Here is a 53990-nt window from a genome sequence, read left to right as displayed (position 1 = left end):
CAGGGTGGACGGTTTGCCGTACCTTCTGTTTGCGCCAGTGATCGCGCAGCAGGTTGCGCGCCATCTGGAACAGAAACGCCCGTGGCTGCTCGACCTTGGCACGGTCGCGGTAGCCCAGCCATTGGGTAAACACATCCTGGGCCATGTCCGCCGCGTCGCTGGCGTTGTCCGTGCGTTTACGCAGGAAATACAGAATGTCTGCATAAAACCCGCGACAGGCATCGGCCGCCGACGGGTCGGGCTGGGGACGAGACATGGATACCCTTCTTGACGAAGTACGACGTGGAAAAGTCGCGAATGATATCGAGAACTATTGTCATTTGTCTCCAGCTAAATAGATCTCCCGTGTTTGGCTGGAAAAAATTGGGGCATGGCCTTTAATCCTACAAGTTTGGGAGCGATATCCCACTCAAAGGAGAAAGTCATGGCTGGATGGTATGAGTTGAGTAAAAGCAGTAACGGGCAGTTTCGTTTCGTGCTTAAGGCGGCGAACGCAGAAACCATATTGACCAGCGAGCTTTACACCACCCGCGGTGCTACTGAAGCCGGCATTGCTTCAGTGCAGGCAAACAGCCCACATGATGAACGTTATGAGAAAAAAGTGGCCACCAACGGCCAACCGTTCTTCAACCTCAAGGCGGCCAATCATCAAGTGATCGGCAGCAGTGAGCAGTACACCTCTACAGCCGCACGAGACAATGGCATTGCCAGCGTCAAGACCAATGGTCCCAGTGTCACTATCAAGGACAAGACCTGACGGTTGTGCAAGAAGACCTGCACCCGGCTCGCGAGAGCCGGGCGTTTTTATACCGATGACAGCAACGCTTTGAGCTGTCCGATCCCTGCCTCACCCAACGGGAACACCGGCAAGCGCGGATTACCCACCTCCAGCCCGGTCAAGCGCAACCCGGCCTTGATCGTCGCCGGCAGCCCGCCTTTGAGGATGAATTGCAGCAAGGGCAACTGTCGGTAGAACAGCTCCCGCGCCTTGTTCAAATCATCGGCCAGTACGGCCTGATACAAGCTCAGGTTCAGTTGCGGGATCAGGTTCGGCGCCGCGGTGCACCAGCCTTTGGCGCCAGCCGCGAAGGCTTCCAGCGCCAGCGGGTTGCAACCGTTGTAGAACGGCACGTCACTCTGCAGTTTCAACTGGTGCATGCGCTGGATGTCGCCAGTGCTCTCCTTGACCATGGTCACGTTCTCGACCTGCTTGAGGATACGCAGGATCAGCTCCACCGACATGTCGGTGCCGCTGGTGGCCGGGTTGTTGTAGAGCATGATCGGCACGCCGATGCTGTCGCCGATGGCGGCGTAGTGAGCGAGGATTTCCGCGTCACTGAGTTTCCAGTACGAGGCCGGCAGCACCATGACCACATCGGCGCCGTGCTCTTCGGCGTAGCGGGCGCGGCGCACGGCCTTGGCGGTGGTCAGGTCGGACACGCTGACAATGGTCGGCACGCGCTTGGCGACTTTCTTGATGCTGTAGGCGCTGACTTCATCCCACTCGGCATCGCTCAGGTAAGCGCCTTCGCCCGTGCTGCCCAAGGGCGCAATGGCGTGGACGCCGCTGTTGATCAAGCGGTCGATGGAGCGCCCGAGGGCGTCGAGGTCAACGCGCTGGCCGTCGGCGCTGAAGGGCGTGATGGTGTAGCCGATGATGCCGTGAATGGTTGGGTTGGACATGGGGGAAACTCCGGTCGAAAAGGGGGGCAATCAGTTCAGGCAATCGGCGTGCTTGCGTAGGTTTTGCCGGGCGTAATAGTTGAACGCGGCGCCGTGGCGTTTGGGTTTGGAGATCCAGTCGTGGGCCTCGCGCCCCAGCTCCGGCAGGATCGGTTTGACGGTACCAGCAGACATCGCCAGCAACTGCAACTTGGCAGCCCGTTCGATCAACTGCGCAATCACGCAGGCTTCTTCGATGCTGGCCCCGGTGGACAACTGGCCGTGGTGCGAGAGCAGAATGGCGCGCTTGTCGCCCAGGGCCGCGGTGATGATTTCCCCTTCTTCATTGCCCACCGGCACGCCGGGCCAGGCCTCCAGGAACGCGCAATCTTCGTACAGCGGGCAAAGGTCCATGTGCGACACCTGCAACGGCACTTCCAGCATCGACAGCGCGGCAATGTGCGTGGGGTGTGTGTGGATGATGCAGTTTACATCCGGGCGGCCGCGGTACACCCAGGTGTGAAAACGGTTGGCGGGGTTGGGAATGCCATGGCCTTCCAGTACTTCGAGGTCTTCGTTGACCAGCAACAGATTGCTGGCCGTGATTTCGTCAAAACCCAGGCCCAGTTGCTGGGTGTAGTAGGTGCCGGGCGTCGGCCCACGTGCGGTGATCTGCCCGGCCAAGCCGGAGTCGTGGCCGTACTCGAACAGGATTCGGCAGGTCAGCGCCAGCTTTTGCCGGTCGGTCCACGTATTATCTGCCAGGCTGTTTTGCATCTGGCTCAGTGCTTGCTTGACCAGTTGGTCTTTTGGGAGTGCTAATGTCTTGGCCATATCGGTGTCCTTTGGGTGGTTCAATGGACGTCGGATTTGCTGGTCGCCCGCTGCTCGCAAGGTCGTTGGGTGAATGCAAATGACACTAAAGATGCTATATGACACTTTGTGTCATTGGCAAGCCTGTCTCATCGCTTTCTGCAGGGATTAACCGCAGCACATGTCTATCCGCTTGAAAATATTAAGAAAAAAACTTGGCGTGACCCTGGAGGCCTTGGCCGAAAAATCCGGGATGACCAAGAGTTACCTGTCGAAAGTCGAACGCGGGCTTAATACGCCATCCATCGCTGCGGCGTTGAAACTCGCCAAGGCGTTGAACGTGAAGGTCGAAGAACTGTTCAGCGAAGACAACGTCAGCCTCGACAGCTACAGCCTGGTGCGTAGCCATGAGCGGCCCGACACCTCGCCGGGTTATGCGGTGCTGGCCCATCAAGTCAGCGAGCGCAGCTTGTTGCCGTTCATCATCTACCCGCCGGCGGAGTTCACCGACAAGACCTTCAAGGAGCACCTGGGGGAGGAGTTTTTATTCGTGCATGAAGGCCAGGTTGAGGTGGATTTCATGAGTGAGCGCGTGCTGTTGGCGCGCGGTGATGCGCTGCATTTCAACGCGCAGAAACCCCACCGGATTCGCTCGGTGGGAGAGGTGCAGGCGCAGTTGCTGGTGGTGGTGCACAGCGCTGAGGAGTGAGACTGAGCCCGACTTGAAATGCATTCAATGTGGGAGCTGGCTTGCCTGCGATAGCGGTTTATCGGTGCCCAATCTGTCGCTGACCCACCGCCATCGCAGGCAAGCCAGCTCCCACATTTTGCTCAGCGTTCTACAGGGACGGACAATGCCGGATTGCCCAGTGGGTGCGTACGCGCGGTAAAGAACCTCAGTTCCACATTAGAGCCCTCGAACAGCTCCATATACCGCCGCTTCTGCTGACGAACAAACCCATCACTGCGCCCCGACACCGAGATCGCCAGGGTGCTGATGCTGGCCTGGCCGATAGCATCCACCAAGTGTTTATCCTGCGGCCCCAAGTCATGCCCGAAGATGCACAGCGCGCCTTCATGGCTCAACAGCTGTTCATAACAGAACGACAGATAATCCGAACTGCGGATACTTTTGAGTTTCTCCTCCACCTTGCCTTCACTGACAAACAGCGGCACATCGTCGAGGGTCTTGATCGTGTTGTTGATGGCAAAACTGCTGAGCAGGGTGCTGTCGGTGGACGGCAATTTGCGCGCCGTGCCGTCGAGGTTGCGCACCAGGTGCAGGCCTCCGTGCAGGTACAGGATGCGGGTGATGTCGGTGCGCGTATTGCGCAGGTCGAAGCTTGAGTCGGCGCTGCGAAACAGGTCGTCGATACCCGGTGCGTGCAGGGTCGCCCAGTAGTTGAGCAAATCGTAGTTACTGGTGAATACGGTGGCGTAGGTGGCCAGCTCCGCGTTGATCGTCGCCAGCGTCGACGGTTGCACCAGGCGCCAGGGAATGTGCACGGCATGGATGGTGTTGATCAGTGCTTCCTTGATCGCGTAGTAACGGTTACGCGGCGCCGCCGAGCTGACCGCCAGGGCCTTGTTGACCCGGCTGGTGGTTTTCAAGGCGCCCAGGGCTTGCTCGAAACTGCGGGTTTGCAAGGCGTCGAACACGCTGAGTTCGGAGGCGCTCAGGGGTTTTTCTTCGACGGTACGGGCGTTTTCGAACAGCGAGTCGTAGGCAAAGTCTTCCCAGATCGTGCGGCTGGCGCCGTTGCCGATCAGAATCCCGCTGAAGTCGACGGCAGCGCGCAGGGCACTCCAGTCTTCAAGGTGGGCGTCAATATCCTGGAAATCCTTCATTGCGGCGGGTCTACTCGAAATCGGCTGGGGGGTGACTTTATCACGAGCCGGCATTGATCCTGATCAAGATGCGCCACGCGGTACAGGTTGATTCTGTCGGCATAAAGCCTTTGAGGATTGATCATGAGCAGCACGTTCTTCATCCCCGCCGTCAACATCATGGGCATCGATTGCCTCGACGAAGCGATGACCGCCATCCGCAACTACGGCTTCGGCAAAGCGTTGATCGTCACCGACGTCGGCCTGGCCAAAGCCGGTGTGGCCGGCATGATCGCCGAGAAGCTGGCGATGCAGGATATCGACTCGGTGATCTACGACGGCGCCAAGCCCAACCCCAGCGTGGAAAACGTCGAAAAAGGCCTGGCGTTACTGCAACAGAGCGCCTGCGATTTCGTCGTGTCCCTGGGCGGCGGTTCGCCCCATGACTGCGCCAAGGGCATTGCCCTGTGCGCCACCAACGGTGGGCGTATCGGCGACTATGAAGGCGTGGACCGATCGAGCAAGCCGCAACTGCCGCTGGTAGCCATCAATACCACCGCTGGCACGGCCAGCGAGATGACGCGTTTTTGTATCATCACCGACGAAAGCCGCCACGTAAAAATGGCCATCGTCGACCGCAATGTCACGCCGTTGCTGTCGGTCAACGACCCGGCCCTGATGGTCGGCATGCCCCAGGGCCTCACCGCCGCCACGGGCATGGATGCGCTGACCCACGCCATCGAAGCCTACGTGTCCACCGCTGCGACACCGATCACCGACGCCTGCGCGATCAAGGCCATCGAATTGATCAGCGCCAACCTGCGCCTGGCGGTGCGCGACGGCACTGACAAGGCCGCACGGGAAAACATGGCCTACGCGCAATTCCTCGCCGGTATGGCCTTCAACAACGCGTCCCTGGGTTTCGTGCATGCCATGGCCCACCAACTGGGCGGCTTGTACGACTTGCCCCACGGCGTGTGCAACGCCGTGCTATTGCCCCATGTACAAAGCTTCAATGCCAGTGTCTGCGCCAAACGCCTGAGCGACGTGGGCCGGGCCCTTGGTGCAGATATCAAGGGCATCACCGCCGAGGAGGGCGCCCAGGCTGCCATCGCGGCGATTCGTCGGTTGTCACAGGACGTGGAAATCCCTGCGGGCTTGCGTGAGCTTGGCGCTAAGTTGCAGGACATTCCGTTGCTGGCCAGCAATGCGTTGAAAGATGCCTGCGGGCTGACCAACCCGCGGCGGGCGGACCAGCGTCAGATTGAGGAGATCTTTCGTAGCGCTTTTTGATAGGGGCAGCCTTTGGCAGCACGCGGTAAGCTACACGCTCAATGCATTCAAGCATCAAGCGTGCGGCGTGCCGCTGAGGTCCCTTCATGAGAGTTCTGTTATTCGGCGCCACCGGCATGGTGGGCCAGGGTGTGCTGCGCGAGTGCCTGCTGGCGGTCGATGTGCAGGAAGTGGTGGCCGTCGGCCGCACGCCCTTGACCCAGGAGCATGGCAAGCTGCATCAGGTGTTGCACAACGACATGCTGGATTTCCACCCCCTGGAAAACCTGCTGCAGGGTTTTGATGCATGTTTCTTCTGCCTGGGTGTTTCGTCGGCGGGCATGAAGGAGGCGCGCTATACCCACCTCACCTATGACCTGACCCTCGTGGCGGCCAGCACCCTGGCGCGGCTCAATCCGCAGATGACCTTTATCTATGTGTCCGGCGCCGGCACGGACAGTTCTGAAGCCGGCAAGTCGATGTGGGCGCGGGTCAAGGGCAAGACCGAAAATGCCTTGCTGCGCTTGCCGTTCAAGGCGGTGTATCTGTTCCGCCCCGGGATCATCCAGCCGTTGCACGGTGTGCGTTCGAAGACGCCGTTGTACCGATCCTTCTACAGCGTGCTTGGGCCGGTGCTTTCGTTTGTGCGGCGACTGAAACCGGATTGGGTGGTGAGCACCGAGACCGTCGGCCGTGCGATGTTGCAGGCGGCCAGCCAAGGCGCGCCGCAGCCCGTGGTGGAGCAGGCCCAGATCAATCGCCTGGCGGCTGAGCGCCGCTGAGCTGAATCAGCGCAACGCCGCTGATCAGCAGTAACGCGCCCAACGCCCGGGAGGTTGTCAACTGACGTTCCACCAGGCCGAACAGGCCGAAATGGTCCAGCAGCAACGACGCGAGAATCTGCCCGGCCATGGCCAGCGCAATGAAGCCCGATGCGCCGAGCTTGGGCAGCAGCATCAACGCCAATGAAATAAAACACACGCCAAAGGCACCACCGGCCCACATCCACAACGGTGCCTTGCTGATAAAGGCCAGGCTCGGCAGGGGTAAACGCATCGCCACAATCACCGGCAGCAGCACGATGATGCTCACCAGTAACGACGCCAGGGTGGCCCACAACGGATGGCCGAGCCCGCGCCCGAGGTTGGCGTTGATCGCACTCTGAAACGGCACCACCGCGCCGGCGAACACCGCCAGCGCTAACAAACCTACCCAATGCAACACAGTCATCTCGACGCTCCCAAAGGTTTTGCTGGACTCTAGGGTATTCGTCGCGCAAATTTAAATTCCAAATTCTTATGCTGGACATGCAGTTGATGAATGATCTGCGCCGCGTCGACCTTAACCTGCTGGTGATCCTCGACGCTTTGCTCAGCGAGCAACACGTCACCCGCGCCGCCGAGCGCCTGCACCTGAGCCAGCCGGCGGTCAGCCATGCGTTGGCACGGCTGCGCGATATGCTGGGCGACCCGCTGCTTATGCGTCAGGGCGGCACACTGGTGCCAACCGCCCGCGCCCTGGAATTGGCGGCGCCATTGACCGAAGCTCTGGCCCAGGTGCAGGCATTACTGGCGCCGAATCGTTTTGACCCCACTTCTGCCAAGCGCCGCTTTCGTGTGGCGATGTCGGACTACAGCGCGGCGATATTCCTGCCCGGTTTGGTTCGCGTCCTACGCCATGAAGCGCCCGGTATCGACTTGCAGATCATCCAGGCCAGCCGCGAAGGCATGGTTGAGGGTGTGCTCAATGGCGATCTCGATCTGGCTGCGGGCGTATTCCCCGACATGCCCGCCGAACTGCGGACTACGCCGCTGTTCGAAGAGCATTACACCTGCCTGGTCGACCCCACCAGCCTTGCGCCCAACGGAGTGCTGGACCTGCCGACATATCTGTCACGCCCCCATGTGCTGCTGGAGATGCGCGGCAGCGGCACGCCAGAAATCGAACGGGCGCTGACGGCCATTCGTGAACGCCGCCACGTGGCGATCAGCCTGCCGCACTGGAGCGTGGCGCCGCAGTTGATCCAGGGCACGGACCTGATTCTGACGGTGTCGTCCCGGGGTTTGATGAATATTGACGCTCGGCAATTGCTGGCCGTGCCACCGCCGTTTCATATTCCGTCGTTTGCCTTTGAGCTGGCCTGGCATACGCGGCGGGGGGGGGATGTGGGGTTGCAGTGGTTGATTGGCAGGGTGGTGGGTGTATTGTCCGCAGACCCACGATAACGCGAGAACACCTAGATGCTCAGCGGTTTCAACCACCTGACCCTGGCCGTCACCGATGTGCCGCGCAGCGTCAGTTTCTATCACGACCTGCTGCGCCTGCAGCTCGACGCAACCTGGGATAACGGTGCCTACCTCTCACTGCCTGGGCTTTGGCTGTGCCTGTCGCTGGACCCGTTGCGCTCGGCTGCTCCGGCGATGGATTACACCCACTATGCGTTCACTGTCGATGCTGCTGATTTCACTGCCTTGGTCGAACGCCTGCGCGCCGCCGGCGTACAGGAGTGGCGAGACAACCGCAGTGAAGGCGCATCGTTTTATTTTCTCGATCCCGACGGCCATAAGCTGGAGGCTCATGTCGGCGATCTGGCCTCGCGGCTGCAAGCCTGTCGCGCCCGGCCCTATGCTGGAATGAAGTTTTACCCACCGCGCTGAAACATGCAGAATCGTTCACCTTCAAGCGTCTGTCGGAGCGTCTACCATGACCCCATCCTTGCTGTTCGCCGTACTGGCTTCGGGTTTTATCTACGGCATTACCCCTGGCCCCGGTGTCCTGGCCGTATTCGGCATCGGTGCGGCCCGTGGCCGGCGTGCCGGGGCAGGATTCTTGTGCGGTCATTTGCTCGGCGATGTGGTGTGGTGCAGCACGGCGCTGATTGCCATCGTCGGTGCGCGAGAAGTCGGCAGCAGTGTCTTTGATGTGCTCGGCGTACTCAGCGGGGTGTATTTATTCTGGCTCGGCTGGCGTGCGATCCGCACTCAACGCCGCAATAGCGACGCCCCTCAGGGCGCGGCGCGCCATCCGTTCTGGCACGGTGTTCTGTTTGGCTTGACCAACCCCAAGGCCTACCCGGTTGCCGTGGCGACGTTCACCGCGTTGCTGTCCAGCCGGGCCGAGTTGTTGACTTGGTCGATGCTGCCGACCTTGATTCTGTTGAGCTTTATCGGTGGCTTGCTGGCCTACGCGATCCTGATTGGCGTGGTGGGTGCCCAACGGGTGCGCACGCTGTATCAACGCCATGAAATCCTGATCACCAAGCTCTGCGGCGTGATGTTTATCGGCTTCGCCCTCAATGCCCTGGCGCACGCATTGCCGGGCCTGTTCGGCAGCAAAGCGGCCTGAGGCGACGACGACCGTTCGTCGCCCAGGTAAGTTTTTTCTAAACCTTTACCGTCCTGAAAATTCGAATTCAGGGCGGGTTGTATGCTCCCGCGCCTATTTTTGCCCTGGAGGAACCCATCATGAGCCGCATGGCTATCCGGTTACGCACCGCCAGTTTCGCGATGCTGCTGGGCCTCGGCGCCAGCAATGCTTTCGCCCAGTCGCCTGCAGAATTCATCGAGCAGGCTTCGGCCAAAGGCATGGCCGATATCGAAACCAGTCGCATGGCCCACGCCAAGACCTCGTCCCAGGAAATCAAGGACTACACCATTGAGGTCATCAACGAGCGCACTCTGGCCAACCAGCACTTGGCGGCGATCGCCAAGAAGCTTGATTTGCCAGTGGCCCCACGGGAGAAGATCGTTGATAAGGCCGAAACCCTGATGCCTGAGCTCAAGGACGGCGATTCCTTTGACGCGGCCTATACCGCGCAGCAGGTCAAGGAAAACGAAGACGCCATCGCCCTGTTCCAGAAAGAAGGCGCGGCGTCGGATGTGCCAGAGATAAAGGCACTGGTGGATGAGACGCTGCCCAAGCTCGAAGAGCGCTTGCAAAAAGCCCGGGCCCTGGCGTCGACCTACGGTAAGGGCCATCAAGGCGACGGTTGAGGCCGCTGCCCGATCTGAAAAACGGCGGTGGGAGGGGACTCCCACCGCCGTTTTTATGCAGGGTTTCAGACGGGGTATGGGTCAATGCCGCCTATAACGCCAGTTCCGTCTGACCTGTGCCTTCAAGTGCAAGTAAATACTGCTTGGCTGCCAACCCGCCCGCGAACCCGGTCAGTCCGCCGGAGGCGCCGATCACCCGGTGACATGGCGCAATGATTGAAATGGGGTTGCGCCCATTCGCGGCGCCGACGGCGCGCACGGCTTTGGGGTTGCCGATCTGCTGTGCGATCTGGCTATAGCTGCGGGTTTCGCCGAAGGGAATGGTCAGCAGTGCTTGCCAGACTTGCTTCTGGAAGTCAGTGCCGGTGAAGTCCAGTTCCAGTTCGAAGTGGTTACGCTTTCCGGTGAAGTATTCCTGCAATTGGCGCTCGGTTTCCAAGAGCACTGGGCTGTCGTCGGCTTCGATCAATTCACCCAGGCGCACGCGATTGGCACGTTCTACTTCCCAGAGGATGGCGTTGAGTTTGCCATCCCGTGCCACCAGGGTGAGTTCACCGACAGGGGAAGGCATGAGCTTGTACTGGTAGTCCATGAGCAGTTTCCTTGAAGGGCGTTGATGGGGGCCACGCCACTGTAGTTCCACCAAGGGGGTTGGGAACTACGTTTCTTGCGGTCAAATTCTTGCCCAACTAGACATTCCAGTAAACCCAGCTGGAATAATGGGGGTACCAGTAGAGCCAGGCGATAATGTAAAGGGCCTTGAGTACTGACGCGGTACTTAACATGACCATAGAAATGACGTTGAGCAGGGTGACAAACAAAGCGAACACAGCCACGCGTGGGGTTGCGTGACGCCAGGCAAACCTCACGCCATACGCTGAGGCGGCAATCACTCCTGACTCCAGCAATAATCCGAGGGGGAAGGGCAGCCGTACAAACGAGACCAGCAGCGGCAAAACCAACACCCAGCCGGCTACTTGGCACAGGATGATTTTGGGTGTGGCTTTTTTGGTGTCCAGCATTGCCATGTTTCCAAGCTCTGGGCCGATGAGCCTACATTATCGTGAGGTGTTGCCGGTCTTCCTGTAAGACTTTGTTTAGGCGTACCTATCGCTCCTGCTGTAATGCCTTTCGCGCTGCGAATGCCAGAAACCCCGAGCAGCTTTTTCCTGTGGATGATTCAACAGGTATTCAACGATGCGATTCAACAGATAGCCGAGCAGCAGATGAGTGCTGGAGACTAAATTTTAGGCATAAAAAAACCGGTCACCAAGGACCGGTTTTTTGTGCAGCCTCCGCCAGAAACCCCCTGACGCAAGTGCAAATCTGAGTGGAGCGGGTAGAGAGAATCGAACCTGATACATAAATCAATAAGTTAGGTTATATTTTGGTGTGTGCTGTACATGCAGCCATACAAAATACCGGAAGCCGACGAACGGTCGCTATTTTTGCGTTGCTGATCGCTCTGCGAGTGCTGCGATTGCCTCAAGCGCTTCACGACGCTGTTCGTGCCCTAGCGAGTTAAAAAGCGCTAGTAGGCGGGCTTCCTCGTCGTCAGCGTAGAAAAAAGCGAGCGGCAAGCCAAGTGCATCCGCGATCTGTTTAGCGGCAGTCGGACTCGGGGTGTGCACGCCGCGTTCGTACTGATTCATCCGTGCGCTAGCGCTGGCGGGCTCAAAACCAGCTTCCTGCCCCAAGCGCTCTTGAGACCAGCCTGCTGCTTTCCTTGCCTCCTTCAGCCGATTGCTAAATACGCTGCCCATTCTCTCACTCGCAAAGGCTAAGAGAATCTTAGATTTTTCTTGACGGGATACTAAGTAATCCTTAGTGTCGCAAAAAATGTGGATCTTAGTCTGCGGGGGAGAGCAGTGATGCTAAAGCTGAAAAAAGAAACCGTGATAGTGAAAGATTCGATTTATGACACCGTTGAGGATGCGGGTTCTATATATCGTCGTGTTCGGGTTCAGAACGAAGGCGGAAAAACCGCATTCTTCAAAGAATTGATTGTTCCAAGATACGTGGGCAAGAGCGGGGCAATGAAGGAGGGTGTCCCAAGAACTTGGTATATAAAAAATATCACCAAGAAGAAATCAGTTGTGATTGCTCACCAGAAACCGAACGGTGAGGTAGATTTTGATCTCGATGAAGTAAAAGTAATATCTAGATCATTTGTCTTGGTTGGAGTGTATGTTGGTGTTGCAGCCCTTCCAGCGTCAATAATAATTGCAACAGCAACTTTTGGCTTTGGTCTTCTCTTGTTTCCAGTATTTTTGTATATGGCTTATCGAAATATTTTTAAAATTGCACCCGCACTTAGCCGAGCTACTTTGGAAAAAGAGCTTAGGGGGTTTGGAGTCAACTTATAGCTTTCGAAGCCCCTTAGGGGCGGCCAGGGTCAAACGAAATGGCGGGGGGCCCCACGAAGTGGGGTTCCGCCCCGCAGGGCGCACGCAGGGCGTATTTCGCTTGATGCTGGCGGGGGAAGTTAAGCCTTGGGAGAGGGGTGAGGGGTTGCTCTTCCCCCTCACCCCCGAGCCCATCGGCGGCGAGATGGGGGGACGGGGGCGCAGCCCATGGTGCTCCGCCTTACTGTTCGCATACTTCGTATAGTTCACAGTAGTTTACTTGGCCAAGTTTCAACCCGGCCTGCCCCGTGGCAGTGCACACGATGTTGATTTCCAGTTCCTTGACAAACTCATCAATTATTGCGGGCGATGCATACTCGCCAGGAATATCCTTGTTTGAACGAACTTGTAATCTTGCATATGCACATCTCAAACAACGAGTCTTATTTGCCTGGCAGTGTTGGAGCAAGTGCAGGCTCTGTAGCGTGTCTTTCCGCTTGCTGATCTGAATTTTTTCCATGATCTAACTCCTCTGGTTTTATTTTTGTTTTTATTGCAAAGCCAAATCTATACTTATCTCCACTTCCGTCCTCCCCGACACTCAGCTTGTCAATTTTCTTGATGTGCCTCTCGGTCTTCTTAGCCAATTGAACTTCTAATTTGATGTCCTCAATTAATTTTTCGACTTTCAATTTTAGTTCTGAAATTTCGTACTGTAGCGTTTTTCCGGGGGAGTAAAAATTCTGTCCGGTGTACATGCTTACGGCGAATGAAAACATATCTTTTACCGCGCTTTCTATTTTTTTGATCGTTTCCTTTGCCAATTTTGCATAGTCACCAGATAGTTTCTGTCTATACAGAATGTCTTTCTTGATAGCTCCAGCCATATCATTGTGAAATTTTGCCAAGAGTTCATCATGAACTTTATTGCCGGTTGAAATATTCGGCGCGACAATAGATCTGGGCGACGTCTTCGGAATATTTATTAGTGGTTCGGCAATCAGCTTGTTCTGGTTAACAAGGTTGCGAGCAGCGCTAGCAGCGGGAGGGCTAAAATTATTAATAACATCCCGAATCTCACTAAGTTCTTTGTGAGTTTTTTGTAGTTCTGCTGATGATTTTGCAAATCTATCTTCTGCTCGTTCAGCGACACCTGCAGGGATACGATGCCTGCTCTCAACTTCCGTTGATCTGAAAGTAAGCGTTTCACTGTAGCGGGATTCAGTGCCAGCTCTTTCAGCTTCAAATTTTGCATCTCGCTTTGAATGCCTCTTTGCAATTTCTGAGAAAGGTTGCTCACTGTATAATTCTCCTTCAAGCTTTGCGGCTTTACTCATTCCTTCGAATTTAAAGGAAAAATAGTTATGGCCTTTTCTTGTTATTTCCGCACCCTGCTTCCGCAAAAAAATAAGCATATCTTCTCGGGAACTTACGGCCCCAGCATCTATTAAATTATCTATAGCAGCGACGACCTGTTTCTTTATATTTCTCTGGGGGTCAAACTGAGGTAATTCAACCGATCGCCGTATTTTTGTATCCCGTGGGTTTTGCAATCCATATTTATTGCATACTTGGTCGACAAAGCTGTCATTCTGCAAAATGAACTCGTTATTATTCCCAGGGCCGTGCTTGCCATTATAGTTCGGTGGAAAGGGGTTGAAATATTTTCCAGATTCGAGATGAATCCGAGGGATCATATAATGAATCTCAAGCCGCCCGGTGTGCTCATGCTGTACTAGTAAAATGTTTCGACAGTCTTTTTTCACGCCAGCGAACGCGAAATCCTTGAAGTCTTCAATGATTTTGCCTTTCATGCCCCGTGTGGAATTAATTAATGCCGTTTCTTCTTCGGAAAAACTCAGCACTCCACTTGTGTATTTGTGTTTGAAGTCCAGTGATTCGCAGAGCACGCGCATTGCAGAGGGGTTGCCTTCGAGTAAAGTGGCTGCTGGAGTTCTCTGTCTCCACTCTTGTGTTTCTTTGTCGAAATAATTTTCGGAGAGGAAATAATTAATACCAGTCCCAGCGCCGACAGTGCTATGTTTCGATAAACCATGGATCATGATGCTGTAGCCTTTTTAACTCTTTGTGTGCGATTGCTTTTCCTTATTTCGTCCGAAAATATTACGACCTCGTTTATATCTCGCGCGATAAAGTTAAGCTGATAAATTATTAGGTCTGCATCCGCTTTTTCTCTGTACGTATTTGCATGATGCGCAAGCATATTGATATTTGAGTTTATCCGTCCAAGCCAGCTATTGAGGTCGCGCATCTGCGCCGGCATTCCTGGAGATATGTCGATCTGCGTAGATGTGATCATCTCATTGATTAGTTGCGAGACACTCATCTCGCATTTGCGCGCATTCTCTTTTAGCCGCTCTCGCTGTGAGAGCGGTACCTGTGCGTTAATTTGCACCCATTTTACCTCATGTTCCATGCGGCCCTCCGGGCTCTTATTTTTGTGATCGTCAGGGGTGTGGGGAAACCCCACTGGGTCTCTAGGGCTAGCCCTAGACAAGGCCGGAAAATGTCGAAGACTATTTTTCGAGGAGCCTTGTTCGCCCTAATCATCTAAGAGTATTATTAATTTATAGCTGGCAGCGATGCAAGTTACGCAACTAATAAAATTGTATATAAATAGGGAATGACACAGTGGGAGACATATATTTCGGCAATGTTGCGATATTTTATGAAGCTGAAGACGTTATGACTCCAGGGGCAACCTACCGTCAATCTGAGGAGGACATTGATGCGAAGAATAATTTTAAAATGCTAAAGCAGCACTTGGCCAAATACCTTTCATCCACAAGCACTGTTCCGCTCGGCTGTGTGTCTGAGGGAAAAGACGCAGTAGGTGGGTCGCAGAGACAGGTCTCTTTAGATGATTTTTTTGAGTGATACTGAATCTTTGGAATAGATGACTTGGTGGGACACACTAAGCCGGGCGAAAGATAAGGCACCGGCTGCGAGAAGGAAGCGCTTAAGACCTGCGGCGTTGAGAATGGGGAGAAAGGCAGTCTCAACCTTAGTGTGTACGGCTTTCACCGCTCCTAGGTAGCTAGCGCCTCATCGACCCATGAGGTGATGAAGAATTCGCTAAGTAGGTATGAAACGCAGCCTTCTGAGGGGCCGCGTGGAGGTATATTGACTAACCTTTCAGCCAGCAGGCTAGCACAGAAAAACATCCGAAAAAAGCCTCGACAGCTCCGATCAGTACACCTGCCGAAGCTCTTTTCGCTCCAGAGCGTTTAAAAGATCGACTTCTGTCCAGTTAATGAACCAATATTTAGAAGCATAATGCGTAAAAAAATCGCTTAACTCTTGTTGAGTCGGCTTGCTGATCTTCATCGCAACGCATAGCCTATTTACATATTTGGATTTTCTTTTTCGGCCTATATATGGACATGTCAGGCTGTCTAACAACAGACAAGCTTGCTCTGTATTAGAGAGGATTTTTGACATGTCTTGAAGCTTTGCATCTAATTTTTTAAGAGTGCTTTCTTTAATTGTTGAGTATTGAACATGATCTTTGATATAAAAAAGACAAGAAACCATGTTAAAATACGAGCTATCGCCACCGAACACTTTCTCTACTATATGCGAAGGGAGCAGATAAGCAGCGCCAAAATCGCTCAAAGACAAAATAACATTTAGAACTTCAAGCGATATGAAATTATCAATATCAGCTCTTTTGTGGAAGGTGTCGCTATCGAGCAGGGACAGAGACAGGTCGAATGCGCGCTGTTTTATTGTATGCTTGTAATGACCTAAATGTTGGTCGGCAAACCGACAGAGCAGTATCAATGATGCGCAAAACTTATACGAAGAGCTAACAGAGGGTGCCACCGAATAGAAAAAATGCATGACCTCCAAAAATACGATACAAGCATCCTTGTAATCGTTAATTTCGGCTTCGGGATTAAGTTCTTTGGGGATGTTAATTAGCAGCTTTGTTCTTTCAAACAGCGCAGATATGATATATGAAGACACCTCATCATAATCCATACCTTCAGCAGAACAAGTTGCTTTGATAGCATCAACAAAGCTACGCACAAGCCTATCAACTTTGAATATCTTCTTTGGCTTTAGCGAAGCCCCTTCTTCAACTTCCTCTAAAAACCTTTCCGTGAATTCGTTTACGTAAAGATTTACCTCTCTAATCACTTTAGATTTTGGTGTGAAAAAAGGGCGCTGATATATTTGACTTTTGGCTGAGTTGACGTGCAGCTTGTACCCCAAAAGCGTATCCGCATAAATTTCGTAAATTTTATTTGCCATTTCGATGGATCTGGCAAATATGAAAACATCGTCAACGTAGCGTTTGATAGAATAGTCAATGTTCAAAATCCAATTGAACTTTTCAGATGCCATCTTAGCTTCTACTCTACAGTCAACGTTCTGGAATATTATCTCTGAAAAGATCCGACTTACTTCTGGGCCTATCACAATCCCATTTGTTTCGTTGTGATTCGCCATCCGTATAACGTCGTCAAAATTATTTCCGAATATAGATGCGGCGTACCTTCCGTCCTTTACAAAGCTTTTGTCTTTAGTAGCCCACGCAATCGAATGCGTATAAATACTATCAAAGCACTTTGAAACGTCCAGAGTTTTTAGAACGCTAAAGTCTTTTTCAAGATCGAGAAAGGCTTTTGAGTTAAACATTTTATAAAGTCTAGTGTAACCCTTGTACGCGTAGAAGGATGAACTGTGTTTTAGCGTTGTTTCAGAGGCGGTGTCGTCAACGGTACCTCTCTTGTATTGCCCTATGTTCTCCCATGAGCTCTTGTAATAAAATACACTCGCGGTTTTGAATGGAGTTCGTATCGAGTATTTACCTAATGTACAGTAATGACAAATGAGATGCTCGTAGCGCTCATAGAATAGTTTAATTTGCCATTGTGAGAGTGGATGCAAAACCGAGAGGCATCTGAAGTCAGTTGCACTTTTCCTTATTTTATATTGGTAAGGCACAGTGCTCCATTTTCCGCCCTTACTTGTTATAAATAAGCTTTCGATTGTCTTAGCGAAGCCTGTGCTCGATGCTTGTTTCTTTGCAATATTGTAGAAGCCGTCATTCGAAAATATTATCGGGGTTTCATAAGGAGCTGTTTCAGTTACGAGAACTCGACAATAGTCACCCTTTATAATTCGCTCAGATTTTTTATCATCAAGCATACTCCCAACACTCCCTGATCGCTTTGAACTGTGAACGGTTGAAGTGGAAATAATTACGTTCACTGAATCCGCGCTTAAAGCTGAAAGTCAATAGTCTGCGGCGTTGCGCGACAGAAGTGATCGAGAAAAAACGATCAAATACTTTACCGTAACTGCTCATTGTCGCCAGGTATAGGTACTCATCCAATATAGCTAGGGCTGTTGATTTTGCTTCATCTATCCTGTGATAGTTATGATAAATTCCAGCCAATCTATATCCGCCTCTATTAATATCTAGTACGCTAAAGTTAGAAGTCAAAAACTTTACGCGCATTTCTAAAAGCTCAAAATTCCTGTTTTTACAGTAGTCTAGATAAGCTTTAGTGAGACGCGTTTTGATCTTTTTTATCTTAGAGTCCGCTATATCCAATACTACTTCTCGGCTGCCGTTTTTCTCCGGTGGTTCGTAAACCGAAAAACTATAGCCTAAGTATTCGAAAGAGAAGAGCAGCGGCATTTCCGGATGCTGGCTTTTTTTGTATCCAGAAGAATCGGGTGCAGAACAAAGCTCCTGTTTTTTCGTATTTAAATGGAGTCCAGGCGGTAGCAGCTTGCTCACTTTAGCGAGAAACTGTTTTGAGTGCTCCTCCCCCCCAGTTATCACAATAATGTCATCGACATATCGACTATAAAAATATACACCTGCCATCGTTTTTATTGAAGAATCAAAAGAACTCATTACTACTTCAGATAACGTCGCACTTAAGGCCATACCTCTTGGGATCCCTAACCCTCCAGCCAAGGTATGATGCTCAATAATGTCTTTAATGTGTTTTTTGGTCTGAGGACTTAAACCCTTAATTCCGTACACAGCACTCAGGACATTGGACGCCGTGAATGACTCGTAAAAGCTCTTGATATCTAATCTATATATTTTAAATTGAGCACTTTCTGCGATCAGAGCGCGAAGATTAGCGATTATAGTGTCTCTTGACGGCGAGTATAACGACTTAGCCATTCGTAGATTTTTATCTATCTTTCGTAACACCAGCTCGTGACTGAAGGCGGGAACTCTGTAGACATTCTTCCCGCGAAGAATTGAGCTCTCAAGAAAAGAGTATGATTCGTACCCAACATCAGAGCGAGCGACAGCAGCTTCAACCTCTGCGGTCTTTGATAACGGGTTTCTCAGCCACGGCCTAAGGTAGAAATCATTCTTTCGCAGAACCTTTGAAACCGAAATAAAATTAAACGACTGGTCGTACATATGTCATCCCTTACAAAAAGAATGAAGCACCCAAGCACCCAAGCATTCCAGACACTGGGCCCTATTACCACCGTTGGATGGGGAACAACGCGGATGAGCCGTCAACCCCACATCTCGGGCATGTCCTCTCCTGCGCGTACTTTTCTTTGCTAGGACGAGATCGGCTTTGGAGATGACCCCGTCGACTCTTGTATTCTGACGTCAAATACAGTGTGTTCGCCGCCGATAGATCACTCTTCACGGGTATCAAAGAAATTGGGGCATCGCTGCCTGCGGTACACACGGTTGATCGTAACATGACAATTCGCTCCTTGAATCGCTGAGATAGCGCCGAGCATAGCGCTTCCGGCACTTAGGAGCTACGGACGTTATGGAGGCCTAGGGAGTCGATCTCTCAGCGTCGTCGCCTGTTTGACCTATCTTGATCTGGCAAGGGCACGCATGACGAAAATATTGGCCATCGAGACTCAAAAATTTGAACAATCGGCACGGGGTGCGGCTCATCCTAGGCTGCCGCTAGGCTTCTCTTCTGCCGCTGTCTTATAACGCGTCACCCGCCGCTCCTCCAGTGCCGCCAATGCACGTATCATCTGTGGGTGCAGGTGTATTGAGCCTTTATGCGAAGAAAGGCTCCTGGCGGCACTGTACGCTCTCCTGACCGCTTCTTTCTCACGCTCACTAGCCGCTTGAGCACAGAATCTCTTCCAGATTCGAATCTTCGTGAGCGGTCTCGCGTGTCGTTTCTTTCTTTTTGCTTTTCTTGAATAATTAATAACAATTGTGACCTGTTCTGTCTCCTTACGTCTCAATTTGTCCGCTTGCTCCTGGCTGATGTCTTCGCACAAACCTGCGATCTGCACAGACTGCTCATCCAACTCATGCTTTATTGATTTTGCGGTGAGGATTACTTCGCCGTATTTGTTATTTCCCTCTTCTTTTTCAAAGTTAAGCTTATCCGAATCATTCTCAAAAAAATGCACGCGGGCCGTTAATTGGCTCTCGTTCCTATCGTCTAAATCCATAGGGGGGTGGATTTGCTTGGCCAGTTGCTTTATATGTGTCGGCGCATCGGGATCTTTAGCCACCCGTTTAAGTGCTCTCTGTTTTCCTGTGGCGCACTTGATACCAAAAAATGAATATTGTCTCGCGCCCATGGCACGGATGGCGCATTTGTACCTAGTGGCAGTGTCATCGTCTTCACCCGCTAATGCTTTCAGTACGTATCCGAATATATAAGATGAAGGGGTGGCGGTATCATCACCTGTCTTTTCAATAATGCGGACAATATCGCGCTTGTTATTCGCAAAGTAGTCTTTACGATCTATGTACAGTCGTTCAATTGAATCTTCAATAGCTTCCAAAATCTCTAATTCTTTATTGAAGAAAATTGCTATGTGCCAATGCGGGCATCCATCTTCATGAACCTCGACCACCCGGAATCCGAAATAATCCCCGCTTCTTCTATCGACACCAATGTTATCTAGAGCGTCCAATATCGAACGCCAATCCTTTTGCAGAGATCGGTTAGCCTCCCTGGCACTCGCCCCCGAATACTTATCCCTTCCAATCTTCGGGTTTGGATGAAATTCTGGGGACGCTGTTAGCGTGATAAAAGCGCAGCCAAATTGGTTCTGCTCCGCGATCCTCTCAAGAGCTTTTATGTCCAGAAATAACTCGTTAAGTCTGTTTTTTCTTGCCCCGTTGGCCACATCTAGCAAGTTGAAGACAAATGCGTCAGAACCATTGCTGCGGATTATTTTGTTACAGCCCATCAAGAACTTATCTGTTTTCTTTTTGCGTTCTTTATGCATTTCTATTGTTCTGTCGGTGCAGCACACTTGAGTGGCATTCTTTCCGCCGAGCTCTTTTTTTAGATGTGCTAGATGTTCTCTTTTTTCATCGGCTAGTTTGATGATTTGCCTGCGCCACCATTTTTTATCACTGATTCTGAGGGCCAGTGAGTCGATAGTTGAATTTTTGGGTTTTTTTAACTTTATATTAAACGGTAGGTCGTAAATGATAAGTTTCTTTTGATTTTCGTTTGCAGATAGCAGTGAAAATCTATATGCGGCAGCGATTTTATGCGCGAGACGGACAAGCTCATCATTTGAAAAATAGATTATTTCTTCGATGGTAGGGAGTGTTTCAGAGGGCTGTATGTCGACCTTTTCATACATCTCGTTCCAGTGTTCGTCGAATCCACGGAAAAGAATTTTGCTATATTGGGTTTCTAACAACTGCTTTGGGAGAATTCGGTTGGGAGTGGTAGTGTACATCTTATTGTTCTTATTTTTATAGGCCGCTCTAGGCGGCGTTTGTGCTTCTAATCCGCTCCGGGCGGTGAACTATGTCATCTTTCTTATGCTACCTATCCGACGGATGACTCTACAATTTCAGTCGATATCCAGGGTCGATAGGCCAAGGTTCACAAGGCTTCTCCTTGCAGTTCAGCGATCTGTTCTAAAAGATTAGCTTTAGCTTCTTTCAGAAGTTTTAACTGGTCTCTTTCACGAGTGATCCGCTTTTGCTCTACCCATACGTCTTCTTCAATCCGCTTGATCAACTCGCGGCTAGCAATCATGAAGTTTTCACTGTCGTCCTTGTTCGTCAAGCTTTCACTAAGATCTGATAGCAGATCACGCTCTGACACCCACTCATCAATAAGGCTTTGAGTAATGACGTTTCTCTTGGGTTTTCCCAGTTCGCAGATATTAATCAACATTGGCTCGCGCTCCTGTTGTTAAAGTAAGTTTCGACATCGCTTTTTCTCCAACGGCTTGATTTTCCAAATTTCAATGGCGCGGGAAAACCTTGGCTTTTGATTGATCGGTAAATTGTTGCTCGTGAGAGCTTTAGCTCTTTGATTAGGTCTTCAAGTGTCATCAGCATTATTCGTCTCCTACGACGTGTTGTTGTTGCTGTATGTAGATTTAAAGACCGAGGAACTTACGTCAAGCAGTATTTTTTGTTGTACGACACTGCCCGGAGTATTCAACAAAAGACACCGCTACGACCGTTTGTAAGCGCCTGAAAATACGGGGGATACCGGTGTCATCCAACTTTTTCGCGTAATAAGAAAATTTTCAGATTTTTACTAGCAGGTGGAGAAATTTACGGGCGGATTTGGCGTTTATTTTGGTTGTCCGAAATAGCCCCGAGCTTTCGTCGGAGCAGTTATTATGACGTTGTCTGACACTGCCCCGGATTTTTGGAAAGGGCAGTAGGTTATACGTATAGCTTTGTGCTGATGGCCGCTTCGCACATATTGACGAGTCCCCTTTTGAGCCTTTCGAGTGCCGAGAAATTCAGCTTTTTTTCGAGTAAGTTACTCGCGTCATAAATCTCAAACTCAAAAATATCAAGTTGTCCCTTTGCGTTTCTGAAGTACCCGAATTCGATACGAACGTTGTCTTCCTGCGAGTTTCCCTCCACATCTGACTCCTCGTGGAGCATGTAAATTTTTGCTACTGCCAGGGTGTGCCCGGATTCTGCGCGATTCATTTGGCTGAGTTCAATATTCATTCGTGTTATTTTCCAGTCCGGTCTATTTGTTTTTTGATACTGCTGTTCTTTTCTTAAAGTCGGATTTTTGATTCTGCGTCAAACCTTCTTTTAATGCATCTAGGTAATCGCAGTACCATTGCATCATTATTTCCCTATTTTTGAGATGGGATGCTTTGTCATAAACCGCTCTAAGCCCCGGCTTCTTATGTGCGAGCTGCATCTCCACCCAAGGTTCAGGCCAGCCATGTTCGGAGAGCAAAGTCGTCGCTGTGTGACGTGATCCGTGCCCCGTCATACGGTCTTTATATCCAGCACTTGCAAAACATTTGTTAACAGTATTTTCCGACATCACTAAGCCTTTCGATCCTTCCGAAGGAAATAAGTATCTAGATTTGCCAGTAATGTTTTTCAGGTTGTTTAAAATTGATATCACTTGACTGCTCAGCGGGACTACATGATCACGACCCATTTTCATTTTGCTGTTAGGAACGCTCCAGATTTTTTTATCAATATCAAATTCTATCCACTCGGCGTTTCTGACCATGCCTGGCCTGGATGCTGTATAGATAGTTAGCCACGCAGCACTTTTAACAAGTGTGCGGCTGGGTGAAGCCTCAAGAGCTTTCAAGAAATCTGGTAGTTGATGTTCGAGTAGGTGAGGGTATTGTTTTTCTTGTGGCTGTACTGATGCGATGTCCAATAAATTGCTTGCTGGATTATTTTCACATCTGCCACTTGCTATCGCGAATCCAAAAATCTGATTCAGCCAGCTCCGGACTTTTTTTGCAGTGTTATGCGCCTCTCTAAGCTCAATTGAATTCTGTAATTCGGCACAATGCTTGCGAGTGACTTTCGAGATGGATAATTTACCCAGTGCTGGCAGCATGTCGTTGTCCAGCGCATATCGCATGGACTTGAGCGTTTTTTCTGCTCTGCCGTCGGCTGATTTTTTGGTGTACCAAGCCTCTGCAACGCTCTCAAAACTGTTGCTTGTCGCTTCGCTCAATTCGTATTTTTTTTGCGCCTTATGCGCGACAGGATCCGTTCCCGCTGCAAGCAGCTTGAGAGCCTGCTGAGCCTTTTCACGGGCTTGTTCGATGTTCACGTCCCGATAGCTGCCCAAGCCGTGCCAGCCCCATTTTCCATCAGATTTTTTATATCTCAGCTCCCAGCGTTTGCGCCCGGTTGGGCTCACAACGATGTGAAGCCGCTCCGCGCCACCGTAGTTCTCGCGATACTCCTTGACCTCGGGTTCAAGTGCATCGATGACAGTTCGAGAAAGGGGTCGTCTTTTTATCTCTGATCGTTTCATGTTTGTGTATGGCCTGGTTCGAAGTTTTCGAAACCGTACACGAGCCTGTACAGAAAAAGTAGGGCCGTGCAGAGACCACCCGAAACCATGAGAGATTCACGGAGCGCTAAGTTATTGATCTATAAGGGGAGGTGAGATGTTGGGAGATGGGTGGAGATGTGATGTGGAGCGGGTAGAGGGAATCGAACCCTCAACTAAAGCTTGGGAAGCTTTCGTTTTGCCACTAAACTATACCCGCTCAGAGCGGCTGACTTTGTACCAGATGTTCAGCTGGATTTGAAGTTTTTCTTTGAAAAATGTGAGAGTTGCGTGTGGCGACACAGCTTGCTCGCCACAGTCTCAGGCCTGATTTCAAAGCGTCCATGCATGCTGCGCCTGGCCCTGGCTATACCGGAACGAGCTTGCGGGCCGCTGCCCTTTCAAGAAGCCCACCACGGCCTCACGGCTGTCGCGGCACGCGGCTTTATGTTCCATGTCCAGGAAGTGTCCCGTTGCCTGAATGGTGCTGAAGCTGCTCTTGGCCACATGCTGGCCAAACAGTTTGGCGTCGTCTGCACTGGTGTATTCGTCCCATTCGCCGTTCAAGAATAGCACTGGAATATCGATCTGCCTGGCTGCCTTGAGGTAGCACTGCCGGTCGCTGTTGAGCACGTGGCTGATGTGAAAGTGCATCTGCCCGTATTCGTGTGCGGCCAGGTTGCTGACATGGCGGTAGTTGAAGCGTTTGAACAGCGAAGGCAGGTGCTTGCCGATGGTGCTGTTGACCAGATGGCCGACGCGGTCGCGGTCGAGGTTGCCCAAGTAGTCGACGCCGCGTTCGAGGTAGTCACGCATCGGCGCATTGATCACCGGCGAGAATGAGCTGATCACGGCTTTTTCTACCCGACGGGGGCGCTGTGCGAGGGCAACCAACGTGGCGGCCCCGCCCCAGGAGAAGGACAACACGTGTTCAGCGGCGAAGTGGTCGAGCAGTTCAAGGAGGATCTGGCCTTCGACTTCCTTGGTCAGCATCTGCTCATGACGGTTATGGATTTTGGAACGGCCAGCGTAGGGCTGGTCGTACAACACCACATTGAATTGCGGGTACAGGCTTTTCACGGTTTGAGCGAAGGACGCTGTGGTCGCCATTGAGCCGTTGACCAGGACGATGGTCTTTGCCGCCGCGTCCGCGCGATAGAACTCCGTGTACACCCGATACTGACCCTGTATATCCAGCACAGCGATTTCTGGCCTCATGTCGTAAGACTCCTGGCAAGCGGGTAGTGCGCGCAGATCACTCTGCACGAGCTTTATGACAGGTAGGCATACGCCTGGAAAATGAGGGCCCATGTCGGTCCGATGACGGCTGGCCGGCGGGTGTTGTTATGGCGGGCGGTTTGCCGGGAAGGCCCGAGGATCAAGCGCGGGCGAGGCAAGGTGTTTCTTGGAGGTTATAGGCGACTCATCAGTCATTATCTGGCTGAAGCCCTGATTCAAGCAGTACGGTACGCATGTCGCAAGGCGACGGGCTGGTTTTTTGCCATCATCGGCTGAACGGTCGTCAGACTTTTAGGATTTCTTCGTCAGTCAGTGGCCGATACTGACCCGGCGCAAGCGACGCATCGAGCACTAAGGGCCCCATTCGCTCGCGGTGCAGGCCGATCACCTTGTTATCAAAATGACCGAACATGCGTTTGACCTGGTGATATCGGCCTTCGATGATGCTCAACCGCGCTGTCCTGGGACCCAGCAGTTCAAGTTCGGCAGGTTGGGTGGTGAGATCTTCGAAAGCGAAATACACGCCCGCCGCGAACGTCACCGCGTACTGCGGGCCGATGTCCTGTTCGGTTTGCACGTGGTACACCTTGGGCAACTTGGTCTGCGGTTGCGTGAGGCGCCGCGACCATTGGCCGTCGTTGGTGATCAGGATAAGGCCGGTGGTGTTGAAATCCAGGCGCCCGGCGATATGCAGTTCGGCTTTGTCCGGTTCGTCCAGCAGGTCAAGGACCGTGGAGTGTTGCGGGTCCGACGTGGCGCTGACGCAACCCCGAGGTTTGTGCAGCATGAAATAGCGCGCCGGCTTGCCCGCTTGCAGGATTTCACCGTCAACGCAGACCTGGCTGAATTCACGTACGTCATGGTGAGGATCGCTGACCGCAACCCCTTCAACGGTCACCCGGCGTTCCACCAGCAACAGGCGCACTTGCTTGCGATTGAACTGTGGCAGGTTGCTGAGGAAACGATCAACGCGCATTGCGGTTACGCAACTGTTCGTCCACCTGGGCGCAGCGTGGGCACAGGCAGGCTTTATCACGCAACTCATCCGGCAGGGCTTCAAGCACCGCCGGGTCGATGATGACGCCGTAGCACCAGCAGGCTTGATCGGCAGTGCGCGGATCGGCCAGGGAGCAGTCGTTGCGGGCACCACAGGCGGGGCAAAGGGTCGGTGTGATCATGGGTCGGTTCAGAAGGGAATCGGGTAGGGCACGTTAGTTGTTGCACGATACAGCGCGGCTGCGCGGCATTCCATCATCATGGCGTTTTGGCGGGCTTTCACTTCGTCTGAAACAGGTGTTTCCAGTTGTGTCGCGAACGCACCAGATTCGGTTTTTGATGTCAGATGTTTCGTCATTCAGTGAAAGCTGAATGCCGCTCGCCAGCGTCGCTGGAGGAGCTCTTCCGCGGTCCAGGAGGCCGCCATGTATCGACGACTGCTGCTCATCGCTTTGCTCGGCCTGACCCTTTCAGCCTGCGTGCCCTATTACGATGGAGGCGCTACCTACTATCGCTCCGAGGTCTACACCGTGCCGGCGCCAGCCTATTACTACGGCGGCCCGCGTTATTACCCTTCTGGGCGCAGCTATTACGCGCCAGCGCCTCGCTACTATGCGCCACAGCCTCGCTACTATTCGGCGCCGCGCTACTACCAACCGGCCCCGCGCTATTACCCTCGCGCCGGGTACCGGCCCTACCCAAACCAGGGGTGGGGCGACCGCTGGGGCAATGGCGGGCGTGGACGCGGTTCCGACCACGGAAGTGGTCGCGGCGGTCACCGTTAAATATCTTGAAAAACAAGCGGCGCATCATGCGCCGTTTTTTATGGGTACCGTACGTCCGTACTGTCAGATTTAACAGCTATCTTTGAGGCGCTAGCTGTACTTCACTAACGAGGAGCCTTGTGCTTTTGCGTGGTGAGACTGAGCAGATGGAAACCCTATGTTCAAACAATTGATTTGCGTGCTCCTGCTGATGAGCTGCTTCATTGCATCGGCAAGAGCGGAGCAAGGCTGTCCTTATCCGTCGCAGGTCGCGTATGCAGACGGCCATTATCGCGTCAAGGACAATGGCCTGGGCTGGCAAAGCCCGAAGGTTGCGTCTCGTGGTGTTATTGACGGATTCATTGGTGCAGTCTTCATGCCGGGCGAGGGCGAGGAGAGAGGAAACGGCTACATGGACAAGTGCATCTACCGCACCAGTTGGAACGGGGTGGTAGCGTTGAGGCCAAGCAGCGGCAATGAGGTTATCAACATGTCGTTGACCAGCACCTTGTATTGGAGGCTGCAGCCCGATGCGTTCGAGTTGCCGGTGTATACGTGCGTGGACAGCCAGCCGGACAACTGCGCTTTCAAGGTCAACGACAAGCGTACAGACCTGTCAGTAGTCAGATAAATCTGCCAGAGGATTCCTACCTTCCCAGGCCTTGTCAAAGTGCGCCTGCACCACCGCTTCGGGGAGTGTGTTGATATCCGGCCAGTGCCAACGAGGCGCCTGGTCTTTGTCGATCAGGCGCGCCCGAACCCCTTCGGCGAATTCCGGATGACGGCAGCAGTTGAGGCTCAGGGTGTATTCCATCTCGAACACCTGGGCCAATGAGAGGTGACGGGCACGCTGGAGCTGTTCCCACACCAGATGCGCCGTCAGTGGGCAGCCCTCACTGAGGGTTTTGCCGGCCCGGCTCAATAGCGGGTCGCTGTGGTCGCGCAGCAGGCTCAAGGCGCGCCAGGCACACCGCACATCTCCTACATCAAGCCATTCGTCGATCTGTGCGCGGCGCGGTAGCCATTGCGCTTCGGGTTGATCACTGTTTGCCTCCTGCGCCAGGGCCTTGAGCAAGCTGTTGAGTTGCATCGCGCTCTGTTCCTGCCAGTTCAGCTGCAGCAGGCCATCGAGCAGATCGTCTTGCTGGTCATCACGCAGGAAACGGTCGGCCAGGCCCAAGTCCAGCGCGTCGCGACCGTTGATATGGGCGCCGGTGAGGCCCAGGAACAGGCCGAGCTTGCCCGGCAAGCGGGACAAGAACCAACTGGCCCCCACATCCGGGTACAAGCCAATGCTGATCTCGGGCATGGCCAAACGACTGCTTGGCGTAACGATACGCACGGCGGCGCTTTGCAACAGGCCCATGCCGCCGCCCAATACATAACCGTGGCCCCAGCAGATCAACGGCTTCGGGTAGGTGTGCAGGCGGTAGTCAAGACGATATTCGGCGGCAAAAAACTGCGCGGCCAGGGTCGGAACTTCGCCCGGCTGTTCACGGCAAGCCTGAGCCAGGCTGCGCACTTCGCCACCGGCGCAAAAAGCTTTGGGGCCGTTGCCGCGCAGCAGCACGCAGACGATCTGCGGGTCTTTGGCCCAGGCCTCCATGCGCTCATCCAGGGCCAGAATCATCGGCAGGGAGAGGGCGTTAAGGGACTTTGGCGCGTCCAGGCTGGCGATACCGATGCGAGCGCCGCCACTGCCGGTCAGTTCTTCGAAATGCAGGTTCATCGTGGCCTCAATCGAGAAGGTGAAGGATGAGTATGATCCCTTCGTGGGAAAGTGCCGGTGCTGTGTCAGATCAATTGACAAGCGGGGTCGGCTTTCCTAGGGTTCGCCTCATTCTTTTTTACAAGACAATTCAACTATGACCGATGGCGACCGTATCAAACTCGAACCCAGCTGGAAACACGCCCTGCGGGAGGAGTTCGAGAAGCCCTACATGGCGCAATTGCGCGAGTTTCTGCGCCAGGAACATGCCGCTGGCAAAGAGATCTACCCCCCCGGCCCATTGATTTTCAACGCGCTCAACTCAACGCCGCTGGACAAGGTCAAGGTCGTGATTCTCGGACAAGACCCGTACCACGGCCCTGGCCAGGCCCACGGCTTGTGCTTCTCGGTACAACCGGGCGTGCCGGCACCGCCGTCGCTGGTCAATATCTATAAAGAGCTCAAGCGCGACCTGAACATCGACATCCCCAACCACGGCTACCTGCAAAGCTGGGCCGACCAGGGCGTGCTGATGCTCAACACCACCATGACCGTGGAGCGCGCCAACGCCAACGCCCATGCCGGCAAGGGCTGGCAGTTCTTCACCGATCGGATTATCGAGGTAGTCAGCGAGCATCAGCCTCACCTGGTGTTCCTGCTGTGGGGCGCCCATGCTCAGAGCAAGCAGAAGCTCATCGACGCCACCAAGCATCTGGTGCTGACCTCGGTGCATCCGTCGCCGTTGTCGGCGTATCGCGGGTTTCTGGGCTGCGGGCATTTCAGCCGGGCCAACAAGTTTCTCGAGCAGAATGGCGAGGCCCCCATCGAGTGGCGTTTGCCACCGGTGTGAGGCCTGGCACATTCAACATGTGGGAGGTTTTAGCGGGGGGCTGGCTGACGGTTCCAGTGCCCAAACAAAGGCTCGGCCAAAAACAGCACGAACAACAAGCGCATCACCTGCATCGCCGTCACCAAGGGCACCGACAGCTGCAGGGTTTCAGCTGTCAGACTCATTTCAGCGATACCGCCTGGCATCATGCCCAGCGTCAGTGATCGCAGGTCGAGGTGAGTGAGGGCGCTCAAGCCCACCGCCGCTAACGTCGCCAGCAGCATGGTCAATGCCGTGCCAATCAAGGTGCGGCCCATGAACGATGGCGCGCGACGGAAGAACTGCCGATTGAAGTGGCAGCCCAAACCGCTGCCGATCAACCATTGGCCGATCTGACTGCCGCCGTCTGGCAGGCCGATGTGTAAATCCCAGGTCACACTGGCGATCGCGCTCACCAGCAATGGCCCGAACAGCCAAGGGTTGGGTTGGCGCAAGCGTTGCCAGCCCCAGGCAACCAGCGCACCCACCGGAAACAGCACGGCCAGCCACGCCCAGTCCACGGGCGCCGGATGGAACTGCGGCGCGCCGCCTCCGAGCAAATATTTGAAGATCGCTGGCACGCACAGCACCACCACCAGCACACGCAGGCTTTGCCCGGCCGCAACCCGGCTGAGCACCGCGCCATTGCGGGCGCCGAGGTTGACCATCTCCCCGGAACCGCCCGGCATGCTGGAGAAAAACGCCGTGGCGCGGTCTTCACCGCTGCGGCGCATCAACCACACGCCCACCACGCTCGACAAGCTGGTGACCAGTGCACCGAAGAAAATCAGGCCGAAGTGGCTCATCACCTGCTCGATCACCACCGGGGTGAAGTGCAGGCCGATGCCGATGCCCACCACCCATTGGCCGCATTTGCGCCCGCCGGGAATCTCTGCCAATTGCCAGGGCGTCAGGCAGCGCACCAGGATGATCGCCAGCAACGAGCCGACCATGTACGGCAAAGGCCAGCCGACCAGGCTGGCCAGGTAACCGCCGGCCAGGCCGACCAGCGGTGTTCCCCACCAATGTTTAAAGGTGACCTCAGACATCGGCCAGGGCACGACGCTGTTGCACGCGTTTACGCCAGATACGCAGCAGCGGTACAAGCAGCATGATTGCGGTCAGCACCCAGACGCCAAAGGTGATCGGGCTCGACCACAGGATTTCCAGCGCACCGTTGGAGATCGACAGCGCACGGCGCAGGTTCTGCTCCATCAGGCCGCCGAGGATAAAGCCCAGCAGCAGCGGTGACAGCGGGAAGTCCAGCTTGCGCAGGATGTAGCCGAAGATGCCGATGGCGATCATCAGGAACAGATCGAAGGTGGTGGCATGCACGGCGTACACGCCAATCGCGGTAATGATGGCGATCACCGGCACCAGCGCCCAGTTCGGCACGGCGAGGATACGGGTGAAGATGCGGATCATCGGGATGTTGAGCACGACCAGCATGATGTTGGCAATGAACAACGAGGCGATCAGGCCCCAGACAATGTCCGGTTGCTGTTGGAACAGCAGTGGGCCGGGGGTGATGTTGTACAGCGATAGGGCGCCGATCATCACCGCCGTGGTGCCCGAGCCAGGAACGCCGAGGGTCAGCATGGGTACCATGGCGCCGCAGACCGATGCGCCGATCGCGGTTTCTGGGGCGGCCAGGCCGCGCATGTCGCCCTGACCGAATTTGCCGCTGGCGCCTGCGATGCGTTTCTCGGTCATGTAGGCAACGGCCGAGGCCATGGTTGCACCAGCGCCCGGCAACACGCCGATGATAAAGCCCGACACGCCGCAACGAAGATTCACAGTGAGCACCGACAAGGCTTCCTTGGCGTTGAACATCATGCGCCCGGTGGCTTTCACTGCTTCCTGGCCACGGTGGGTTTTTTCCAGCAGCAGCAGGATCTCGCTGATGGAGAACAGGCCGAGCACCAGGACCACGAACTGGATACCGTCGGTCAGGTGAATATTATCGCCGGTAAAGCGGTACACACCGCTGTTGGCGTCGATGCCCACGCAAGAGAGGAACAAGCCGATCAGCGCGGCAACAAACGTCTTCAGCGGTTTGTCACCGGCCATGCCGCCCAGGCAGACAATCGCAAACACCATCAGGACGAAATATTCCGCCGGGCCGAACGCAATCGCCCACTTGGCCAGCAGCGGGGCGAACAGCACCATGCCGCAGGTGGCGATAAACGCGCCGATGAACGAACTCCAGGCCGACAATGACAGTGCCACGCCAGCCAGGCCTTTGCGGGCCATCGGGTAGCCGTCGAGGGTGGTCATGACGGTGGAGGCTTCGCCCGGGATGTTCAACAGAATCGAACTGATGCGGCCGCCGTATTCGCAGCCCAGGTACACGGCTGCCAGCAGGATCAGCGCCGACTCTGGCGGCAAGCCCAGGGCGAAGGCGATGGGGATCAGCAGTGCCACGCCGTTGATCGGGCCCAGGCCCGGCAACAGGCCGACCACGGTGCCAATCAGGGTGCCGCACAACGCGGTCACCAGGTTATAGGGGCTCAGCGCAACGCCGAAACCCTGGCCCAAATAGCCAAAAGTATCCATATCAGTTCTCCAGAACGTCGAGCAGGCCGAGGGGCAACGGTACGTCCATGGTTTTATCGAACAGCAGATAAAGACCGACGCTCATCAAGGTGATGATCACCACGCTGGGCAACCAGCGGCCGCCGTACAGCCGTGCCATCGGAATACCGATCAGCATGCTGCTGAGAATGAAACCCAAGGATTCGAATGTGCCGGCAAACACCAGCAGCAGGGCCACACAGATGCCGATCTTGATCAACGTGGGTTGATCCAGCGCGGGTTCATCGTCAGTGTGTTTGGTCGCCTGCGGGCGAATCATCATGTAGATGAGCGCCAGGCCCATCAGCCCGAGCAACAGCAGGGGGAAGGCTCTTGGCCCTACGGGTTCGTAGGAAAAAGCCGCCTGATACGGCCAGGCCATCAGCGCGAGGCCGATACAGGCCAGCAATAGCACGGCAGCGAAAATGCGTTGTAAGAGCATAGAAAACTCCAAGGCCCCTCTTGTAGGAGCGAGCTTGCTCGCGAAAAACGTCAACGATAACGCGTGCTCTCTGGACGCACGTGGATGTCCTTGGGTTCTTCGCGAGTACGCTCGCTCCTACAGGGGCATTACACAAAAGAGGGGCGATTACTGGATCAGGCCGAACTCTTTGGCCAGCACTTTGTAGTCAGCCACCTGTTTCTTCACGTAGGTGTCCAGCTCCTGGCCCGTCATGGCGAACGGGAACAGCTCGCGCTGGTCACGCAGCTTGGCGAACTCCTCGGAAGCCAGCAGTTTGTCGAAGGCGTCTTTCCACCAGGCGTAGTCGGCATCGCTGACCTTTGGCCCCAGGTAGAAGCCACGCACCACCGGCCAGACGATGTCGTAGCCTTGCTCTTTGGCGGTCGGGATATCCTTCATTTCCGGCTCATCCAGGCGTTGCTCGGAGAACACCGCCAGCAGGCGCATATCGCCGCTCTGGATATGCGGCATGGAGTCGGAGATGTCGGTACTGCCCACCTGGATATGCCCCCCCAGCAGAGCCGTAGCGATTTCACCGCCACCCTCAAGGGCGACGTAACGCAGTTCGCGCGGGTTGATCCCGGCGGCCTTGGCGATCAGTGCGGTTTGCATCCAGTCCTGGCTGCCGACGGTGCCGCCGGAGCCGATCACCACGCTGCCTGGGTCTTTCTTCAGGGCTTTGACCAGGTCGTCGAGGGTCTTGTAGGGCGAGTCGCTTTTCACCGCGATGGCGCCATAGCTGGTGCCCACTGCCGCCAACCAGCGCACGGCGCTTTCATCAAAACGGCCGAACTTGCCCTGGGCCAGGTTCAGCAGCGAACCGCTCGACCAGGCGACCAACGTGCCCGCATCCGCAGGGCGCTGGGCGACGACCGCGTTGTAGGCTACCGCGCCCACGCCGCCTGGCATGTAGGTCACACGCATCGGCTTGGTCAGCAGCTTTTGGTTCACCAGCGCGCTTTGCGCCAGTTTGCAAGTCAGGTCAAAACCGCCGCCTGGGGAGGCCGGGGCGATGCATTCCGGACGCTTGGGTTCGTCGGCGGCCAGCAGTTGGCCGGCGAACAGCATGCAGCCAGCGGCGAGGGCAAATTTACGCAGTGAAAGGGTCATGGTGATCTCCATCGTTTTTGTTATGAGGGGGTTACTACCAAAGTGCGACGCTGTAGCTGACCAGCAAGCGCATTTCATCTGCGTCACGGGCCGAATAGTTGGAACGATAGGTGGCGTTACGCAGGCGCACGGCCACATCTTTGAACGTGCCGCTTTGCACCACGTATTTGATCTCGCTGTTGCGTTCCCACTCCTTGCCGGTCTCGCCGTTCTTGAGCTTGATGTTGTCACCCGAGAGGTAACGGCTCATGAAACTCAAGCCAGGAATGCCCAGCTTGGCAAAGTCGTAGTCGTAGCGTGCCTGCCAGGAGCGTTCTTCGGCGCCGGCAAAATCGTTGATCTGCACGAAGTTGACCAGGTACGGGTCGCTGCCATCCACATACGGGAAGGCGCTGTCGCCGGACATGTGCTGGTAGCCGGCGCTGAGCTTATGGCCATTGAGGGCATAGCTGAACAAGCCGTTGAGGGACGTGTTGTCGATATTGCCGCCGCGGGCCGAGCCGGTGTCATCGCTGATTGCCAGTCGCAGGTCGGCGGCGAAAGTGCCAGGGCCCATCGGGCGTGAGGCGACCATGCCGAGGAAGTGTTGGCGATACACGTCGTCGAGTTGGGCGAAGTGGTAGCTGCCGGTGATCTTGTCGGCGAACTTGTAGTCGACGCCGCCGAAGTTGAAGTGCTTGCCGGTGGCACCGCTGAGGAAGCGGCTGTTCTTGTTATTGAGCGCGATGTCTTCGTAGTTGGTGTCGTCGCGGTCCTTGGCTTTGTCCAGGCGACCACCAGTGAATACCAGGTTCTTGAATTCCTTGGAGGTGATCAAGCCACCGTTGAAGGTCTGCGGCAGGATGCGCCCGTCGTTGGGCTTGAGGATCGGCAGTTCGGGGATCAGCGAGCCGATCTTCAGCTCGGTGGCGGAGATTTTCACTTTGCCGGTCAGGCCCAGCTTGGAGTACTCGTTGGCGGCGCGGCCGTCATCGTGGGTCGGCAGCAGGCCGGTGCCGGTGCGGTCGGGGCTGGAGTCGAGCTTGACGCCGAGCATGCCCAGCGCATCCACGCCAAAGCCGACGGTGCCGTCGGTGTAGCCCGATTGCACGTTGAGCATGAAGCCCTGGGCCCATTCGTCGCGCTTGGATTGCTGGGCACTCGTACCGTCGCGAAAGTCGCGGTTGAAGTACATGTTGCGGGTTTCCAGGGTCGCGCTACTGTCTTCGAAGAAGGCAGCCTGGCTGAGCGGCGAAAAGCCGGCAAGGGCAGCGGCACTGGCGAGGGCGGTGTGGGTCAGGCGGGAAGAACGAACAGGCGGGCAAGCCTGTGGCTGGGTCGACAGCATCGTGGTGTACTCCGTTATTGTTCTTATTCTGGCGAAAACGCTTCGAGGCGTTTTTCGGGCGCTACGGGTCAGGCAACTCGGCGGGCATAGACCACCATGGTTGGATGCTAAAGGGCGAAGCTTTCACTAACCTTTCAATCGCCTTTCAATGTTTTCGGGCTTCACAGGCCAGGTTGCGGCTGTAAACTGCCGGGCAAAGCGTGGCGTCGACCACCCCTGAACGAGGTAGAAATCCATGCGTGTCCTCCTGGTTGAAGACCATTTGCAGCTCGCCGAAAGCGTGGCCCAAGCGCTCAAGAGCATGGGTTTGACCGTTGATGTGTTGCATGACGGCGTGGCGGCGGACCTGGCCTTGAGCAGCGAGGAATACGCCGCGGTGATCTTGGACGTAGGGTTGCCGCGCCTGGATGGTTTCGAGGTGCTCGCACGTTTGCGGGCACGTGGAAAAAACCTGCCGGTGCTGATGCTGACTGCTCGCAGTGATGTAAAAGACCGCGTGCACGGCCTAAACCTGGGCGCCGATGACTACCTGGCCAAACCGTTTGAACTCACGGAACTCGAAGCACGGGTCAAGGCACTGTTGCGGCGCAGCGTGCTGGGCGGCGAGCGTCAGCAAACCTGCGGTGTGCTGGTGTACGACCTCGACACCCGGCGCTTCACGGTCGCAGGCGAGCTGATGACCTTGACCTCCCGAGAACAAGCGGTGCTCGAAGCGTTGATCGCCCGGCCGGGGCGTGTGATGAGCAAGGAACAATTGGCGTCCCAGGTATTCGGCCTGGACGAGGAGGCCAGCCCCGACGCCATCGAAATCTACGTGCATCGTCTGCGCAAGAAGCTCGATGGCCAACCCATCGCCATCGTCACCTTCCGGGGCCTTGGCTATTTGCTGGAAGCCCGTGATGCATAAGCCCAGCAGCCTGCGCTGGCGCTTGCTGTGCAACCTTGCGTTATTGCTGGTGTTGTTGATGCTCGCCAGCGGCATGAGCGCTTATTGGAACGGTCGCGAAGCCGCCGACACCGCTTATGACCGCACGCTGCTGGCCTCGGCACGCACCATTGCCGCCGGCTTGACCCAGGTGGACGGCACCCTCAGCGCCAATGTGCCCTATGTGGCCCTGGACACCTTTGCCTACGACAGTGCCGGGCGCATTTATTACCAGGTCAATGATATTGATCAGAAGCTGATTTCCGGTTACGAAAACCTGCCTGGCCCGCCGCCTGGCACGCCCCGCACCGACGATTATCCAGCCTTGGCGCGGTTCTATAACGCCATGTACCTGGGCCAGCATGTGCGCGTGGTGAGCCTGCTCAAGGCCGTCTCGGAACCGAACATGAACGGCATGGCCGAAATTCGTGTTGCGGAGACCGACGAAGCCCGGGTGGCCATGGCCCGCAGCCTGATGGCCGATACACTGCTGCGTCTGGGCATGCTCGCCATCGGTGCGTTATTGCTGGTGTGGTTCGCGGTGAGCGCCGCACTGCGCCCGCTGGAACGCCTGCGTACGGCGGTGGAAGAGCGCCAGCCTGATGACCTGCGGCCTCTGCCATTAGTGGAAGTTCAGGATGAGTTCGGCCCACTGGTGCGCTCGCTCAACCATTTCACCGAACGTTTGCGCGGGCAGTTCGAGCGCCAGGCGCAGTTTATTGCCGACGCTGCCCACGAGCTGCGCACGCCCCTGGCGGCGCTCAAGGCCCGGCTGGAACTGGGCCTGCGTGCCGAAGAACCGGCCACCTGGCGCAGCACCCTGGAAACGGCCGCCCAGGGCACCGACCGCCTGACGCACCTGGCGAATCAATTGTTGTCCCTGGCCCGCATCGAAAACGGTGCCCGCGCCATTGCCGAAGGCGGTGCGCAACTGCTCGATTTAAGCCAATTGGCCCGTGAGCTCGGTATGGCCATGGCGCCGCTGGCCCACGCGCGGGGCGTGGCCCTGGCACTGGAGGCCGACGAGCCGGTATGGCTGCGCGGCGAACCAACGCTGTTGAATGAGCTGCTCAGCAACCTGGTGGATAACGCCTTGGCCCATACCCCGCCTGGCGGCAATGTGATTTTGCGAGTGACGGCCCCGGCGGTGCTGGAAGTCGAGGATGACGGCCCTGGCATCCCACTGGATGAGCGGGACCGGGTGTTCGAACGCTTTTATCGACGCAGCCAGCAGGGCATGGGGTCGGGCTTGGGGCTGGCGATTGTCGGGGAGATTTGCCGTGCGCACCTGGCGCAGATCAGCTTGCATGATGGCGAGCTGGCGGGGCTTAAGGTGCGCGTGAGTTTTATCGCGGGTTGATCAGTAAAACATCGACCGCGCTTCGTCCAGTTCGCTGCGCAGGGCGTCGCTGTGCAGGTCTATGCGCAGCTTCATGAGGGCCGGCAAGGCGGTAATCGGCACGGTTCCCAGGGGGTGGTCGGTGCCGCGGTGGCAGTACAGCGCGGCGACCTGCACCAGGTCGACGTAGTCCAGGCTTGCAGAGTCGCGTGTCAGGTCCAGGTATTGGCCCGGCACGTTCACCAGCATCTCAGGGAAGTCCCAGACCCGCAGCAGCTTGTCCCCCAGCACCGGGTGGATGCTGTCGATGACGTGGTTGAGGCTGACGGGGTCGGCCAGCAGCTCATAGTGATCCTCGGCATACGTGAGGATCGGCAGCACGCCTATCTGATGCACCAAGCCACCCAGGGCCGCCTGGTCTGGCTTGAGCTGGCTGTGGCGACGGCACAAGGCGTAGCTCACGCCCGCCACTTCCAGGCTGCGGCGCCACACGTCGCGCATTTTCTGTTCGACCACCTCTGAGCGGGCGTGGAAGATCTGCTCCATCACCAGGCCGATAGCCAGGTTGCTGCTGTAGTTGGTACCGAGCCGGGTGATGGCGGTGTGCAGGTCGGTGACTTCCTGGCTGGCCCGTAGCAGCGGGCTGTTGACCACTTTGATCAGGCGCGCCGACAGGGCCGTGTCACGACTGATCACTTTGCTCAGGTGGCTGATGCTGATGTCCGGGTCTTCGGCGGCCTGGCGAATTTTCAGGGCCACCTCCGGCAATGTCGGCAGAACCAGGTCATCGTTGTCGATGGCCGTTACCAACGCTTGTTGGACTTTTTCCGCCAGCTTGTTCATTCATGCTCTCTAGGGTGCTGCAAAAAGTACGGCGATTAACGCTGGATCTCGCGGTCACGGTCCAGTTGGTAGGGTAGGTCAAGCAGATTCAAGCCCGGGCCCTCGAGGGCGCCCAAGCGCACGTCGCCACTGTCGGCAGCTTCGGCTTGCAGCACGGCGAGAAGTTCAATCGACTGGTCGGCTTTTGCTGCGATGACCACTTCGCCGATCGCGCTGTTATGGCTCGGGGAAAATAACGGAGTGCCTGGCTCGGGAAGCTCGTTGGCCTCCAGGCTCAGGCGATACAGGCGCCGCTTGAGTTTGCCCAGGTACTGCATGCGCGCGACGATTTCCTGGCCGGTGTAGCAGCCTTTCTTGAAGCTGACGCCGCCCACAGCCTGCAGGTTGAGCATCTGCGGAATGAACAGCTCGCGCGTCTGGGGCATCACCTGGCCGATACCGGCACGGATCTGGCCAAGCAACCAGGCATTCAAGTCAGCCTGTTGCAACTGCGCGGCCAATTGGCTGCGCACGGCGTCGGCGTGTTCGGCAGGTACCCAGAGTTCGGCCCGGCCCGGGGAAACGCGGACGGCAATCGATGCCTCGTTGCGCGCCACGCTATCGGTCTCGACCGGCAGCGCGAGGCCCAGGGCGCTCAGGGCCGCGTCTGCGTTCGCCAGGCCGAAGCGCGCCCAGGCAGCGCTTTCGTCGGTGAGCTTGGATTTGGAGAACACCGCGTACTTTTTCAAATCCGCCAACTGCGGGTCAAGCAACTCGGTGGCCATGGCCAGGAGCACGCCATCACCCTGCAGCAGGATGCGGAAGCTCGACTGCATCCGGCCTTTTTGCGTGCAGCGCGCGCCCAGGCTGGCCTGGGTATCACTCAGGTAATTGAGGTTGCAGGTCAGTTGGCCCTGCAGGAACTTGGCAGCATCAGAGCCGCGGACGGCGAGAACGCCTTCGTGGGACAGGGAGCAGAAAAAAGCGGAGTCAGCCATGGGTCATCGCAGGTCAAAAAGTCATGGGTGCATCATAGAGGGGCGTCCGGCAAATGCATAGTTTCCATATAGGGCGACCAAAGCCGACTGTTCCAGTGTCGTCGGGGCTGTATACTTGCGCTCTATTTTAGGAGGGCTCCATGGTCGAAGATGTAGAAATCAATCGCCTCTACTGGCACAGCCGTCGCGGCATGCTGGAGCTGGATGTGTTGCTGGTGCCTTTCACCAAAGAGGTGTACGCGACGCTCAATCAGGTGGACCGCGACCTCTACGTCAGGTTGCTCGAGTGCGAAGACCAGGACATGTTTGGCTGGTTCATGGAGCGCGCCGAATCCGAAGACCCGGAGCTGCAGCGCATGGTTCGGATGATCCTGGATCGTGTCCAGCCCAAGTAATCGTTTCGAATGCCGCTGGCAGGCCTCGCGGCTGTTGCTGGCGGCCTATGTGCTTGCCCAGCTGGTCGCACTGGGCAGCCTGCTGGCTCTCGACCTGCCTTATTCAAGCCTTGGCATCCTGCTATGCCTGGCTCATTGTGCCTGGGTATTGCCGCGGCAAATCCTACTCACTCACCGTTCGTCGATTCGTGGCCTGCGCCGTGACGACGATGGTTGGCAATTATGGAGCGCCGCACGCGGGTGGCACCCAGTGCAGCTGCGGCCCGACAGCCTGGCGTTGCCGCTGATCGTGGTGTTGCGTTACCGAGTGCAGGGTGAACGGCGAGTGCGGTCCATCTGCGTGGCAAAGGATGCGCAGGCCGCCGATGTGCACCGGCGCCTGCGGGTACGCCTGAAGTTCAGCCGCCGTAGGTGGTTGGCACCAGGATAGTGTCCCGGGCTTCGGGCAGCATCTGTGGGTAGTCGAGGGTGTAATGCAGGCCGCGGCTTTCCTTGCGCTCCATGGCCGACCGGATCATCAGCTCGGCCACTTGGGCCAGGTTGCGCAACTCGATCAAGTCGCGGCTGACCTTATAATTGCTGTAGAACTCGTCGATCTCATCCAGCAGCAAGCGCACCCGATGTTGCGCCCGTTGCAGGCGTTTGTTGGTGCGCACGATGCCCACATAGTCCCACATGAAGCGCCGCAGCTCGTCCCAGTTGTGGGCGATGATCACATCCTCGTCCGAATCGGTGACCTGGCTCGCGTCCCAGCGGGGCAGGGCGGCCGGTACCGGGATGCGCGCCAGTTGTTCAAGAATGTCCGCTGCCGCCGAGCGCGCATACACGAAGCATTCAAGCAATGAATTGCTGGCCATGCGGTTAGCGCCGTGCAGGCCGGTGAAGCTGGTTTCGCCGATGGCATACAGGCCCGGCACGTCGGTGCGGCCATGCTGATCGACCATCACGCCACCGCAGGTGTAGTGCGCGGCCGGTACCACGGGGATCGGGCCCTTGGTGATGTCGATATTGAAGGTCAGGCAGCGTTCGTAGACGGTCGGGAAGTGGGTCTTGATGAAGGCTTCGGGCTTGTGGCTGATGTCCAGGTACACGCAGTCGATACCCAGGCGCTTCATTTCGTGGTCGATGGCGCGGGCGACGATATCGCGTGGTGCCAGTTCGGCGCGTGGGTCGAAGCGCTGCATGAAGCGTTCGCCATTGGGCAGCTTCAAATGTGCGCCTTCGCCGCGCAGGGCTTCGGTGATCAGGAAGCTCTTGGCCTGCGGGTGATACAGGCACGTGGGGTGGAATTGGTTGAACTCCAGGTTGGCGACCCGGCAGCCCGAGCGCCAGGCCATCGCAATGCCGTCGCCGCAGGCACCGTCGGGGTTGCTGGTATAGAGGTAGACCTTGGCGGCGCCGCCCGAGGCAAGAATGGTGAAGCGTGCGCCATAGGTATCGACTTCACCGCTGGTGCGGTTGAGTACGTAGGCGCCCAGGCAGCGTTCGCCCGGCAGGCCCAGGCGTTTTTCGGTGATCAGGTCGACGGCGACGCGCTGCTCCAGCAATTGGATATTTGGACGTTGGCGGGCCTGGTCGAGCAGGGTCTTGAAAATCGCGGCCCCGGTGGCATCGGCAGCGTGAATGATTCGGCGATGGCTGTGGCCGCCTTCGCGGGTCAGGTGGAACTCAAAGCCACCGTCGTCGCTGCCGGCATGTTCATCGCGGGTGAAGGGTACACCTTGGTCGATCAACCATTGGATGGCTTCCCGACTGTGCTCGACGGTGAAGCGCACGGCGTCTTCGTTGCACAGGCCACCGCCGGCGTTAAGGGTGTCTTCGACGTGGGATTGCACGGTGTCTGTGTCGTCCAGCACCGCAGCAACGCCGCCCTGAGCCCAGAAGGTCGAGCCGTTGGCCAGGTCGCCTTTGCTCAAAACCGCTATACGCAAATGGCTGGGCAGGGTCAGGGCCAAGCTCAAGCCGGCGGCGCCGCTGCCGATTACGAGGACATCGTGTTGAAACTGTTGGCTCATTTGACGGATTCCGCAAAAAGCGATCCAAAGGGGGGCGCAAACAGGACGCCTGGATCGGCGAATCAAAGGGTCACACGGGCCACTAGTATATAGAGGGGTGGAGCGGCACAATAGCCACGCCTTCGTGGCATTGTGAGATTATGCTGCGCAGCTTTGGGAAACGGCCGGTTGGCGGGACGGGAACTTTTTGCATAAGCCCCGACTCAATAGCAGGTTGCCCGAAAGCTGGGAAAACGTTGAGTTTATTGGCCCGTCGGGAGCATTGGACGCGTCACGAAACCGGCGACAAGATTATTCGCGCAGCCGGCACCGACCGTGCTGCGTTTTTCGTGTGTGCCAAATCAGTGCATGCCGGAAACTTGCTTGAAGGGGGAGAACTTTTGCGAAAAGCCCGAGTCTATGTTTGCAAGCCTGATCGTTTAGTTATGCAAGCCTCCTTCAAGTACAACGAGGAGTGTTCATGCTAACCCAGGAAGAGGATCAGCAGCTGGTCGAGCGCGTACAGCGCGGTGATAAGCGAGCATTTGATCTGCTAGTGCTGAAATACCAGCACAAAATTCTCGGGTTGATCGTGCGGTTTGTGCACGACACCCATGAAGCGCAGGACGTTGCGCAGGAAGCCTTTATCAAGGCTTACCGTGCACTTGGAAATTTCCGCGGTGACAGTGCGTTTTACACGTGGCTATACCGCATCGCCATCAACACGGCGAAAAACTATCTGGTGTCACGCGGTCGCCGCCCACCAGACAGTGATGTCAGTTCAGAAGATGCTGAATTCTACGATGGTGATCACGGCCTCAAAGATCTCGAGTCGCCGGAGCGTGCATTGCTGCGCGACGAGATCGAAGGCACCGTCCATCGCACTATTCAGCAACTGCCAGAAGATTTGCGTACGGCGTTAACTTTACGTGAATTCGATGGTCTGAGTTACGAAGACATTGCGAGCGTCATGCAATGTCCGGTGGGGACTGTGAGGTCGCGGATTTTCCGGGCCCGGGAAGCCATCGACAAAGCCTTGCAACCGTTGTTGCAGGAAAACTAAAGACAGCGGCGACAGCCAAGAGAGGAACCGCCATGAGTCGTGATGCCCTGCAGGAATCGCTGTCCGCAGTGATGGATAACGAAGCGGATGAACTGGAACTTCGTCGAGTGCTCAACGCATTTGATGACGCCGAAACCCGTGATACCTGGTCTCGTTACCAAGTCGCTCGGGCGGTGATGCACAAGGATCTCCTAATCCCTCGTCTGGATATTGCTGCGGCCGTTTCTGCTGCACTGGCTGATGAAGCCGTTCCGGCAAAAGCCTCGCGTGGTCCGTGGCGCAGCCTGGGTCGTCTGGCAGTGGCCGCTTCGGTGACCGTTGCTGTGTTGGCAGGTGTTCGCCTGTACAACCAGGACGAGATCGCAGGCAACGAGCTGGCCCAACAGACTCAGCAACCGGTCATGGCCGGTCCGCAAGTCAAAGGTCCGGCCGTGCTGGCTGGCTACAAGGAAAGCACTGATACCACCGGCCCTATGGCTAATGGTGTACTTCAGGGGCAATCCGGCTGGCAGGATCAGCGCCTTCCAGGCTACCTGCGTCAACATGCGCAGGAATCGGCTGCCAAAGGCACTGACAGCGCTCTGCCATACGCTCGTGCAGCAAGCCAGGAAAACCGCTGATTCGCTAAGGAGCCCTATGCGCGCCATACCGCTCCTTACGCTTTTGCTCAGTAGTTGGTTTGCACTATCCGCCCATGCCGATGAAGCCCAAGACTGGCTGATTCGACTTGGGCGTGCAGAGCAGCAGCAAAGCTTTGAAGGTACGTTTGTCTACGAACGTAACGGCAGTTTTTCTACCCATGACATCTGGCACCGTGTCCAGAATGGTCATGTTCGTGAGCGCTTGTTGCAACTTGACGGCTCCGCCCAGGAAGCGGTCAGGGTTGATGGTCGGGCACAATGTGTCAGTGGCACGTTGGCGGTTGGTCTCGGTCAGTCACCTGAGGCACCCTCGCGTATTCTTGATCCAAAAAAACTCACTTCATTCTATGACCTGGCCGTTATTGGCAAATCGCGCGTGGCCGGTCGTCATGCGGTGATTGTGTCGATCAGCCCCCGTGATCCCTACCGTTATGGGTTTGAATTACACCTGGACCGTGAAACTGCGCTGCCGCTTAAATCCTTGCTGCTGAATGACCAAGGGCAGTTGTTGGAGCGTTTTCAGTTCACCCGTCTGGATGCTTCGGCCATTCCTTCTGACCAGGACTTGCAGCCCAGCGGCGACTGTTCGCCGGTAACGATGTCCGCCGCTAAAGCACCTGAGCTGTCTGCCACGCAAAAGTGGCATCTGGACTGGCTACCGCCTGGTTTCCAACAGATCAGCAGCGCTACGCGCAAAGATGCCCAAACGAAATCTACCGTCGACAGCCTGATGTATGACGATGGGCTCGCGCGTTTTTCGGTGTTTCTTGAGTCAGCCAACGGCGCCGATGTGAATGAAACCCGCGCTCAGCTTGGGCCGACCGTGGCAGTATCCCGGCGTTTGAATACGGTAGATGGCGAAATGATGGTCACGGTGGTGGGCGAAATTCCCATTGGCACTGCTGAGCGCATCGCGTTGTCGGTGCGTGGTGAAAAGGCCGCCGCCAAGCCCTGAGATTGTTAATCTTATGTTCATCCTGGTCTATCAATCTGGGCCCGAATTTCGTTGGGTGCTGGGCGTATGAAATCTCTGGATCAGCATTTTCACTTGCAAAAACTTCCCATGTTTTTTATAGGTCAGGGTTTGATGGCTCTGGCCTTGTTTGTTCGCGGAACAAAAATGCCGCTCGCAGTATCCGGCGTTTATTGAACCCTGTCGCTTAACCCTGCTCGTCGTAACGGGAGCTGTATGTCGATACCACGTTTGAAGTCTTACTTATCCATAGTCGCCACAGTGCTGGTGCTGGGCCAGGCCTTACCTGCGCAAGCGGTCGAGCTGCCTGACTTCACCCAACTGGTGGAGCAGGCCTCGCCTGCCGTGGTGAACATCAGTACCACGCAGAAGCTGCCGGATCGCAAAGTCTCGAACCAGCAGATGCCCGACCTGGAAGGCTTGCCGCCCATGTTGCGCGAGTTCTTCGAACGCGGGATGCCGCAACCTCGCTCTCCTCGTGGCGGCGGTGGTCAGCGCGAAGCCCAGTCCCTGGGCTCCGGCTTCATCATTTCGCCTGACGGCTACATCCTCACCAACAACCACGTGATTGCCGATGCCGACGAGATTCTCGTGCGCCTGGCCGACCGCAGTGAACTCAAGGCCAAGCTGATTGGTACCGATCCACGTTCCGACGTGGCTTTGCTCAAAATCGATGGCAAGGACTTGCCGGTGCTTAAACTGGGCAAGTCCCAGGACCTGAAGGCCGGTCAGTGGGTGGTCGCGATCGGTTCGCCGTTCGGCTTTGACCATACCGTTACCCAAGGCATCGTCAGCGCCATTGGTCGCAGCCTGCCAAACGAAAACTACGTGCCGTTCATCCAGACCGACGTGCCGATCAACCCGGGCAACTCCGGTGGTCCGCTGTTCAACCTGGCCGGCGAAGTGGTGGGGATCAACTCGCAGATATACACCCGCTCCGGTGGCTTCATGGGCGTGTCCTTCGCGATCCCGATCGATGTGGCCATGGACGTCTCCAATCAGCTCAAAAGCGGCGGCAAGGTCAGCCGCGGCTGGTTGGGTGTGGTAATCCAGGAAGTGAACAAGGACCTGGCTGAGTCCTTCGGTCTCGACAAGCCGGCCGGTGCCCTGGTTGCGCAGATTCAGGACAATGGCCCTGCGGCCAAGGGCGGCCTGAAAGTCGGTGACGTAATTCTGAGCATGAACGGCCAGCCGATCATCATGTCGGCGGACTTGCCTCACTTGGTCGGCGCGCTCAAGGCCGGCGGCAAAGCCAAGCTGGAAGTGATTCGTGATGGCAAGCGCCAGAACGTCGAACTGACCGTTGGGGCAATTCCGGAAGAAGGCGCGACCCTGGACGCCCTGGGCAACGCCAAGCCAGGCGCCGAGCGCAGCAGTAACCGCTTGGGTATCGCCGTCGTTGAACTGACCGCCGAGCAGAAGAAAACCTTCGACCTGCAAAGCGGTGTCGTGATCAAGGAAGTTCAGGACGGCCCAGCCGCCTTGATCGGCCTTCAACCGGGTGACGTGATCACCCACTTGAACAATCAGGCAATCGATACCACCAAGGAATTCGCCGACATCGCCAAGGCGTTGCCGAAGAATCGCTCGGTGTCGATGCGCGTCCTGCGTCAAGGCCGTGCCAGCTTCATCACCTTCAAACTGGCCGAGTAATCCGCTAGACCTATAAAAAAGCCCCGCTGCCAGTTAACGGCAGCGGGGCTTTTTTGTGGGCGCCGGGTTTAGCTCATCATGCCTTTCACCAAACGCTCTTGTTCGATCAGTTCGCGCTGACGGGCGTCGATGCGTGAGGACAACGGGAAGTTATTGCCGGCGCGCCGCTTGGCAAAGTCCAATTGCTGGATGGCTTGCTGGAAATCCCCCACCAATGCGAAATATTCGGCGCGAGCCTGATGCAGGCCAATGATGTTGCCGGACAAGCCGCGAGTCTCGGCGACCTGATACCACACGTCCGGATCGTCCGGTCGCGACTTGAGCAGCCCATCCAGTGCCTTTTCTGCATCGGCGGTACGATTCTGTTTAAGCAGCAGGTCTACCCGCACCTGGTTCAGCGGATAGTTGCTGGGGTACTGGGTGAGCATGCGGTCGGTACGTTGCTGCGCATCCGGCATGCGGTTGCTGGTGATGTCCAGTTCGATTTGGGCCAGGTTGTAGGTAATGTCATTGGGCGCCTTGGCCAACAGCGGCGCCAAGCTTTCCCGCGCTTCTTTGAGTTGAGTACCCTTGATCTGAGCGATGGCCAGGCCATAACGCGCAACGTCATTTTTAGGGTTCTCATCCAGCTGCGCCTGGAAGTGCTTGGCGGCCAGACCTGGTGTGTCTTCGTACTTGAGCTGCACCCGTGCGCGAATCAGTTGATAGCGCAGGCTGTCTTCCTTGCCGCCAGGTTTGGCTTGTTCGGCGCGGTTGCGGGTGTCGGCGATACGCGATTCAGTCACCGGGTGAGTCAGCAGGAACTCCGGTGGCTTGGCGTCGAAGCGGTATTGGCGCATCAGCCGTTCGAACATCGTGGGCATGGAGCGCGGGTCGTAGCCGGCTTTCTCCAGGTTGAGGATGCCGATGCGGTCGGCCTCTTGCTCGTTCTGGCGAGAGAAGCGGCGCTGTTCCTGGATCGCGGCGGCTTGTGAGCCGGCGATCGCGGCGATACCGGCATCGCCGGCACCCGCAGCGGCGGCGATAATGCCGCCAAGCAGGGCGGCCATCATCGGCAGTTGCATGCGTGATTGCGCTTCCACGCCTCGGGCGAAGTGACGCTGGGACAAGTGCGCCAGTTCGTGGGCCAGTACCGACGCGTATTCGCCTTCGGTCTGTGCATTGAGAAACAGGCCGCCGTTGACCCCGACGATCCCACCGGGAGCCGCAAAGGCGTTGAGCTGTGGGCTGTTGATCAGGATGAATTCCAGGCGCCGGTCATTGACCTGGCTGGTCTCCACCAGCTTGTACACGCTGGTTTCAACGTAATCCTTGAGTTGCGGATCATTGAGTTGCGAAACCTGGCCGCGCAGGTAGGCCAGCCAGGCGCGGCCCAATTGGTATTCCTGTTGCGGCGAGACTATGGCAGAGCTGGCGTCACCAAGTGACGGCAGGTCGTCAGCAAAGGCCGGGGAGGCCAGCAGGCAGGCCAGCGTCAGCAGGGTAGGGCGCAAAAAAGTCATGCACAAAGCCTTTCGACAAAGAGCTTACTGTAGCCGGACACTGAGCTTGGGACCAGATATTCTAAGCGGCCCGAATGTTTGCCTGGAGTAGCACCATGACCGACGCTGTAGCCTGTGACGCCGAACTCGACGCCAGCGGTCTTAACTGCCCTTTGCCGTTGCTCAAGGCCAAGCTGGAGCTCAATAAAATGGCCAGCGGTGCCGTGCTCAAGGTGACTGCCACCGACGCCGGCTCCCAGCGTGATTTTCGCACCTTTGCCAAGCTGGCCGGCCACACCCTGGAGCATGAAGACGCCGCCGAGGGTGTGTACCGTTATTGGTTGCGCAAGGCCTGAGGGCCTTTTCGACGCAGAATCAGGCCTTATTCAGCGCCTGCGCTGCCGCCAACACGGCATCAACATGCCCCGGCACTTTCACTCCGCGCCATTCCTGACGCAGCACTCCTTGGCTGTCGATCAGGAATGTGCTGCGATCCACACCCAGGTATTCCTTGCCATACAGCTTCTTCAACTTGATCACATCAAACAGCTGGCAGACCGCTTCGTCCTTATCGCTGATCAGCTCGAAAGGAAATGCCTGTTTGCCCTTGAAGTTCTCGTGGGACTTCACGCTGTCACGCGACACGCCGAACACTTCGGTATTGGCGGCCTTGAATGCGGCGTACTGGTCACGAAAGCCTTGGCCTTCGGTAGTGCAGCCTGGGGTGCTGTCCTTCGGGTAAAAGTAGATCACCACTTGCTTGCCCTTGAGGGCCGCGAGGCTGAAGGTCTGGCCGCTGGTGGCCTGGGCCTCGAAATCGGCCACGGATGTGTCGATGGCTACCGGCATAGAGAGGTACTTCCTTACATGGGGTTCTGTGGGCGCCATGGTTCGATCAAGGCGTCGAGGTTCAGGGCATCGGCGAAATCGAGGAACTGGTCGCGCAGCCAACTGATCTGTACGCCGGCCGGCAAGGTCACGGTAAAGGTGGCATTGAGCATGGTGCCGCCGGTTTGTGGCGCCTGGTAGGTGTCACAGGTCAGGTTTTCCAGCTCGACGTTATGGTCGATAAAGAACTGGCACAGCTCGTTGACGATGTCCGAACGGTAGGCCGAGCTGACGTAGGCCACGTAAGGCAAAGCCTGTGGGCGATTTTCCAGGGCGGCGCTGCGTACCACGTTGACGGTAAAGTCGTGCTTTTTGGCCAGGCCCGGCAGGCCGGTTTCAAGGCGTGCCAAGGCATCCCAGGAGCCAGAAATCTGCAGGACCAGCGCACTGCACTCGCCGTGGCGGGTCAGGCGGGAGGTCACGACGGCGCAGCGGTTCTCATGGCTGGCGCGGCACAGGACGTTGGTCAGCTCCATGGGGTTGGCGCCGAGGGCACTGATAACAAGGAATTGTTCGCGAACTGTGGGGGTGGACATGCAGCCTTCCTAAAGCGATGAGCGGTCGATACCGTGTGGGCTGTATCGATCAAAGGATCAAGGGTAGCGAAAAGCGTCGCCAAGGGCTAGGAGGTGGCGTTTTCATTGCGTGATCAGCCGGCTTCGGGCGGTGCTTTGGCCCGATGATGTCATTGCCCGACGTTTAGTTGCGCCAGAACGCATCCTCACGCGGTACTTCGCTTGTACAAGCATCTTGGCGCCAGTACCATTACGGCTCTCTTTTTCCGGCAGGAGCGGTTGCATGATTGCGGGCAGTATGGTGGCACTGGTCACACCCATGGATGCACAAGGTCGTCTCGACTGGGACAGCCTGGGCAAACTGGTGGACTTCCACCTGCAAGAGGGCACCAACGCCATTGTGGCGGTCGGCACCACAGGTGAATCGGCCACCCTCGATGTGGAAGAGCACATCCAGGTGATCGAGTTCGTGGTCAAGCGCGTTGCGGGCCGCATTGCCGTGATCGCCGGTACGGGCGCCAACTCGACGCGTGAAGCGATCGAGCTGACCAGGAACGCCAAGAAGGCTGGCGCCGACGCTTGCCTGCTGGTAACCCCGTACTACAACAAGCCGACCCAGGAAGGCTTGTACCAGCACTTCAAAGCCATCGCCGAAGCCGTGCAGATCCCGCAGATCCTCTACAACGTACCGGGTCGCACCGCGTGCGACATGAAGGCCGAGACCGTGATCCGCCTGTCCACCGTGCCGAACATCATCGGCATCAAGGAAGCCACTGGCGACCTGCAGCGCGCCAAGGACATCCTGGCCGGCGTGAGCAGCGACTTCCTGGTGTATTCCGGTGACGACGCCACCGCTGTCGAGCTGATCCTGCTGGGTGGCAAGGGCAATATCTCCGTGACCGCCAACGTGGCCCCGCGCGCCATGAGTGATATGTGTGCCGCCGCCATCGCGGGCGATGCAGCCACCGCTCGCGCCATCCACGAAAAGCTGATGCCGCTCAACAAGACACTGTTTATCGAATCCAATCCTATTCCCGTGAAGTGGGCGCTGTTTGAGATGGGTCTGATGCCGGACGGTATCCGTCTGCCGCTCACCCCCCTCAGCGAAGCCTGTCACGAACCGCTGCGACAGGCCCTGCGCCAGTCCGGCGTCCTGGTTTAATTGAGGAAGCACTACGCATGAAGCGATTGGCCGGACTTTCCGCACTTGCCTTGATTATCTCCAGCACCAGTGGCTGCGGTTGGGTATGGGGCCCGGAAGGCTACTTCCGTGACCGCGGCAGCGATTACCTGGAAGCGCAAGCAACCAAACCGATGCAACTGCCGCCTGATGTCAATGTCGCCAAGCGCCTTGACCCATTGTTGCCGATTCCACGCAACGTCGCCGACGACACGGTCAAGGGTGAGTACGTAGTGCCACGCCCACAGCCGATCATGGCCGTGGCCGATGCCAGCGACTACAGCCTGCAGAAAAGCGGCGACAACCGCTGGATCGTGGCTCAGCGTCCGCCTGCCGAAGTCTGGCCGGTGGCGGTGCAGTTCTTCCAGGACAACGGTTTCCGCCTCGACCAGCAACGCCCGCAGACCGGTGAGTTCACCACCGCGTGGCAGCAAGGTCGCGAGCTGTCCGCCAACATGGCCCAGCGCCTGCTGGCGGGCGGTGTAGCCGCCGACAGCGAAGCCCGTGTGCGTGTGCGCATCGAGCCTGGCGTGCAGCGCAACACCAGCGAAGTCTATGTCGTCAGCGCCGAGCGGCCTGCCGGCAGCACGGCTGACGTCGACTTCACCCCGCGCTCGGTCAACACCGGTGTCGACGCCGCGTTGGTCGACGAGATGCTGGCCAGCATGAGCCGTATCTCCGAGAAGGGCGGTTCCGTATCCTTACTCGCCGCCCGTGATTACGACACCCCTAGCCGCGTCAGCCTCACCGAAGACGGCAGCGGCAACGTCGTGCTGAACCTGGGTGAAGACCTCGACCGCGCCTGGGCTAGTGTTGGCCGCGCGTTGGAGCAGGGCCCTTGGCGCGTTGAAGACATCAACCGCAGCCTGGGCCTGTACTACATCAACGTGGCTGAAAAGGCCGAGAAGAAAGACGACGAGCCAGGTTTCTTCGGCAAATTGTTCGGCAGCGCGCCGACCAAGGAAGAGATCGAAACCCGCGCCGAGCGTTACCAGGTTCGTTTGAGCAAGGTGGGCGAAAGCGTGCAAGTCACCGTCGAGAAGAACATCAACACCGTCGCGCCAGCTGAAACAGCGCGCAAAGTGTTGGGCGTGATTCAAGACAACCTGGGCTGATCCGATGCGTTTTGCCGTTCTCGGCAGCGGTAGCCAAGGGAACGGTACGCTGGTCGCCCATGATGACACGTACGTGCTGGTCGATTGTGGTTTCTCCTTGCGGGAAACCGAGCGGCGCCTGTTGCGCCTGGGGGTTCACCCCACGCAACTGAGCGCGATTCTGGTAACCCACGAACATGCCGACCATGTGCATGGCGTGGGTTTGCTGTCTCGGCGCTACAATCTGCCGGTGTACTTGAGTCGTGGCACGTTGCGCGGGATGCGCAAACCCATTGAGCCGGCAGGTTTTCTGGCCGGTGGCGAGCAACTGCAAATCGGTGCCCTGAGCATCAATGTCGTCGCGGTTGCCCACGATGCCCAGGAGCCCACGCAATACGTATTCAGTGACGGCCAGCGGCGTTTCGGCGTGCTGACCGACCTGGGTTCCTACTGCGCCAGGGTGCTGGACAGTTACCGGGACCTCGATGCCTTGATGATCGAGTCCAACCACTGCAGGGATCTACTGGCACGCGGTCACTACCCTTACTTTCTCAAGCAACGGGTGGGCGGCGAGCTGGGACATTTGAACAACCACCAGGCCGCATACCTGGTGTATGAGTTGGGCTGGCAAGACCTGCAACACCTGGTCCTGGCTCACCTCAGCAGCAAGAACAACCTGCCGACGCTTGCCCGGCAATGTTTTGTCGACACCTTAGGGTGCGACCCGGACTGGCTGCAACTGGCCGATCAAGATTCAGGGCTCGACTGGCGACACATCGCCTAGCCCACCTTACTCAAAGCGGAGCCCATCATGGAAAAACGTGAAGAACTCTACCGCGGCAAAGCCAAGTCGGTGTACAAGACCGACGACGCCAACCGCCTGATCCTGCTGTTTCGCAACGACACCTCGGCGTTCGACGGCAAGCGCATCGAACAGCTGGATCGCAAAGGCATGGTGAACAACAAGTTCAACGCCTTCATCATGCAGAAACTCGAAGCGGCCGGTATCCCGACCCAATTCGACAAACTGCTGGGCGACAACGAGTGCCTGGTCAAGAAGCTCGACATGATCCCGGTGGAATGCGTCGTGCGTAACTACGCCGCCGGCAGCCTGGTCAAGCGTTTGGGCGTGGAAGAGGGTCTCAAGCTCAACCCTTACACCTTCGAACTGTTCCTGAAGGACGACGCCAAGGGCGACCCGTTCATCAACGAATCCCACGTCGTGGCGTTCGGCTGGGGCACCGCTGAGCAACTGGCGCGCATGAAGGAGTTGTCCCTCAAGGTCAACGACGTGCTGAGCAAGCTGTTCGACGACGCCGGCCTGTTGCTGGTGGACTTCAAGCTCGAATTCGGCGTGTTCCACGACGGCTCCATCGTCCTGGGCGACGAGTTCAGCCCGGATGGCTGCCGCCTGTGGGACAAGGACACCAAGAAGAAGATGGACAAAGACCGCTTCCGTCAGGGCCTCGGTGACGTGATCGAAGCCTACGAAGAAGTCGCCAAGCGCCTCGGCGTACCGCTGTAATCGACGCAAGCATCTGATAGCACGGAAAAAAATCGCTTCGGCGCTTTGCATCCATCAATCATGCTGTTATGATGCGCGCCGTTGGAGAGATGCCAGAGTGGCCGAATGGGACGGATTCGAAATCCGTTGTACCTTCACCGGTACCTAGGGTTCGAATCCCTATCTCTCCGCCATTACATAGAAAAAGCCCCGTAGCTGAATAAGCTGCGGGGCTTTTTCGTTTTCAGCCTTTATTAACGGCTGCTTCAGGGAATTGTTGTAGTCCTGCCTAACGCTGAACAAGGCGCTCAGACGCTTTGCGATAAGCCTGATCTCGTTCACGCTTATCGACGGCGACCACGAACACCGTAACTTCCTGATCTATCACTTGATACACCAGCCTGTATCCGCTGCTATGCAGTTTGATCTTGTAGCAGTCAGGCAGCCCATGTAGGCGGTTAGCCTCAATACGTGGGTTGTTCAGGACTTCGACCAGCTTCTTCTTGAGTTGCTGACGGAGGGTGTCGCCGAGTTTCTGCCATTCCTTCAATGCACGCGCATCAAAATCAAGGCTATAGGTCATCCAAAGAAACCCTTACGCGTTGAGGCGATGCAAGACGCTCACGTACGGTCGCCATCAAGGCTTCATCCTCTTCAGTCATCAGCACAGGCTTAAATGGCAACTGGCCGCGTTCGGCAACATATTGCAACGCCTGACGTATCAGTTCAGAAGGTGTGACACCGAGTTTCTCCAGCTCTAGGTAGGCACGAGCTTTCAGGTCGTCATCGATACGGATGTTGATAGATGCCAAGGGATAGCTCCTTGTGTAATGACGTTGGTCATTACATTGGAGCAATCGGGTTTCATTGGCAAGTCTGTCTGGACATACGGCAGTCGCTCTCATCTGTTAATCCTACTTCTTGGCCGTCGGCTTTGCCGGGCGCTTTTTATCGGTTTCCTTCACCGTTTCCCTTGGTCTTCTCTTCGCCTCTTGCTCTGTTACGTATTCACCAGTGACCGCATCGCGATATCTCGTTGGCATATCAGCACCCTTGACAGTATGTCGCCACGGCGACGACCTTTTGAGGCTAGCTTGCAGGCTTATGCACACAAGGTTCCTGGTGGGGATTCTGGTTACCAAGCTTTTCCGAAACAGGTGCTTACGTTGTGCAGGTTCGGCAGTTTTCGTGCAGGGTTGCGTTGGCTGGGGTTACATCATGAATAAGATCACCGCTGATTCTACCGGAGGGCATGCACGCAAAAATCTTTTGCGTAGCCGATGATGTCGGCACCGAAGAAACCCTTATAAACGCCACCGAAACCCTCTCATCCGCCCTTCAATCCGCCTACCAATGCGCCGAAGATCCAGTCAGCACGAAGTCGCCCGTGATCATGGCCCTGGCTCAATTGATCGAGAACGCGCAAGCCTTGGTGGATGCTGTCCTCGAGCATGACTTCCCCACGGCCAAATAAATACCTGCTCCCTGAAACGAAAAAAGCCTGCTGAACTCAACGCTCAGCAGGCTTTTTTGCGCCTACAACTCGGTCAGGCAGGCTGCGCCACCAAGCTGTTGCTCACCTTGCGGCCCAGCACCAGCACGGTCGCAAACCCGAACCCCACCAACACCGTAGCCAGGCTCAACAGCACCGAGCTGCCCATTTGGTCGACGATCCGCCCGCCAAAGAATGAACCCAGGGCAATGATCACCTGAAACAGCGCCACGAACAGCGGCATGCCTCGTTCCACATCCTTGGGCGCCACCACGAACATCCAGATGCTGGCGCAGGCCGGGAAAGCGCCAAAGGCAAAGCCCCAGAGCGCGATCAGCACTACGGCGCCTGTCATACCGGTGGCGAAGTAGGGGAACAGTGCAGTGCTGGTACCGATCATCAGCGCGACCAGCAGCAGGGTGTTGCGTACGCTGCGGTTGGCGGCGAAGCCGGCGAACACATTGCCCAGCACGCCCGCCACGCCATACAGCAGCAACAATGAGCCAATCGTTGGCCCGTCGAAGCCGGAGCTGTGTTTAAAGAACGGCGCGACATAGGTATACGCAGCAAAGTGCGCCAGGCCGATCAGCAGTACGGCGATCAACCCGACCCGCGCTTGTGGGTTGATAAACAAAGCTGGCAGGTCACGGATCTGAATGGCTTTCTCAGGGGTGAGTCGCGGCAGCAGGAAGATTTGCGCCAACAGCACCGGAATGCCCACCAACGCCGTGACCAGGAAGGTCATCCGCCAGCCCATCAGGCCGCTGAGCCAGGTACCCACAGGCACGCCCAGAACGGTGGCCAGGGTCACGCCC

Annotated in this window: 61 protein-coding genes, 2 tRNA genes and 1 pseudogene (2 of these 64 cut by a window edge); 27 read left to right on the top strand and 37 right to left on the bottom strand. The window is 56.4% G+C overall.

Annotated features, from left to right (window positions below; translation table 11 throughout):
* Window positions 1-256, bottom strand: the beginning of a protein-coding gene (locus tag HU730_RS05725; RefSeq protein ID WP_034126541.1) for an RNA polymerase sigma factor. 284 nt of this gene lie to the left of the window's left edge; only the first 256 of its 540 coding nucleotides appear in the window; its start codon is at window positions 254-256; the stop codon falls past the left edge of the window.
* A 168-nt stretch (window positions 257-424) separates the two neighbouring features.
* Between HU730_RS05725 and HU730_RS05720 the strand changes: the two genes are divergently transcribed.
* Window positions 425-757: a YegP family protein gene (locus tag HU730_RS05720; protein WP_186526591.1), complete on the top strand. Its 333-nt coding sequence runs from the start codon at window positions 425-427 to the stop codon at window positions 755-757.
* 47 nt (window positions 758-804) lie between these two features.
* On the opposite strand, the gene HU730_RS05715 is transcribed toward HU730_RS05720, so the two are convergent.
* A complete protein-coding gene (locus HU730_RS05715; RefSeq protein WP_034126543.1) occupies window positions 805-1683 on the bottom strand; it encodes a dihydrodipicolinate synthase family protein in 879 nt (292 codons plus the stop codon).
* A 30-nt stretch (window positions 1684-1713) separates the two neighbouring features.
* Window positions 1714-2496, bottom strand: a complete 783-nt coding sequence (locus HU730_RS05710) for an aldolase (RefSeq protein WP_034126544.1) — start codon at window positions 2494-2496, stop codon at window positions 1714-1716.
* Between the two features lie 160 nt (window positions 2497-2656).
* Between HU730_RS05710 and HU730_RS05705 the strand changes: the two genes are divergently transcribed.
* On the top strand, window positions 2657-3184 hold the full coding sequence (locus tag HU730_RS05705) for an XRE family transcriptional regulator (protein ID WP_014717336.1): 528 nt from the start codon (window positions 2657-2659) through the stop codon (window positions 3182-3184).
* Between the two features lie 122 nt (window positions 3185-3306).
* Here HU730_RS05705 and HU730_RS05700 read toward each other — a convergent pair whose 3' ends face one another.
* Window positions 3307-4323, bottom strand: a complete 1017-nt coding sequence (locus HU730_RS05700) for a DUF4917 family protein (protein WP_034126545.1) — start codon at window positions 4321-4323, stop codon at window positions 3307-3309.
* Window positions 4324-4446: 123 nt separating this feature from the next.
* Here HU730_RS05700 and yiaY point away from each other — a divergent pair, with 123 nt between their 5' ends.
* Complete coding sequence (yiaY, locus tag HU730_RS05695) at window positions 4447-5595, top strand: L-threonine dehydrogenase (RefSeq protein ID WP_034126546.1); 1149 nt, start codon at window positions 4447-4449, stop codon at window positions 5593-5595.
* Between the two features lie 86 nt (window positions 5596-5681).
* Complete coding sequence (locus HU730_RS05690) at window positions 5682-6356, top strand: epimerase (RefSeq protein WP_186526592.1); 675 nt, start codon at window positions 5682-5684, stop codon at window positions 6354-6356.
* On the opposite strand, the gene HU730_RS05685 is transcribed toward HU730_RS05690, so the two are convergent.
* Window positions 6328-6804: a DMT family transporter gene (locus tag HU730_RS05685; RefSeq protein ID WP_034126548.1), complete on the bottom strand. Its 477-nt coding sequence runs from the start codon at window positions 6802-6804 to the stop codon at window positions 6328-6330. The genes HU730_RS05690 and HU730_RS05685 overlap by 29 nt on opposite strands.
* Before the next feature lie 68 nt (window positions 6805-6872).
* Here HU730_RS05685 and HU730_RS05680 point away from each other — a divergent pair, with 68 nt between their 5' ends.
* The 4 genes from HU730_RS05680 to HU730_RS05665 all read left to right on the top strand — a co-directional run bounded on the left by HU730_RS05680 (window position 6873) and on the right by HU730_RS05665 (window position 9566).
* Entirely contained in the window at window positions 6873-7799 is a 927-nt protein-coding gene (locus HU730_RS05680) for a LysR family transcriptional regulator (RefSeq protein WP_072446834.1), read from the top strand.
* Window positions 7800-7814: 15 nt separating this feature from the next.
* Window positions 7815-8231 (top strand): fosfomycin resistance glutathione transferase, encoded by a 417-nt coding sequence (gene fos, locus HU730_RS05675; protein WP_057975657.1) that lies wholly within the window; start codon window positions 7815-7817, stop codon window positions 8229-8231.
* Between the two features lie 46 nt (window positions 8232-8277).
* Window positions 8278-8919: a LysE family translocator gene (locus HU730_RS05670; protein ID WP_186526593.1), complete on the top strand. Its 642-nt coding sequence runs from the start codon at window positions 8278-8280 to the stop codon at window positions 8917-8919.
* Between the two features lie 119 nt (window positions 8920-9038).
* Window positions 9039-9566 (top strand): DUF4142 domain-containing protein, encoded by a 528-nt coding sequence (locus tag HU730_RS05665; RefSeq protein ID WP_003189402.1) that lies wholly within the window; start codon window positions 9039-9041, stop codon window positions 9564-9566.
* Window positions 9567-9657: 91 nt separating this feature from the next.
* Here HU730_RS05665 and HU730_RS05660 read toward each other — a convergent pair whose 3' ends face one another.
* The 4 genes and pseudogenes from HU730_RS05660 to HU730_RS05650 form a co-directional block, all read right to left on the bottom strand.
* Window positions 9658-10158 (bottom strand): methylated-DNA--[protein]-cysteine S-methyltransferase, encoded by a 501-nt coding sequence (locus tag HU730_RS05660; RefSeq protein WP_034126552.1) that lies wholly within the window; start codon window positions 10156-10158, stop codon window positions 9658-9660.
* 97 nt (window positions 10159-10255) lie between these two features.
* Complete coding sequence (locus HU730_RS05655) at window positions 10256-10588, bottom strand: hypothetical protein (RefSeq protein ID WP_034126553.1); 333 nt, start codon at window positions 10586-10588, stop codon at window positions 10256-10258.
* Window positions 10589-10673: 85 nt separating this feature from the next.
* Window positions 10674-10789: pseudogene (locus HU730_RS26590) on the bottom strand (type II toxin-antitoxin system HicB family antitoxin); the annotation flags it as partial.
* A 219-nt stretch (window positions 10790-11008) separates the two neighbouring features.
* A complete protein-coding gene (locus HU730_RS05650; RefSeq protein WP_100847503.1) occupies window positions 11009-11329 on the bottom strand; it encodes a helix-turn-helix transcriptional regulator in 321 nt (106 codons plus the stop codon).
* 108 nt (window positions 11330-11437) lie between these two features.
* Here HU730_RS05650 and HU730_RS05645 point away from each other — a divergent pair, with 108 nt between their 5' ends.
* Entirely contained in the window at window positions 11438-11932 is a 495-nt protein-coding gene (locus HU730_RS05645; RefSeq protein ID WP_100847504.1) for a hypothetical protein, read from the top strand.
* A 422-nt stretch (window positions 11933-12354) separates the two neighbouring features.
* On the opposite strand, the gene HU730_RS05640 is transcribed toward HU730_RS05645, so the two are convergent.
* The 13 genes from HU730_RS05640 to HU730_RS05575 form a co-directional block, all read right to left on the bottom strand.
* Entirely contained in the window at window positions 12355-13974 is a 1620-nt protein-coding gene (locus HU730_RS05640) for a relaxase/mobilization nuclease domain-containing protein (protein WP_186526594.1), read from the bottom strand.
* Entirely contained in the window at window positions 13971-14348 is a 378-nt protein-coding gene (locus HU730_RS05635; protein ID WP_100847506.1) for a hypothetical protein, read from the bottom strand. The genes HU730_RS05640 and HU730_RS05635 overlap by 4 nt, the downstream gene beginning before the upstream one ends.
* A 773-nt stretch (window positions 14349-15121) precedes the next feature.
* A complete protein-coding gene (gene drt3b / locus HU730_RS05630) occupies window positions 15122-17089 on the bottom strand; it encodes an antiviral reverse transcriptase Drt3b (protein ID WP_186526595.1) in 1968 nt (655 codons plus the stop codon).
* On the bottom strand, window positions 17082-18335 hold the full coding sequence (drt3a, locus tag HU730_RS05625) for an antiviral reverse transcriptase Drt3a (protein WP_122411614.1): 1254 nt from the start codon (window positions 18333-18335) through the stop codon (window positions 17082-17084). The genes drt3b and drt3a overlap by 8 nt, the downstream gene beginning before the upstream one ends.
* Window positions 18336-18835: 500 nt before the next feature.
* Window positions 18836-20611 carry a replication endonuclease gene (locus HU730_RS05620; protein WP_186526596.1) on the bottom strand — a complete coding sequence of 592 codons (1776 nt, stop codon included), beginning with the start codon at window positions 20609-20611 and terminating at the stop codon, window positions 18836-18838.
* 149 nt (window positions 20612-20760) lie between these two features.
* A complete protein-coding gene (locus HU730_RS05615; RefSeq protein WP_100847511.1) occupies window positions 20761-21057 on the bottom strand; it encodes a hypothetical protein in 297 nt (98 codons plus the stop codon).
* 503 nt (window positions 21058-21560) lie between these two features.
* Window positions 21561-21857 (bottom strand): hypothetical protein, encoded by a 297-nt coding sequence (locus HU730_RS05605; RefSeq protein ID WP_100847513.1) that lies wholly within the window; start codon window positions 21855-21857, stop codon window positions 21561-21563.
* A 22-nt stretch (window positions 21858-21879) separates the two neighbouring features.
* Window positions 21880-23151: a tyrosine-type recombinase/integrase gene (locus HU730_RS05600; RefSeq protein WP_100847514.1), complete on the bottom strand. Its 1272-nt coding sequence runs from the start codon at window positions 23149-23151 to the stop codon at window positions 21880-21882.
* Between the two features lie 164 nt (window positions 23152-23315).
* Window positions 23316-23389 (bottom strand) — tRNA-Gly (locus tag HU730_RS05595).
* 113 nt (window positions 23390-23502) lie between these two features.
* On the bottom strand, window positions 23503-24387 hold the full coding sequence (locus tag HU730_RS05590) for an alpha/beta hydrolase (RefSeq protein ID WP_186526597.1): 885 nt from the start codon (window positions 24385-24387) through the stop codon (window positions 23503-23505).
* Between the two features lie 304 nt (window positions 24388-24691).
* The gene (locus HU730_RS05585) at window positions 24692-25384 is read right to left on the bottom strand and encodes a pseudouridine synthase (RefSeq protein WP_096143732.1); all 693 of its coding nucleotides are present in this window, start codon (window positions 25382-25384) and stop codon (window positions 24692-24694) included.
* Window positions 25374-25586: a cysteine-rich CWC family protein gene (locus tag HU730_RS05580; RefSeq protein WP_034126556.1), complete on the bottom strand. Its 213-nt coding sequence runs from the start codon at window positions 25584-25586 to the stop codon at window positions 25374-25376. Before HU730_RS05580 ends, HU730_RS05585 begins: the two co-directional genes overlap by 11 nt.
* An 8-nt stretch (window positions 25587-25594) precedes the next feature.
* Window positions 25595-25762, bottom strand: a complete 168-nt coding sequence (locus HU730_RS05575) for a hypothetical protein (protein WP_186526598.1) — start codon at window positions 25760-25762, stop codon at window positions 25595-25597.
* 67 nt (window positions 25763-25829) lie between these two features.
* On the opposite strand from HU730_RS05575, the gene HU730_RS05570 reads away from it, so the two are divergent.
* Complete coding sequence (locus HU730_RS05570) at window positions 25830-26189, top strand: hypothetical protein (protein WP_034126557.1); 360 nt, start codon at window positions 25830-25832, stop codon at window positions 26187-26189.
* Window positions 26190-26346: 157 nt separating this feature from the next.
* Window positions 26347-26799 (top strand): DUF3757 domain-containing protein, encoded by a 453-nt coding sequence (locus HU730_RS05565; RefSeq protein ID WP_186526599.1) that lies wholly within the window; start codon window positions 26347-26349, stop codon window positions 26797-26799.
* Here HU730_RS05565 and HU730_RS05560 read toward each other — a convergent pair.
* Entirely contained in the window at window positions 26785-27897 is a 1113-nt protein-coding gene (locus HU730_RS05560) for an enoyl-CoA hydratase/isomerase family protein (RefSeq protein ID WP_096143729.1), read from the bottom strand. The genes HU730_RS05565 and HU730_RS05560 overlap by 15 nt on opposite strands.
* 136 nt (window positions 27898-28033) lie before the next feature.
* On the opposite strand from HU730_RS05560, the gene ung reads away from it, so the two are divergent.
* The gene (ung, locus tag HU730_RS05555; RefSeq protein WP_020301023.1) at window positions 28034-28726 is read left to right on the top strand and encodes a uracil-DNA glycosylase; all 693 of its coding nucleotides are present in this window, start codon (window positions 28034-28036) and stop codon (window positions 28724-28726) included.
* Between the two features lie 29 nt (window positions 28727-28755).
* Here ung and HU730_RS05550 read toward each other — a convergent pair whose 3' ends face one another.
* From HU730_RS05550 to HU730_RS05530, 5 genes are all read right to left on the bottom strand, one after another.
* Entirely contained in the window at window positions 28756-29793 is a 1038-nt protein-coding gene (locus HU730_RS05550) for an AbrB family transcriptional regulator (protein WP_186526600.1), read from the bottom strand.
* On the bottom strand, window positions 29786-31300 hold the full coding sequence (locus tag HU730_RS05545; protein WP_003189428.1) for a tripartite tricarboxylate transporter permease: 1515 nt from the start codon (window positions 31298-31300) through the stop codon (window positions 29786-29788). Before HU730_RS05545 ends, HU730_RS05550 begins: the two co-directional genes overlap by 8 nt.
* A gap of 1 nt (window position 31301) precedes the next feature.
* Window positions 31302-31760, bottom strand: coding sequence for a tripartite tricarboxylate transporter TctB family protein (locus tag HU730_RS05540; protein WP_003189430.1), 459 nt, complete (start codon window positions 31758-31760; stop codon window positions 31302-31304).
* A 147-nt stretch (window positions 31761-31907) separates the two neighbouring features.
* Window positions 31908-32897 carry a tripartite tricarboxylate transporter substrate binding protein gene (locus HU730_RS05535; protein WP_161793218.1) on the bottom strand — a complete coding sequence of 330 codons (990 nt, stop codon included), beginning with the start codon at window positions 32895-32897 and terminating at the stop codon, window positions 31908-31910.
* 28 nt (window positions 32898-32925) lie between these two features.
* Window positions 32926-34218 carry an OprD family porin gene (locus tag HU730_RS05530; protein WP_060764412.1) on the bottom strand — a complete coding sequence of 431 codons (1293 nt, stop codon included), beginning with the start codon at window positions 34216-34218 and terminating at the stop codon, window positions 32926-32928.
* 235 nt (window positions 34219-34453) lie between these two features.
* Here HU730_RS05530 and HU730_RS05525 point away from each other — a divergent pair, with 235 nt between their 5' ends.
* Entirely contained in the window at window positions 34454-35125 is a 672-nt protein-coding gene (locus tag HU730_RS05525; protein ID WP_014717358.1) for a response regulator, read from the top strand.
* Window positions 35118-36503, top strand: coding sequence for a sensor histidine kinase (locus tag HU730_RS05520; RefSeq protein ID WP_003189439.1), 1386 nt, complete (start codon window positions 35118-35120; stop codon window positions 36501-36503). Before HU730_RS05525 ends, HU730_RS05520 begins: the two co-directional genes overlap by 8 nt.
* Here HU730_RS05520 and HU730_RS05515 read toward each other — a convergent pair whose 3' ends face one another.
* Both HU730_RS05515 and HU730_RS05510 read right to left on the bottom strand, forming a co-directional pair.
* On the bottom strand, window positions 36504-37325 hold the full coding sequence (locus tag HU730_RS05515; RefSeq protein WP_034126564.1) for an HDOD domain-containing protein: 822 nt from the start codon (window positions 37323-37325) through the stop codon (window positions 36504-36506).
* Between the two features lie 35 nt (window positions 37326-37360).
* The gene (locus HU730_RS05510) at window positions 37361-38302 is read right to left on the bottom strand and encodes a folate-binding protein YgfZ (protein ID WP_034126565.1); all 942 of its coding nucleotides are present in this window, start codon (window positions 38300-38302) and stop codon (window positions 37361-37363) included.
* 140 nt (window positions 38303-38442) lie between these two features.
* Here HU730_RS05510 and HU730_RS05505 point away from each other — a divergent pair, with 140 nt between their 5' ends.
* Both HU730_RS05505 and HU730_RS05500 read left to right on the top strand, forming a co-directional pair.
* Window positions 38443-38697 carry a succinate dehydrogenase assembly factor 2 gene (locus tag HU730_RS05505; protein WP_003189444.1) on the top strand — a complete coding sequence of 85 codons (255 nt, stop codon included), beginning with the start codon at window positions 38443-38445 and terminating at the stop codon, window positions 38695-38697.
* Window positions 38681-39127: a protein YgfX gene (locus HU730_RS05500; RefSeq protein ID WP_034126566.1), complete on the top strand. Its 447-nt coding sequence runs from the start codon at window positions 38681-38683 to the stop codon at window positions 39125-39127. Before HU730_RS05505 ends, HU730_RS05500 begins: the two co-directional genes overlap by 17 nt.
* Here HU730_RS05500 and nadB read toward each other — a convergent pair.
* Window positions 39096-40712 carry an L-aspartate oxidase gene (gene nadB / locus HU730_RS05495; RefSeq protein ID WP_057975663.1) on the bottom strand — a complete coding sequence of 539 codons (1617 nt, stop codon included), beginning with the start codon at window positions 40710-40712 and terminating at the stop codon, window positions 39096-39098. The genes HU730_RS05500 and nadB overlap by 32 nt on opposite strands.
* Window positions 40713-41172: 460 nt before the next feature.
* On the opposite strand from nadB, the gene rpoE reads away from it, so the two are divergent.
* From rpoE to HU730_RS05475, 4 genes are all read left to right on the top strand, one after another.
* The gene (gene rpoE / locus HU730_RS05490; RefSeq protein WP_003172477.1) at window positions 41173-41754 is read left to right on the top strand and encodes an RNA polymerase sigma factor RpoE; all 582 of its coding nucleotides are present in this window, start codon (window positions 41173-41175) and stop codon (window positions 41752-41754) included.
* A gap of 32 nt (window positions 41755-41786) precedes the next feature.
* On the top strand, window positions 41787-42374 hold the full coding sequence (locus HU730_RS05485) for an RseA family anti-sigma factor (protein ID WP_034126575.1): 588 nt from the start codon (window positions 41787-41789) through the stop codon (window positions 42372-42374).
* Window positions 42375-42390: 16 nt separating this feature from the next.
* The gene (locus HU730_RS05480) at window positions 42391-43350 is read left to right on the top strand and encodes a MucB/RseB C-terminal domain-containing protein (protein ID WP_186526601.1); all 960 of its coding nucleotides are present in this window, start codon (window positions 42391-42393) and stop codon (window positions 43348-43350) included.
* A 234-nt stretch (window positions 43351-43584) separates the two neighbouring features.
* Window positions 43585-45021, top strand: coding sequence for a DegQ family serine endoprotease (locus tag HU730_RS05475; protein ID WP_014717365.1), 1437 nt, complete (start codon window positions 43585-43587; stop codon window positions 45019-45021).
* 68 nt (window positions 45022-45089) lie between these two features.
* Here the strand turns inward: HU730_RS05475 and HU730_RS05470 are convergent, their stop codons facing one another.
* Entirely contained in the window at window positions 45090-46523 is a 1434-nt protein-coding gene (locus HU730_RS05470; RefSeq protein ID WP_186526602.1) for a M48 family metalloprotease, read from the bottom strand.
* 95 nt (window positions 46524-46618) lie between these two features.
* Between HU730_RS05470 and HU730_RS05465 the strand changes: the two genes are divergently transcribed.
* Window positions 46619-46858, top strand: coding sequence for a sulfurtransferase TusA family protein (locus tag HU730_RS05465; protein WP_014717366.1), 240 nt, complete (start codon window positions 46619-46621; stop codon window positions 46856-46858).
* 19 nt (window positions 46859-46877) lie between these two features.
* Here HU730_RS05465 and HU730_RS05460 read toward each other — a convergent pair whose 3' ends face one another.
* Together HU730_RS05460 and HU730_RS05455 are read right to left on the bottom strand one after the other, a co-directional pair.
* Complete coding sequence (locus tag HU730_RS05460; RefSeq protein ID WP_060764416.1) at window positions 46878-47351, bottom strand: peroxiredoxin; 474 nt, start codon at window positions 47349-47351, stop codon at window positions 46878-46880.
* A gap of 14 nt (window positions 47352-47365) precedes the next feature.
* A complete protein-coding gene (locus HU730_RS05455) occupies window positions 47366-47926 on the bottom strand; it encodes a glycine cleavage system protein R (protein ID WP_003189463.1) in 561 nt (186 codons plus the stop codon).
* A 262-nt stretch (window positions 47927-48188) separates the two neighbouring features.
* Here HU730_RS05455 and dapA point away from each other — a divergent pair, with 262 nt between their 5' ends.
* The 5 genes from dapA to HU730_RS05430 all read left to right on the top strand — a co-directional run bounded on the left by dapA (window position 48189) and on the right by HU730_RS05430 (window position 51877).
* Window positions 48189-49067, top strand: coding sequence for a 4-hydroxy-tetrahydrodipicolinate synthase (gene dapA, locus HU730_RS05450; protein ID WP_054897607.1), 879 nt, complete (start codon window positions 48189-48191; stop codon window positions 49065-49067).
* Between the two features lie 17 nt (window positions 49068-49084).
* Window positions 49085-50200: an outer membrane protein assembly factor BamC gene (gene bamC, locus HU730_RS05445; RefSeq protein WP_032892980.1), complete on the top strand. Its 1116-nt coding sequence runs from the start codon at window positions 49085-49087 to the stop codon at window positions 50198-50200.
* A 4-nt stretch (window positions 50201-50204) separates the two neighbouring features.
* Window positions 50205-50963 (top strand): MBL fold metallo-hydrolase, encoded by a 759-nt coding sequence (locus HU730_RS05440; RefSeq protein WP_034126580.1) that lies wholly within the window; start codon window positions 50205-50207, stop codon window positions 50961-50963.
* A 27-nt stretch (window positions 50964-50990) separates the two neighbouring features.
* Window positions 50991-51704: a phosphoribosylaminoimidazolesuccinocarboxamide synthase gene (purC, locus tag HU730_RS05435; RefSeq protein WP_027604309.1), complete on the top strand. Its 714-nt coding sequence runs from the start codon at window positions 50991-50993 to the stop codon at window positions 51702-51704.
* Between the two features lie 83 nt (window positions 51705-51787).
* Window positions 51788-51877, top strand: a tRNA-Ser gene (locus tag HU730_RS05430).
* Window positions 51878-51972: 95 nt separating this feature from the next.
* On the opposite strand, the gene HU730_RS05425 is transcribed toward HU730_RS05430, so the two are convergent.
* Window positions 51973-52266, bottom strand: coding sequence for a type II toxin-antitoxin system RelE/ParE family toxin (locus HU730_RS05425; protein ID WP_034126587.1), 294 nt, complete (start codon window positions 52264-52266; stop codon window positions 51973-51975).
* Complete coding sequence (locus tag HU730_RS05420) at window positions 52256-52495, bottom strand: type II toxin-antitoxin system RelB/DinJ family antitoxin (RefSeq protein ID WP_014717442.1); 240 nt, start codon at window positions 52493-52495, stop codon at window positions 52256-52258. The genes HU730_RS05425 and HU730_RS05420 overlap by 11 nt, the downstream gene beginning before the upstream one ends.
* A 440-nt stretch (window positions 52496-52935) precedes the next feature.
* Here HU730_RS05420 and HU730_RS05415 point away from each other — a divergent pair, with 440 nt between their 5' ends.
* On the top strand, window positions 52936-53157 hold the full coding sequence (locus HU730_RS05415) for a DUF3077 domain-containing protein (RefSeq protein WP_254914005.1): 222 nt from the start codon (window positions 52936-52938) through the stop codon (window positions 53155-53157).
* Window positions 53158-53230: 73 nt separating this feature from the next.
* On the opposite strand, the gene HU730_RS05410 is transcribed toward HU730_RS05415, so the two are convergent.
* Window positions 53231-53990 carry the 3' portion of an MFS transporter gene (locus tag HU730_RS05410; protein WP_057975665.1) on the bottom strand. Its footprint extends 467 nt past the window's final position, so 760 of the gene's 1227 nt are visible here — the last part of the coding sequence; its start codon lies beyond the right edge, outside the window — the gene reads right to left on this strand; the stop codon is at window positions 53231-53233.

It is taken from the genome of Pseudomonas sp. SWRI22, from assembly GCF_014268395.2.
Lineage (GTDB): Bacteria > Pseudomonadota > Gammaproteobacteria > Pseudomonadales > Pseudomonadaceae > Aquipseudomonas > Aquipseudomonas paracarnis.
This window is presented reverse-complemented; position numbering and strand designations above follow the sequence as displayed.

Bases quoted from the DNA above. Each gene is read 5' to 3' on its own strand.
- HU730_RS05720 (WP_186526591.1), top strand. From the start codon at position 425: ATGGCTGGATGGTATGAGTTGAGTAAAAGCAGTAACGGGCAGTTTCGT.
- HU730_RS05715 (WP_034126543.1), bottom strand. From the start codon at position 1,683: ATGTCCAACCCAACCATTCACGGCATCATCGGCTACACCATCACGCCC.
- HU730_RS05710 (WP_034126544.1), bottom strand. From the start codon at position 2,496: ATGGCCAAGACATTAGCACTCCCAAAAGACCAACTGGTCAAGCAAGCA.
- HU730_RS05705 (WP_014717336.1), top strand. From the start codon at position 2,657: ATGTCTATCCGCTTGAAAATATTAAGAAAAAAACTTGGCGTGACCCTG.
- HU730_RS05700 (WP_034126545.1), bottom strand. From the start codon at position 4,323: ATGAAGGATTTCCAGGATATTGACGCCCACCTTGAAGACTGGAGTGCC.
- yiaY (WP_034126546.1), top strand. From the start codon at position 4,447: ATGAGCAGCACGTTCTTCATCCCCGCCGTCAACATCATGGGCATCGAT.
- HU730_RS05690 (WP_186526592.1), top strand. From the start codon at position 5,682: ATGAGAGTTCTGTTATTCGGCGCCACCGGCATGGTGGGCCAGGGTGTG.
- HU730_RS05685 (WP_034126548.1), bottom strand. From the start codon at position 6,804: ATGACTGTGTTGCATTGGGTAGGTTTGTTAGCGCTGGCGGTGTTCGCC.
- HU730_RS05680 (WP_072446834.1), top strand. From the start codon at position 6,873: ATGCTGGACATGCAGTTGATGAATGATCTGCGCCGCGTCGACCTTAAC.
- fos (WP_057975657.1), top strand. From the start codon at position 7,815: ATGCTCAGCGGTTTCAACCACCTGACCCTGGCCGTCACCGATGTGCCG.
- HU730_RS05670 (WP_186526593.1), top strand. From the start codon at position 8,278: ATGACCCCATCCTTGCTGTTCGCCGTACTGGCTTCGGGTTTTATCTAC.
- HU730_RS05665 (WP_003189402.1), top strand. From the start codon at position 9,039: ATGAGCCGCATGGCTATCCGGTTACGCACCGCCAGTTTCGCGATGCTG.
- HU730_RS05660 (WP_034126552.1), bottom strand. From the start codon at position 10,158: ATGGACTACCAGTACAAGCTCATGCCTTCCCCTGTCGGTGAACTCACC.
- HU730_RS05655 (WP_034126553.1), bottom strand. From the start codon at position 10,588: ATGCTGGACACCAAAAAAGCCACACCCAAAATCATCCTGTGCCAAGTA.
- HU730_RS05650 (WP_100847503.1), bottom strand. From the start codon at position 11,329: ATGGGCAGCGTATTTAGCAATCGGCTGAAGGAGGCAAGGAAAGCAGCA.
- HU730_RS05645 (WP_100847504.1), top strand. From the start codon at position 11,438: ATGCTAAAGCTGAAAAAAGAAACCGTGATAGTGAAAGATTCGATTTAT.
- HU730_RS05640 (WP_186526594.1), bottom strand. From the start codon at position 13,974: ATGATCCATGGTTTATCGAAACATAGCACTGTCGGCGCTGGGACTGGT.
- HU730_RS05635 (WP_100847506.1), bottom strand. From the start codon at position 14,348: ATGGAACATGAGGTAAAATGGGTGCAAATTAACGCACAGGTACCGCTC.
- drt3b (WP_186526595.1), bottom strand. From the start codon at position 17,089: ATGCTTGATGATAAAAAATCTGAGCGAATTATAAAGGGTGACTATTGT.
- drt3a (WP_122411614.1), bottom strand. From the start codon at position 18,335: ATGTACGACCAGTCGTTTAATTTTATTTCGGTTTCAAAGGTTCTGCGA.
- HU730_RS05620 (WP_186526596.1), bottom strand. From the start codon at position 20,611: ATGTACACTACCACTCCCAACCGAATTCTCCCAAAGCAGTTGTTAGAA.
- HU730_RS05615 (WP_100847511.1), bottom strand. From the start codon at position 21,057: ATGTTGATTAATATCTGCGAACTGGGAAAACCCAAGAGAAACGTCATT.
- HU730_RS05605 (WP_100847513.1), bottom strand. From the start codon at position 21,857: ATGAATATTGAACTCAGCCAAATGAATCGCGCAGAATCCGGGCACACC.
- HU730_RS05600 (WP_100847514.1), bottom strand. From the start codon at position 23,151: ATGAAACGATCAGAGATAAAAAGACGACCCCTTTCTCGAACTGTCATC.
- HU730_RS05590 (WP_186526597.1), bottom strand. From the start codon at position 24,387: ATGAGGCCAGAAATCGCTGTGCTGGATATACAGGGTCAGTATCGGGTG.
- HU730_RS05585 (WP_096143732.1), bottom strand. From the start codon at position 25,384: ATGCGCGTTGATCGTTTCCTCAGCAACCTGCCACAGTTCAATCGCAAG.
- HU730_RS05580 (WP_034126556.1), bottom strand. From the start codon at position 25,586: ATGATCACACCGACCCTTTGCCCCGCCTGTGGTGCCCGCAACGACTGC.
- HU730_RS05575 (WP_186526598.1), bottom strand. From the start codon at position 25,762: ATGACGAAACATCTGACATCAAAAACCGAATCTGGTGCGTTCGCGACA.
- HU730_RS05570 (WP_034126557.1), top strand. From the start codon at position 25,830: ATGTATCGACGACTGCTGCTCATCGCTTTGCTCGGCCTGACCCTTTCA.
- HU730_RS05565 (WP_186526599.1), top strand. From the start codon at position 26,347: ATGTTCAAACAATTGATTTGCGTGCTCCTGCTGATGAGCTGCTTCATT.
- HU730_RS05560 (WP_096143729.1), bottom strand. From the start codon at position 27,897: ATGAACCTGCATTTCGAAGAACTGACCGGCAGTGGCGGCGCTCGCATC.
- ung (WP_020301023.1), top strand. From the start codon at position 28,034: ATGACCGATGGCGACCGTATCAAACTCGAACCCAGCTGGAAACACGCC.
- HU730_RS05550 (WP_186526600.1), bottom strand. From the start codon at position 29,793: ATGTCTGAGGTCACCTTTAAACATTGGTGGGGAACACCGCTGGTCGGC.
- HU730_RS05545 (WP_003189428.1), bottom strand. From the start codon at position 31,300: ATGGATACTTTTGGCTATTTGGGCCAGGGTTTCGGCGTTGCGCTGAGC.
- HU730_RS05540 (WP_003189430.1), bottom strand. From the start codon at position 31,760: ATGCTCTTACAACGCATTTTCGCTGCCGTGCTATTGCTGGCCTGTATC.
- HU730_RS05530 (WP_060764412.1), bottom strand. From the start codon at position 34,218: ATGCTGTCGACCCAGCCACAGGCTTGCCCGCCTGTTCGTTCTTCCCGC.
- HU730_RS05525 (WP_014717358.1), top strand. From the start codon at position 34,454: ATGCGTGTCCTCCTGGTTGAAGACCATTTGCAGCTCGCCGAAAGCGTG.
- HU730_RS05520 (WP_003189439.1), top strand. From the start codon at position 35,118: ATGCATAAGCCCAGCAGCCTGCGCTGGCGCTTGCTGTGCAACCTTGCG.
- HU730_RS05515 (WP_034126564.1), bottom strand. From the start codon at position 37,325: ATGAACAAGCTGGCGGAAAAAGTCCAACAAGCGTTGGTAACGGCCATC.
- HU730_RS05510 (WP_034126565.1), bottom strand. From the start codon at position 38,302: ATGGCTGACTCCGCTTTTTTCTGCTCCCTGTCCCACGAAGGCGTTCTC.
- HU730_RS05505 (WP_003189444.1), top strand. From the start codon at position 38,443: ATGGTCGAAGATGTAGAAATCAATCGCCTCTACTGGCACAGCCGTCGC.
- nadB (WP_057975663.1), bottom strand. From the start codon at position 40,712: ATGAGCCAACAGTTTCAACACGATGTCCTCGTAATCGGCAGCGGCGCC.
- rpoE (WP_003172477.1), top strand. From the start codon at position 41,173: ATGCTAACCCAGGAAGAGGATCAGCAGCTGGTCGAGCGCGTACAGCGC.
- HU730_RS05485 (WP_034126575.1), top strand. From the start codon at position 41,787: ATGAGTCGTGATGCCCTGCAGGAATCGCTGTCCGCAGTGATGGATAAC.
- HU730_RS05480 (WP_186526601.1), top strand. From the start codon at position 42,391: ATGCGCGCCATACCGCTCCTTACGCTTTTGCTCAGTAGTTGGTTTGCA.
- HU730_RS05475 (WP_014717365.1), top strand. From the start codon at position 43,585: ATGTCGATACCACGTTTGAAGTCTTACTTATCCATAGTCGCCACAGTG.
- HU730_RS05470 (WP_186526602.1), bottom strand. From the start codon at position 46,523: ATGACTTTTTTGCGCCCTACCCTGCTGACGCTGGCCTGCCTGCTGGCC.
- HU730_RS05465 (WP_014717366.1), top strand. From the start codon at position 46,619: ATGACCGACGCTGTAGCCTGTGACGCCGAACTCGACGCCAGCGGTCTT.
- HU730_RS05460 (WP_060764416.1), bottom strand. From the start codon at position 47,351: ATGCCGGTAGCCATCGACACATCCGTGGCCGATTTCGAGGCCCAGGCC.
- HU730_RS05455 (WP_003189463.1), bottom strand. From the start codon at position 47,926: ATGTCCACCCCCACAGTTCGCGAACAATTCCTTGTTATCAGTGCCCTC.
- dapA (WP_054897607.1), top strand. From the start codon at position 48,189: ATGATTGCGGGCAGTATGGTGGCACTGGTCACACCCATGGATGCACAA.
- bamC (WP_032892980.1), top strand. From the start codon at position 49,085: ATGAAGCGATTGGCCGGACTTTCCGCACTTGCCTTGATTATCTCCAGC.
- HU730_RS05440 (WP_034126580.1), top strand. From the start codon at position 50,205: ATGCGTTTTGCCGTTCTCGGCAGCGGTAGCCAAGGGAACGGTACGCTG.
- purC (WP_027604309.1), top strand. From the start codon at position 50,991: ATGGAAAAACGTGAAGAACTCTACCGCGGCAAAGCCAAGTCGGTGTAC.
- HU730_RS05425 (WP_034126587.1), bottom strand. From the start codon at position 52,266: ATGACCTATAGCCTTGATTTTGATGCGCGTGCATTGAAGGAATGGCAG.
- HU730_RS05415 (WP_254914005.1), top strand. From the start codon at position 52,936: ATGCACGCAAAAATCTTTTGCGTAGCCGATGATGTCGGCACCGAAGAA.